The sequence below is a fragment of the Oleispirillum naphthae genome, assembly GCA_027864655.1.
GTDB lineage: Bacteria > Pseudomonadota > Alphaproteobacteria > Rhodospirillales > Rhodospirillaceae > Oleispirillum > Oleispirillum naphthae.
This window is the reverse complement of sequence record JAQAZG010000007.1, coordinates 109,713-164,801: the sequence shown is the minus strand read 5'-3', so window position 1 is coordinate 164,801 and position 55,089 is coordinate 109,713. Positions and strand designations below refer to the sequence as shown.

General features: G+C 68.4%; 54 protein-coding genes (2 of these 54 running past the window's edge). 30 read left to right on the top strand and 24 right to left on the bottom strand.

Translation table 11 applies throughout. The annotated features are described in order from the left end of the window. Positions 1–681, bottom strand: the 5' portion of a protein-coding gene (locus O7R11_RS09655) for a response regulator (protein WP_337997301.1). Its footprint begins 60 nt before the window's first position; only the first 681 of its 741 coding nucleotides appear in the window; it begins with the start codon at positions 679–681; the stop codon falls past the left edge of the window. Between the two features lie 221 nt (positions 682–902). Here O7R11_RS09655 and O7R11_RS09650 point away from each other — a divergent pair, with 221 nt between their 5' ends. After that, positions 903–1,355: a hypothetical protein gene (locus O7R11_RS09650; protein ID WP_337997300.1), complete on the top strand. Its 453-nt coding sequence runs from the start codon at positions 903–905 to the stop codon at positions 1,353–1,355. Positions 1,356–1,415: 60 nt separating this feature from the next. Continuing rightward, positions 1,416–1,718, top strand: a complete 303-nt coding sequence (locus O7R11_RS14965) for a DUF4405 domain-containing protein (RefSeq protein ID WP_420792983.1) — start codon at positions 1,416–1,418, stop codon at positions 1,716–1,718. On the opposite strand, the gene yddG is transcribed toward O7R11_RS14965, so the two are convergent. The 7 genes from yddG to O7R11_RS09615 form a co-directional block, all read right to left on the bottom strand. Continuing rightward, on the bottom strand, positions 1,639–2,538 hold the full coding sequence (yddG, locus tag O7R11_RS09645; RefSeq protein ID WP_337997299.1) for an aromatic amino acid exporter YddG: 900 nt from the start codon (positions 2,536–2,538) through the stop codon (positions 1,639–1,641). The two genes, O7R11_RS14965 and yddG, sit on opposite strands and share 80 nt — an antisense overlap. Further along, the gene (locus tag O7R11_RS09640; RefSeq protein WP_337997298.1) at positions 2,535–3,248 is read right to left on the bottom strand and encodes an alpha/beta hydrolase; all 714 of its coding nucleotides are present in this window, start codon (positions 3,246–3,248) and stop codon (positions 2,535–2,537) included. The genes yddG and O7R11_RS09640 overlap by 4 nt, the downstream gene beginning before the upstream one ends. 9 nt (positions 3,249–3,257) lie before the next feature. After that, entirely contained in the window at positions 3,258–3,992 is a 735-nt protein-coding gene (locus O7R11_RS09635) for an LrgB family protein (RefSeq protein ID WP_337997297.1), read from the bottom strand. Beyond that, on the bottom strand, positions 3,989–4,354 hold the full coding sequence (locus O7R11_RS09630) for a CidA/LrgA family protein (RefSeq protein ID WP_337997296.1): 366 nt from the start codon (positions 4,352–4,354) through the stop codon (positions 3,989–3,991). The genes O7R11_RS09635 and O7R11_RS09630 overlap by 4 nt, the downstream gene beginning before the upstream one ends. Before the next feature lie 71 nt (positions 4,355–4,425). Beyond that, on the bottom strand, positions 4,426–4,929 hold the full coding sequence (locus tag O7R11_RS09625; RefSeq protein WP_337997295.1) for a ferritin-like domain-containing protein: 504 nt from the start codon (positions 4,927–4,929) through the stop codon (positions 4,426–4,428). Next, the gene (locus O7R11_RS09620) at positions 4,926–5,762 is read right to left on the bottom strand and encodes a 2-oxoacid:ferredoxin oxidoreductase subunit beta (protein WP_337997294.1); all 837 of its coding nucleotides are present in this window, start codon (positions 5,760–5,762) and stop codon (positions 4,926–4,928) included. Before O7R11_RS09620 ends, O7R11_RS09625 begins: the two co-directional genes overlap by 4 nt. Then, a complete protein-coding gene (locus O7R11_RS09615; protein WP_337997293.1) occupies positions 5,759–7,489 on the bottom strand; it encodes a 2-oxoacid:acceptor oxidoreductase subunit alpha in 1,731 nt (576 codons plus the stop codon). The genes O7R11_RS09620 and O7R11_RS09615 overlap by 4 nt, the downstream gene beginning before the upstream one ends. A gap of 356 nt (positions 7,490–7,845) precedes the next feature. Between O7R11_RS09615 and O7R11_RS09610 the strand changes: the two genes are divergently transcribed. Beyond that, positions 7,846–8,091: a YfhL family 4Fe-4S dicluster ferredoxin gene (locus O7R11_RS09610; protein ID WP_337997292.1), complete on the top strand. Its 246-nt coding sequence runs from the start codon at positions 7,846–7,848 to the stop codon at positions 8,089–8,091. A gap of 149 nt (positions 8,092–8,240) precedes the next feature. Here O7R11_RS09610 and O7R11_RS09605 read toward each other — a convergent pair whose 3' ends face one another. Further along, positions 8,241–9,734 (bottom strand): DEAD/DEAH box helicase, encoded by a 1,494-nt coding sequence (locus O7R11_RS09605; RefSeq protein WP_337997291.1) that lies wholly within the window; start codon positions 9,732–9,734, stop codon positions 8,241–8,243. Between the two features lie 256 nt (positions 9,735–9,990). Between O7R11_RS09605 and O7R11_RS09600 the strand changes: the two genes are divergently transcribed. Together O7R11_RS09600 and O7R11_RS09595 are read left to right on the top strand one after the other, a co-directional pair. After that, entirely contained in the window at positions 9,991–10,539 is a 549-nt protein-coding gene (locus O7R11_RS09600; protein WP_337997290.1) for an isochorismatase family protein, read from the top strand. Between the two features lie 16 nt (positions 10,540–10,555). Beyond that, positions 10,556–11,248, top strand: coding sequence for an alpha/beta fold hydrolase (locus tag O7R11_RS09595; protein WP_337997289.1), 693 nt, complete (start codon positions 10,556–10,558; stop codon positions 11,246–11,248). 195 nt (positions 11,249–11,443) lie between these two features. Here O7R11_RS09595 and O7R11_RS09590 read toward each other — a convergent pair whose 3' ends face one another. Genes O7R11_RS09590 through O7R11_RS09575 form a run of 4 tightly spaced genes read right to left on the bottom strand, consistent with a single transcriptional unit; the run spans position 11,444 to position 13,275 of the window. Next, on the bottom strand, positions 11,444–11,872 hold the full coding sequence (locus O7R11_RS09590; protein WP_337997288.1) for a DUF2155 domain-containing protein: 429 nt from the start codon (positions 11,870–11,872) through the stop codon (positions 11,444–11,446). Further along, a complete protein-coding gene (gene mlaD / locus O7R11_RS09585; RefSeq protein WP_337997287.1) occupies positions 11,869–12,336 on the bottom strand; it encodes an outer membrane lipid asymmetry maintenance protein MlaD in 468 nt (155 codons plus the stop codon). Before mlaD ends, O7R11_RS09590 begins: the two co-directional genes overlap by 4 nt. Positions 12,337–12,341: 5 nt before the next feature. Continuing rightward, positions 12,342–12,896 carry an MlaD family protein gene (locus tag O7R11_RS09580; protein ID WP_337997286.1) on the bottom strand — a complete coding sequence of 185 codons (555 nt, stop codon included), beginning with the start codon at positions 12,894–12,896 and terminating at the stop codon, positions 12,342–12,344. Positions 12,897–12,927: 31 nt separating this feature from the next. Next, on the bottom strand, positions 12,928–13,275 hold the full coding sequence (locus O7R11_RS09575) for an NADH:ubiquinone oxidoreductase subunit NDUFA12 (protein WP_337997285.1): 348 nt from the start codon (positions 13,273–13,275) through the stop codon (positions 12,928–12,930). A 445-nt stretch (positions 13,276–13,720) separates the two neighbouring features. Between O7R11_RS09575 and O7R11_RS09570 the strand changes: the two genes are divergently transcribed. The 3 genes from O7R11_RS09570 to recQ all read left to right on the top strand — a co-directional run bounded on the left by O7R11_RS09570 (position 13,721) and on the right by recQ (position 20,537). Continuing rightward, complete coding sequence (locus O7R11_RS09570) at positions 13,721–14,611, top strand: LysR family transcriptional regulator (RefSeq protein WP_337997284.1); 891 nt, start codon at positions 13,721–13,723, stop codon at positions 14,609–14,611. Between the two features lie 327 nt (positions 14,612–14,938). Then, on the top strand, positions 14,939–18,610 hold the full coding sequence (locus tag O7R11_RS09565; RefSeq protein WP_337997283.1) for a vitamin B12-dependent ribonucleotide reductase: 3,672 nt from the start codon (positions 14,939–14,941) through the stop codon (positions 18,608–18,610). A gap of 85 nt (positions 18,611–18,695) precedes the next feature. Next, a complete protein-coding gene (gene recQ / locus O7R11_RS09560) occupies positions 18,696–20,537 on the top strand; it encodes a DNA helicase RecQ (protein WP_337997282.1) in 1,842 nt (613 codons plus the stop codon). 190 nt (positions 20,538–20,727) lie between these two features. On the opposite strand, the gene O7R11_RS09555 is transcribed toward recQ, so the two are convergent. After that, on the bottom strand, positions 20,728–20,946 hold the full coding sequence (locus tag O7R11_RS09555; protein ID WP_337997281.1) for a hypothetical protein: 219 nt from the start codon (positions 20,944–20,946) through the stop codon (positions 20,728–20,730). A gap of 133 nt (positions 20,947–21,079) precedes the next feature. Here O7R11_RS09555 and O7R11_RS09550 point away from each other — a divergent pair, with 133 nt between their 5' ends. Together O7R11_RS09550 and O7R11_RS09545 are read left to right on the top strand one after the other, a co-directional pair. Then, positions 21,080–21,550 carry a MarR family winged helix-turn-helix transcriptional regulator gene (locus tag O7R11_RS09550; RefSeq protein ID WP_337997280.1) on the top strand — a complete coding sequence of 157 codons (471 nt, stop codon included), beginning with the start codon at positions 21,080–21,082 and terminating at the stop codon, positions 21,548–21,550. Further along, a complete protein-coding gene (locus O7R11_RS09545) occupies positions 21,537–22,340 on the top strand; it encodes an FUSC family protein (protein ID WP_337997279.1) in 804 nt (267 codons plus the stop codon). The genes O7R11_RS09550 and O7R11_RS09545 overlap by 14 nt, the downstream gene beginning before the upstream one ends. Positions 22,341–22,398: 58 nt before the next feature. On the opposite strand, the gene serA is transcribed toward O7R11_RS09545, so the two are convergent. Then, complete coding sequence (serA, locus tag O7R11_RS09540; RefSeq protein ID WP_337997278.1) at positions 22,399–23,634, bottom strand: phosphoglycerate dehydrogenase; 1,236 nt, start codon at positions 23,632–23,634, stop codon at positions 22,399–22,401. 155 nt (positions 23,635–23,789) lie between these two features. Here serA and O7R11_RS09535 point away from each other — a divergent pair, with 155 nt between their 5' ends. From O7R11_RS09535 to O7R11_RS09475, 13 genes are all read left to right on the top strand, one after another. Beyond that, positions 23,790–24,257 (top strand): RidA family protein, encoded by a 468-nt coding sequence (locus O7R11_RS09535; RefSeq protein ID WP_337997277.1) that lies wholly within the window; start codon positions 23,790–23,792, stop codon positions 24,255–24,257. Positions 24,258–24,649: 392 nt separating this feature from the next. After that, positions 24,650–26,350 (top strand): peptidoglycan-binding domain-containing protein, encoded by a 1,701-nt coding sequence (locus O7R11_RS09530; protein ID WP_337997276.1) that lies wholly within the window; start codon positions 24,650–24,652, stop codon positions 26,348–26,350. Then, the gene (locus O7R11_RS09525; protein WP_337997275.1) at positions 26,347–26,952 is read left to right on the top strand and encodes a hypothetical protein; all 606 of its coding nucleotides are present in this window, start codon (positions 26,347–26,349) and stop codon (positions 26,950–26,952) included. Before O7R11_RS09530 ends, O7R11_RS09525 begins: the two co-directional genes overlap by 4 nt. Positions 26,953–27,085: 133 nt before the next feature. Continuing rightward, a complete protein-coding gene (gene parE, locus O7R11_RS09520) occupies positions 27,086–29,080 on the top strand; it encodes a DNA topoisomerase IV subunit B (protein ID WP_337997274.1) in 1,995 nt (664 codons plus the stop codon). A gap of 100 nt (positions 29,081–29,180) precedes the next feature. Continuing rightward, the gene (locus O7R11_RS09515) at positions 29,181–30,128 is read left to right on the top strand and encodes a PepSY-associated TM helix domain-containing protein (protein WP_337997273.1); all 948 of its coding nucleotides are present in this window, start codon (positions 29,181–29,183) and stop codon (positions 30,126–30,128) included. A gap of 406 nt (positions 30,129–30,534) precedes the next feature. Next, positions 30,535–31,305 carry an IclR family transcriptional regulator gene (locus O7R11_RS09510; protein WP_337997272.1) on the top strand — a complete coding sequence of 257 codons (771 nt, stop codon included), beginning with the start codon at positions 30,535–30,537 and terminating at the stop codon, positions 31,303–31,305. A gap of 27 nt (positions 31,306–31,332) precedes the next feature. Further along, entirely contained in the window at positions 31,333–31,758 is a 426-nt protein-coding gene (locus O7R11_RS09505) for a Zn-ribbon domain-containing OB-fold protein (RefSeq protein WP_337997271.1), read from the top strand. Beyond that, on the top strand, positions 31,751–32,887 hold the full coding sequence (locus O7R11_RS09500) for a thiolase family protein (protein WP_337997270.1): 1,137 nt from the start codon (positions 31,751–31,753) through the stop codon (positions 32,885–32,887). Before O7R11_RS09505 ends, O7R11_RS09500 begins: the two co-directional genes overlap by 8 nt. Further along, positions 32,884–34,143, top strand: a complete 1,260-nt coding sequence (locus tag O7R11_RS09495; protein WP_337997269.1) for a CaiB/BaiF CoA transferase family protein — start codon at positions 32,884–32,886, stop codon at positions 34,141–34,143. Before O7R11_RS09500 ends, O7R11_RS09495 begins: the two co-directional genes overlap by 4 nt. Next, positions 34,140–35,474 (top strand): MmgE/PrpD family protein, encoded by a 1,335-nt coding sequence (locus O7R11_RS09490; protein ID WP_337997268.1) that lies wholly within the window; start codon positions 34,140–34,142, stop codon positions 35,472–35,474. The genes O7R11_RS09495 and O7R11_RS09490 overlap by 4 nt, the downstream gene beginning before the upstream one ends. Next, positions 35,471–36,367, top strand: coding sequence for an NAD(P)-dependent oxidoreductase (locus O7R11_RS09485; RefSeq protein WP_337997267.1), 897 nt, complete (start codon positions 35,471–35,473; stop codon positions 36,365–36,367). Before O7R11_RS09490 ends, O7R11_RS09485 begins: the two co-directional genes overlap by 4 nt. A 111-nt stretch (positions 36,368–36,478) precedes the next feature. Beyond that, positions 36,479–37,477 carry a TRAP transporter substrate-binding protein gene (locus tag O7R11_RS09480; RefSeq protein ID WP_337997266.1) on the top strand — a complete coding sequence of 333 codons (999 nt, stop codon included), beginning with the start codon at positions 36,479–36,481 and terminating at the stop codon, positions 37,475–37,477. 129 nt (positions 37,478–37,606) lie between these two features. Beyond that, the gene (locus O7R11_RS09475) at positions 37,607–39,517 is read left to right on the top strand and encodes a TRAP transporter large permease subunit (protein WP_337997265.1); all 1,911 of its coding nucleotides are present in this window, start codon (positions 37,607–37,609) and stop codon (positions 39,515–39,517) included. Positions 39,518–39,658: 141 nt separating this feature from the next. On the opposite strand, the gene aat is transcribed toward O7R11_RS09475, so the two are convergent. Together aat and aroQ are read right to left on the bottom strand one after the other, a co-directional pair. Continuing rightward, positions 39,659–40,315 (bottom strand): leucyl/phenylalanyl-tRNA--protein transferase, encoded by a 657-nt coding sequence (gene aat, locus O7R11_RS09470; RefSeq protein ID WP_337997264.1) that lies wholly within the window; start codon positions 40,313–40,315, stop codon positions 39,659–39,661. Positions 40,316–40,442: 127 nt separating this feature from the next. Beyond that, entirely contained in the window at positions 40,443–40,874 is a 432-nt protein-coding gene (gene aroQ / locus O7R11_RS09465; protein WP_337997263.1) for a type II 3-dehydroquinate dehydratase, read from the bottom strand. Positions 40,875–40,972: 98 nt separating this feature from the next. Between aroQ and thiS the strand changes: the two genes are divergently transcribed. The 5 genes from thiS (at position 40,973) to O7R11_RS09440 (ending at position 45,861) form a co-directional block, all read left to right on the top strand. Further along, complete coding sequence (gene thiS, locus O7R11_RS09460; protein ID WP_337997262.1) at positions 40,973–41,197, top strand: sulfur carrier protein ThiS; 225 nt, start codon at positions 40,973–40,975, stop codon at positions 41,195–41,197. Further along, complete coding sequence (locus O7R11_RS09455; protein ID WP_337997261.1) at positions 41,190–41,963, top strand: thiazole synthase; 774 nt, start codon at positions 41,190–41,192, stop codon at positions 41,961–41,963. The genes thiS and O7R11_RS09455 overlap by 8 nt, the downstream gene beginning before the upstream one ends. Positions 41,964–42,434: 471 nt before the next feature. Then, positions 42,435–43,565, top strand: coding sequence for a type III PLP-dependent enzyme (locus tag O7R11_RS09450; RefSeq protein ID WP_337997260.1), 1,131 nt, complete (start codon positions 42,435–42,437; stop codon positions 43,563–43,565). Positions 43,566–43,733: 168 nt separating this feature from the next. Beyond that, positions 43,734–44,984 carry a flagellar hook protein FlgE gene (locus tag O7R11_RS09445; protein WP_337997259.1) on the top strand — a complete coding sequence of 417 codons (1,251 nt, stop codon included), beginning with the start codon at positions 43,734–43,736 and terminating at the stop codon, positions 44,982–44,984. A gap of 64 nt (positions 44,985–45,048) precedes the next feature. Beyond that, the gene (locus tag O7R11_RS09440) at positions 45,049–45,861 is read left to right on the top strand and encodes an EF-hand domain-containing protein (protein WP_337997258.1); all 813 of its coding nucleotides are present in this window, start codon (positions 45,049–45,051) and stop codon (positions 45,859–45,861) included. A gap of 74 nt (positions 45,862–45,935) precedes the next feature. On the opposite strand, the gene O7R11_RS09435 is transcribed toward O7R11_RS09440, so the two are convergent. Both O7R11_RS09435 and O7R11_RS09430 read right to left on the bottom strand, forming a co-directional pair. Then, positions 45,936–46,700, bottom strand: coding sequence for a DsbA family protein (locus O7R11_RS09435; RefSeq protein ID WP_337997257.1), 765 nt, complete (start codon positions 46,698–46,700; stop codon positions 45,936–45,938). 23 nt (positions 46,701–46,723) lie between these two features. Further along, positions 46,724–48,091, bottom strand: coding sequence for a M48 family metalloprotease (locus O7R11_RS09430; RefSeq protein ID WP_337997256.1), 1,368 nt, complete (start codon positions 48,089–48,091; stop codon positions 46,724–46,726). Here O7R11_RS09430 and O7R11_RS09425 point away from each other — a divergent pair. Then, the gene (locus tag O7R11_RS09425) at positions 48,090–49,514 is read left to right on the top strand and encodes a gamma-glutamyltransferase (RefSeq protein WP_337997255.1); all 1,425 of its coding nucleotides are present in this window, start codon (positions 48,090–48,092) and stop codon (positions 49,512–49,514) included. The two genes, O7R11_RS09430 and O7R11_RS09425, sit on opposite strands and share 2 nt — an antisense overlap. Further along, complete coding sequence (locus tag O7R11_RS09420; protein ID WP_337997254.1) at positions 49,511–50,668, top strand: pyridoxal phosphate-dependent aminotransferase; 1,158 nt, start codon at positions 49,511–49,513, stop codon at positions 50,666–50,668. Before O7R11_RS09425 ends, O7R11_RS09420 begins: the two co-directional genes overlap by 4 nt. Positions 50,669–50,683: 15 nt before the next feature. On the opposite strand, the gene O7R11_RS09415 is transcribed toward O7R11_RS09420, so the two are convergent. The 5 genes from O7R11_RS09415 to O7R11_RS09395 all read right to left on the bottom strand — a co-directional run. Continuing rightward, entirely contained in the window at positions 50,684–51,949 is a 1,266-nt protein-coding gene (locus O7R11_RS09415; RefSeq protein ID WP_337997253.1) for an NAD(P)/FAD-dependent oxidoreductase, read from the bottom strand. Between the two features lie 37 nt (positions 51,950–51,986). Further along, on the bottom strand, positions 51,987–52,733 hold the full coding sequence (locus O7R11_RS09410) for an amino acid ABC transporter ATP-binding protein (RefSeq protein ID WP_337997252.1): 747 nt from the start codon (positions 52,731–52,733) through the stop codon (positions 51,987–51,989). Positions 52,734–52,736: 3 nt separating this feature from the next. Further along, positions 52,737–53,387 carry an amino acid ABC transporter permease gene (locus O7R11_RS09405; RefSeq protein ID WP_337997251.1) on the bottom strand — a complete coding sequence of 217 codons (651 nt, stop codon included), beginning with the start codon at positions 53,385–53,387 and terminating at the stop codon, positions 52,737–52,739. A gap of 69 nt (positions 53,388–53,456) precedes the next feature. Next, a complete protein-coding gene (locus O7R11_RS09400; protein ID WP_337997250.1) occupies positions 53,457–54,203 on the bottom strand; it encodes an ABC transporter substrate-binding protein in 747 nt (248 codons plus the stop codon). Positions 54,204–54,485: 282 nt separating this feature from the next. Beyond that, positions 54,486–55,089 carry the 3' portion of a nucleoside recognition domain-containing protein gene (locus O7R11_RS09395; RefSeq protein ID WP_337997249.1) on the bottom strand. It continues 674 nt past the right edge of the window, so the window shows 604 of its 1,278 coding nt (coding positions 675–1,278); its start codon lies off the right edge, out of view; it ends in the stop codon at positions 54,486–54,488.

Sequence of the window (55,089 nt, the reverse complement as noted above, 5' to 3'; positions counted from 1 at the left end):
GGTTTTGATCAGGGTCGGATTCTTCGGGTCGGGTTCGATCTTCTTGCGCAGGCGGCTCACCTGGTTGTCGATGCTGCGGTCGAAGACGTTGGCGGCGCGGCCCTGGGTGAGGTCGAGAAGCTGGTCGCGGGAGAGCACCATGCGCGGGTGGTCGGTGAACGCCTTGATCAGCGCGAATTCGGCGGTGGAGAGCGAGATCACCTTGCCGCCGGAATCCTCCAGTTCGCGGCGGTCGGTGCGCAGCCGCCAGTCGCCGAAGCGCACGATCGCCTCTTCCGTCGCCTCGGTGGCGGTTCCGTGCGGCAGGCTGTTGGCGCGGCGCAGCACCGCCTTGATCCGCGCCAGAAGCTCGCGCGGGTTGAACGGTTTGGTCAGGTAGTCGTCGGCCCCCATCTCCAGGCCGATGATGCGGTCGGTATCCTCCGCCACCGCGGTGAGCAGGATCACCGGCGTTTCCATGGTCTCGCGCACGTAGCGGCAGACCGAAAGGCCATCCTCGCCCGGCATCATGATGTCGAGCACGATGAGGTCGATGGCGGCGGAGGAAAGCACCTTGCGCGCCTCGGCGCCGCTCGCCGCGGTGGCGGCGCGCAGGCCGTTGCGCACCAGGTATTTGCTCAACAGGTCGCGGATCTCCGCGTTGTCGTCTACGACCAGGATATGCGGGGTCTTCTCGCTCATGATGGCCCGTGTGCAGCGGTTTCCAGTTTCAAAATAGGCGGGCTTCACGGCAAAGGGCGAAAAAAATCGTATCCAAATGTATCAGCCCCGCGCTTTGCCATAAACCGCGACACTTTTCGCCTTGGCATGGCGAACTCCTGCGACGCCTTGGGTGTTCAATCGCAGTCATGGAACGGGAGGGACCCGTTCCGCGAGGATGAACCGAAGTCAAGGAGACGACGATGAACACGATGCTCAAAACGCTTGCAGTGGTGGGTGCGTTGACCATGGGCGGCGCCGCGGTTTCGACCGCCGCTTTCGCCGACGCGGACGATGCCGGTTCGGCCCCGGCCTACGGCGTCAACTGCCCCGGTCCCGGCATGGGCTATGGCCCGGGGTACGGCATGCGCGGCGGCCGTGGCCCCGGCATGATGGGCGAAGGCGCGGGCTGGCAGCGGCCGCATCACGGCTGGGGAATCATCGGCGGGCGCTTCGACGCCAAGCGCGAGCTTTCCGCCGATCAGGTGCGGGTTCTCGCCCAGGCGCATCTCATCCGGCTGGGCAACGACAACCTGAAGGTTGGCAAAGTCACCGAAACCAAGGACAAATCCTATGAGGTGCAGATCGTCACCAAGGATAACTCCCTGGTGAACGTGGTCGAGATCAGCCGCGTCACCGGCATGCCGGTGCGCTGAACATGAACAACGGCGGGGCGCGCCGGGGGCGGCGCGCCATTCCGCCGGGAAGGAGGGGGGATGTATCGCTGGAAACGGCCGGTGGCCCTGGTGCTTCTCGCCGCCACTCTGGTTTTGGCGGTGACCGGCGTGTGGTTGTGGCTGGGTTATCCCCCCGGCAGCGGCGGCGGCTATGGCCGCGGCGGCGCGTCGTCGATGCGCCATACCCTGCGGGATATCCACCTTTATGCGAGCTGGGCGGCGATGCCCGCCACGGTGCTGCACATCGCGTGCAACTGGCGCGCTATGCTGCGGCATCTGGGGTTCGGCGGCGGGGACGGTACCAGAAATCCCGCGTCGCCAGACACGCCCCGCCGACGATGAGGGCGCAGGCGGCCCCGATGCGCGGCGTCGCCTCGCCATAGCCCGCGACAATCATCCACACCGTGGAGAGCAGCGGCGTGGCGTAGGCCATCGCGCCGAGCACCTGGATGTCGCCGTGCTTCACCCCGTGATCCCAGGTGAAGAAGGCGAGCCCCACCGGCCCCAGCCCCATGCCGAGAATTCCCAGCCAGCCGAGCGCATCGGGGACCACCGTGGCCTCCAGCGCGAAGTGGCAGGCCGCGGCGAGCACCGCGGTCGCGCCGCAGAAGCCGCCCACCGCATCGGTGGGCACCTGGCCGACCTTGCGGCTCATCACCGAATAGCTGGACCACAGCAGCGCCGCGGCCACCGCCGCGCCGTAGCCGAGCGCCGAGCCGCCCGCCGCGCCGCGTTCCGCCCCGAGGATCAGCGTCGCGCTCCCGGCGAGGCCGAGCAGCGCGCCCGCGAGGTGGAACCAGCGCAGCCGCTCGCCCGGCAGCAGCGCGGAAAACACCACGATGAGCAGCGGCCACAGGTAGTTGATCAGGTTGGCGTCCACCGGCGGGGCGTTCTGCACCGCGGTGAAGTAGGCGAAGTGGTAGCCGAACAGGCCGTAGATGCCGAGCGCCCACACCCGCGGCGGCTGGCGCAGCGCGCGCAGGAGCGATCGTCCGCGCAGCGCGGGCAGGATCAGCCCGATGAGAAAGGCGATGGTGAACGCCATCGCCACCATCTGGAACGGCGGGACCGGGCCGCTCGCCACGGAAAGCAGGCCGAGGCCGGAGAACATCAGGATGGCGGTGGCGCCGATCAGGGTGGAACGGCGGACGTCGCGGGTCATGACGGCGCGCCCAGGCGGTGGAACAGGAAGTCGCGGGCGAAGAACAGGCCGTGGTCGTCGATGCCGTGGCCGATGCCGCGGCAGGCGTGCGCGCGCACCTCCACCCCCGCGGCGGTCAGCGCGTGCGCGGCGTGGCCCATCGCGGCGAAGGGGACCACCGGGTCGGCGTCGCCGTGGATCAACAGCACCGGCGGGCGGGCGGCGATCTCGGCCGGGAGGCGGCTCTCCCCGGCGAGCGCGCCGGAGAAGCCGACGATCCCGGCGAAGGCGGGGGCGCGGCGCAGGCCGACGTGCAGCGCCATCATCGTGCCCTGGGAGAAGCCGACCAGCGCGACGCGCGCGGGCGTCAGGCCGTGGCGGGTCATCACCGCGTCCAGGTATGCGTCCAGGATCGGCGCGGACGCGCGCACGCCGTCGTAGAAGGTTTCCAACACTCTTGGCAGGGCGTGCGGGTCGCGGCGCGCCGCCTCGGGGTCGTAGTCCTCCATGCTGAACCACTGGCAGCCGAACGCCGAGATCTCGCACGGTTCCGGCGCGTCGGGGGCGTAGAACACGGTGTCGGGCAGGCTGGCGGAGAGCGCATCGGCGCAGTCGATGAGGTCGTCGCCGGACGCGCCGTAGCCGTGCAGGAACACCACCGCCGAGGCCGCGAGGCCGAGGTTGCGGGTGGGGGCGAAGGCGCCCTCCAGGGGCAGGCCGGAGATGCTCATCGGGATACCTTATACGAACGGCGCGAGCAGGATGGGCAACAGGACCGGCAGCAGCACCGCGGTGGCCAGGCCGTTGAGGCCGATCGCCATGCCCGCGAAGGCGCCCGCCGTCTCGCCGAACTGGAAGGCGCGCGCGGTGCCGAGGCCGTGCGCGGCGAGGCCGAGGGCGAAGCCCATGGCGCGCTGGTCGGTGATGCGCAGAATGCGGAAGATCGTGGAGGCGGCGACCGCGCCGATCACCCCGGTGAGGATGACGAACACCGCGGTCAGCGACGGCACGCCGCCCAGCTTCTCGGAGATCCCCATGGCGATCGGCGTGGTCACCGACTTCGGCGACAGCGACACCAGGGTTTGCAGGTCGGCCCCGAGCAGCCCGGCGATCCACACCGCCGCCGCCGCCGCCGCGATGCTGCCGAGCGGCAGCGCGAGGCCGAGCGCGGTGAGCGAGCGGCGCACCTGGGCGAACTGGCGGTAGAGCGGCACGGCGAGCGCCACGGTGGCGGGGCCGAGCAGGAAGTGGATGAACTGCGCGCCGGCGAAATAGCTGTCGTAGCCGGTGCCGGTGGCGGCGAGCAGCCCGGCGAGCAGCGCGATGCTCCACAGCACCGGATTCAACAGCGGCATGCGGCCGCAGCGCACGAACAGCCGGTTGAGCGCCTGATAGGCGATCAGAGTGAGGGTCAGCCAGAACAGCGGCGCGGAGGCGAGGTAGACCCAAAGCCCGGAGATCGCAGGGTCGCTCATGGCGCGTCTCCGTGTTCGTGTTCGTGTTCGGGCGGCATCAGGCGCGCCGCGATCCACGCGGTGACCGCGATGGCGATCACCGTTCCGGCGATCAGCGACACCGAGATCGCCAGCCACTGCTCCTCGATCTGCCGCGCATAGCGGATGACGCCGACGCCCGCGGGGACGAACAGCAGGGAGAGGTGGTCGAGCAGGGTGCCGGTGACGCGGTCCAGCGGCTCGGCCACGTGGCCGCGGGCGAGCAGGATGAGGAAGAGGAAGACCATGCCGAGCACCGGGCCGGGCAGGGGCGCATCGACGAGGCGGACGAGAATTTCTCCGGCAAGCTGGCAGGACAGCAGCAGTGTGACGGCGCCGAGCATGACGGAAGCCTTCTCCAATAGAACCGGCGCGCCTCAAGCGGCGCGCCGGGAATGGTGCAACAAGGGAAACCCTAGCCGATGGCGATCGGCGGGTCCAGGTCTTCGAAGCGTCCGGTCTCCGGCGCGCGGGCCAGCCAGTCCTCGAGGATGGAGACGTGCTCGCTCTCTTCCTCGACGAATTCCTTGGCGAGATCGGCCACGCCTGTGTCGCCGGAGGTTTCCATCACCGAGGCGTAGAAGGCGAGCGCCCCCTTCTCGCCCTTGAGGGCGAGGATGAGGGCGTCGCGTTCGTTCATCGCGTAGTCGGATTCGTCCGCCGGGGCGTTTTCCGGGCTGTCGTCGCCGGGCCACTGGTATTCCCAGGTTTTCAGCCGCGGCAGGTCGAGCCCGGCGGCGCGGCCCTCCGCCTCCGCCAGGTGCAGGCGCGAGTAGTGCGCCATCTTGCGGAAGAGGCGGGCGACCGGGCTTTTGCCGTGGACTTCCAGCGCGTCCGCCATGGCGTCGTAGTTGATCGCGGAGTCCTCCTCCAGGCGGATCGCATGGGCGAGGAAGAGAGGAAGGGTGTCGATGCTCATAGCGCGAACTGCCTTTCCAGGTCGGAGACGCCGTCGCCGGAGCGGTGGCACGGCGTGTAGGACGGCTCCACCGACTTGAACAGCACGCCGAGGGAATAGCCGTCGTCGTCCAGCAGGCGGCGGCGCGCCTCCAGCCGGTTGGCCGAGGTCTCGGCGAAGCCGTCGTGCACCCGGTCCTTCAGCGCCCGCATCTCCGGGCGGTAGGTGACGCACGGCGAGATCACCTGGATGAACGAGAAGCCGGGGTGTTCGATCGCCTCGACGATGTACTTGGTGAGGAGCTGCACCTTGCCGGAGAAGGCACGCACCACGTGGCTCGCGCCCGCGGCGAGCGCGATGTCCAGCGGCTGGAACGGCGGCACGCCCGGCCCCTCGGGGGTGAGCTTGGATTCGGTCCAGTCCGCCTCGGTGGTCGGCGAGGCCTGACCCTTGGTCATGCCGTACACCGAGTTGTCCATGACGATGTAGGTGAGGTTGATGTTGCGGCGGCAGGCGTGCAGGAAGTGGTTGCCGCCGATGGAGAAGCCGTCGCCGTCGCCGCCGGCGCACAGCACCGTGAGGTCCGGACGGGCGAGCTTCAGCCCCTGGGCCACCGGCAGGGCGCGGCCGTGGATGCTGTGGAAGCCGTAGACCGAGGTGTAGGCCGGAATCCGCGAGGAGCAGCCGATGCCGGAGATCAGGGCGACGTTCTCGCGCGCCAGGTGCAACTCCGCCAGGGCCTTGGTGATCGCCGAGAGCACCGCGTAGTGGCCGCAGCCGGGGCACCACACCGGGGTGACGTCGGACTTGTAGTCCGCGGGCTCCAGGTCGGGAAGGGGAGGGATCTGGTTCATCGCGTGGCTCCCTCTTTCAGGGACTCGATCGCCGCGACGATCTCCACCGGACGAATCGGCAGCGGACCGGGACGATGCAGGGTTTCGACGACGGGCGGCAGGTCGTAGTGCCCGCGCAGGAAGTGGGCGAACTGCGCGCTGTGGTTCTGTTCGACGATCAGCGCCTTGGTCGCGCCTTTCAGCGCTGCGGCCATGTTCTCGGGCTGCAACGGCAACACCACGCGCACGCCGATCAGCCGCGCCGCGCCGTTGGCGCGGCGCACCGCCTCGCGCGCCGGTTCGGTCAGCGAGCCGAACGCGATCACCGCCACCGGGCCGTCGCCTTCGGTCTCCGCCCAGATGCCGTCGCAGTCCAGGGTTTCGAGCTTGCGCAGGCGCTTGTCGAGCTGCGCCTGGTGGTCGGCCGCCTGGGTCGAGGGGGTGCCGCGCTCGTTGTGGGCCAGGCCATCGGCGGTGTATTCGCCGCCTTTGACGCCGGGCACCGCCATCGGCGAGACGCCGTCGTTGGTGAGCGCATAGCGCTTGTAGGGTTCGCCGTCCGCCGGGGCGGCGATGCGGCGGTCCGCCGACGGGCCGCCGGGTTGCGGCGGGTCCACGATGGCGCGGGACTGGCCCATGTTCTGGTCGGAGAGCACGATCGCCGGGCACTGCGCCGCCTCGGCCGCGGCCACCGCCCATTGCACCGTGCCCATGCAGTCGGGAATCGAGGTCGGCGCGCAGACGATGTGCGGCGCGTCGCCGTGCGGGCCGTAGACCGCGATGTTGAAGTCGCTCTGTTCCGACTTGGTGGGAATGCCGGTGGACGGGCCGCCGCGCTGCACGTCGATCACCGTCACCGGAATCTCCGCGCCGATGCCCATGCCCAGGCCCTCGATCATCAGCGACAGGCCGGGGCCGGAGGTGGCGGTGAGCGCCGGAACGCCGCCGTAGGAGGCGCCGATCGCCATGTTGACCGAGCAGAGCTCGTCCTCGCACTGCACCAGTTCGCCGCCGATGCGGGCGAGGTTGGGGGCGAGCCATTCGAGAACCTCGGTGGAGGGCGTGATCGGGTAGGCCGCGACGAAGCGGATGCCGCCGCGCACCGCGCCGAGGCCCGCGGCCTCGTTGCCGGTGATCGACCAGCGGGGTTTGCCCTTGGCCACCGGTTTCGGCCGCGCCGGCCAGGTAGACTCGGGCAGGTCGGCGGCAAGCGCCGCGCCGAGTTCGAGGCCGCGCATCGAGGAGGCGACGACCTCTGCGCCCTTGTCGCCGAGCGCCGCTTCGAGTTGCGGACGCATGTCCTCGGGCGACAGCGACAGCAGATGCGCCGCAACGCCCAGGCCGACCATGTTGGGGCGGACGCCGGGCGCCGACTTCGCCGCGGCCGACAGCGGCACCGCCACCTGGCGCGCCCCGTAGCGGGCGATCGCCTCCGGCACGTCGCCGAGGTCGGGGTCGAACAGGACTACGCTGTCGGGCCGCAAAGGCAGCTCGGCGGCGAAACGGGCGATGTTGCCCCAGTCGAAGGCGAGCAGCACGTCGAAGGTATCGCCGTGGCTGACCACTTGGGTCGTGCCGAAACGCAGCAACGCGGCGGATTCGCCGCCGCGGATTTGCGGACCGAGGGAACGCCGCATCAGTCCGTACCAGCCGGACATCGCTGCGGCGTCTACGAGAATCTGGCCGACCGTCATCACGCCGGCTCCGCCGGAGCCGGTCATGGCCAGGGAAAGTGTTTGTTCCGTCATGATTCTCCTGCCGTGGAGAGGTGCCGATAGCGGACACGGCCCTCCTCGTTGGTTCCGCCGTGGTGGACAGCGGTGTTGCGTAGCCCGCGGTCTTGTTGCGCCGCGTTGCTCCCGTGGCTTGGTTCAAATATTGATTCTAAACGGATTTGAACAAATGTGTCTATGCGGGAATCGCCACCGTCCCGTGTGTTTTCGGAATGCCGCAAAACGGGTCATCCCGGCTCTTCCGTTCGGCGCGAAAATCGTCTACGGTCGGTGCGTTCGTGCGGTTTTTCCTACCCTTCGGGGTGGCAAAGCGCTAAAACGAGTAGGTCACCTTACAGTCTGCGGTTCCCGCATTATCCTGGATGTTCGTTATGGCTATGAAAATCACTGAGGACTGCGTCTTCTGCGGTTCCTGCGAAACCGAATGCCCCAACGGCGCGATCTCGCCCGGCAAGGATTCCTACGTGATCGACCCCAACCTGTGCACCGAATGCGTCGGCGCCCATGACGAGCCGCAGTGCGCGCTGGTCTGTCCGGGCGATGCCATTCAGCCCGATCCCGACCATGTCGAGACCCGGGAGGCACTGCTCGCGAAATACCAAAAGATCCACGGCTGACGCCCGGATTTTCCCCACGCCGTCCGCCGGGACGCCCTGAAGGCGCCGCCGGGCGGCGGAGTCGTGCGCCGCGGCTGCGCCCGCGGGGGAACAAACAAAGCCCCGTCCGGTTGCCCGGGCGGGGCTTTCGTTTCGCCGGGCGGCGCGCCCTATTTGGCGAAGGGGTCGCGCAGCAGGAAGCTCGGCGTGTGGCCGCCGAAGGCGAGCACGTCGTCGCCGTGCGGCATCTCCTCGACCTCGTCGGCGGGCTGCGGCGCGCGGCCGCGCCGGGCGGGACGCTTCGCCGCGGCGCGCTCCGCCGCTTCCGGGCGTTCGGCGCGGGGCTTCGGCGCAGCCTTTTCCCGCGGTTCCGCGGTCTTCTCCCGCGGCTCGACGGTCCTTTCCCGCCGTTCCGTCTTCTCCCGCGGCTCGACGGTCCTTTCCTGCCGTTCCGTCTTCTCCCGCGGCTCCGCCTTGGCGGGGCGGCCCTTGCCGCCGCGGCGTCCGCCGCGGCCGCCTTCCCGTTCCGCCAGGGGCAGGGGCGCGGCGCCGTCCAGGGTGACTTGCGGAATCTCCTTGCCGATCAGCTTCTGGATCGCCGCGACGTAGCGGGCATCCTCCGGCGTCGCGATGGTCAGCGCCCGGCCCTCGCGCCCGGCGCGGCCGGTGCGGCCGATGCGGTGTACGTAGTCTTCCGCATGGCTGGGCACGTCGAAGTTGAAGACGTGGGAGACGTCGGCGATGTCGAGGCCGCGCGCCGCCACGTCGGAACAGACGAGGAGCTTGATGTCGCCCCGGCGGAAGGCGTCCAGGGTTTCGGTGCGCGCCGACTGCGGCATGTCGCCGTGCAACTGCCCGGCGGGCAGGGCGTGGCGTTCGAGCGAGCGGTAGAGCACCGCGACGTCGCGCTTGCGGTTGCAGAAGATGAAGGCGTTGGCCACCGCTTCGTTCTGGATCAGGGCACGCAGCGCCTCGCGCTTGGCGTGCGCCTCCACCACCACCATCGCCTGGGTGACCAGCTCGGCCGGGGAGGCGGGCGGCGCGACGCTCACCGTCTTCGGATTGGACAGGAACTTGTCGGCGAGGCGCTTGATCTCCGGCGCCATGGTGGCGGAGAAGAGCAGCGTCTGCCGCAGCGGCGGCAGCCAGCCGAGAATCTTTTCGACATCGGGGATGAAGCCCATGTCGAGCATGCGGTCCGCCTCGTCGATCACCAGGATCTTGACGTCGGACAGCAGGATGCGGCCGCGTTCGAACAGGTCCATCATCCGTCCCGGCGTGGCGATCAGCACGTCCACGCCGCGGTCGAGCGCGCGTTCCTGGTCGCCGAAGGATTCGCCGCCGATGAGCAGCGCCATCGAAAGCTTGTGGTACTTGCCGTACTGCTCGAAATTTTCCGACACCTGGGCGGCAAGCTCGCGCGTCGGCGCGAGGATGAGGGAGCGCGGCATGCGCGCCCGCGCCCGGCCGTTGGACAGGATGTCGATCATCGGCAGGGTGTAGGAGGCGGTCTTTCCTGTGCCGGTCTGGGCGATGCCCATGACATCGCGCCCCATCTGGATCAGGCCGATCGCCTGTTCCTGAATCGGGGTGGGGTCAGTGTAGCCCATCTCGACGATGGCCTTCAGGGTGTTGGGCTCAAGCCCAAGCTCTTCGAACGTCATGTGGTTCGATGATCCGTTGAATTGTTGCGCGGAAAACGCCGTTCGGGCATGCGGGACAAAGCATCCGAGCACACCGCGAAAAGTTCGGGGATCATCGGGCGGAAATCTCCGAATGTCAACGCGTGACGCGCGAAAACGCGGGAAATCCACCGAGGTGCGGCAAAAACACCCTCCTTGGCGTGAAATCGTCTTGAAAGCCGGACGCTCTGTCCCGACACTTGGTTTTCGAGACTTTTCTCAGAAAAGGACTTTCCCGATGCGTATCTTCGCCGATCTCTCCTGCCTCGTCGTCGTGGACGTGCAGGAGCGCCTGGCCCCGGTGATGGCCGATCCCCGCAAGGTCATCGACGGCGCCGCCCGCCTCGCCGCCGCCGCCACCCGCCTGGAGGTGCCGGTGCTGATCTCCGAGCAGTATCCCAAGGGCCTCGGCCCCACCATGATCGATCTGCGCGAAGCGGTGCCGGAGGAGGACCTCTACATCGCCAAGACCGCGTTCTCCTGCATGGGCGAGCCCGCCTTCGTCGGGAAGTTCGAGGCGCTGGACCGCCGCCAGGTGGTGATCGCGGGCATCGAGATGCACGTCTGCGTGATGCAGACGGCGCTCGACCTGCGCGACAAGGGTTACGACGTGTTCGTCGCCGTGGACGCCTGCGGCTCGCGCTTCGCCCTCGACGAGGAGACCGCCAAGCAGCGCTTCACCGCGGCCGGAATCCACCTGGTGACCATCGAGATGGTGATCTTCGAGTGGCTCTCCCGCTCCGGCACGCCGGAGTTCAAGGACATCACCAAGACCCTGATCCGCTGACCGAAAGGATTTCCCGATGCGCCAGGAAGCGGTGCTTCTGCCCGGCCTCTTGTGCAACGCCGCGCTCTATGCGCCGCAAGTGGCGTCGCTCTCCGACGTGGCGCGCTGCTGGGTGCCGAGTCTGGTCGCCGATTCCGTCGGCGACATGGCCGCGGCGGTGCTCGGCGAAGCGCCGGACCGCTTCGCCCTCGCCGGGATCTCCATGGGCGGCTATGTGGCGCAGGAGATCATGCGCCGCGCCCCCGAACGGGTGACGCGGCTCGCTCTCCTCTCCACCACCGCGCGCGCCGACAGCGAGGAACAGGCGGCGCAGCGCCGCGATTACATCGCGCTCGCCTCCGCCGGGCGGTTCACCCCGGTCACCGAACGCCTGCTGCCGCGCCTCATCTCCGCCGGACGGCAGAACGACGCAGATCTCATCCGCGTCATCACCGATATGGCCTGGAGCACCGGCAAGGAGGTGTTCATCCGCCAGCAGACGGCGATCATCAACCGCCCCGACGGACTCGAAGACCTGCGCAAGGTGAAGGTCCCCACCGCGGTGATCGGCGGCGACGCCGACGAACTCACCCCGCCCCCCCGCCTCGCCGAAATGGCGGAACGCATCCCCGGCGCAAAGCTCACGATCATTCCCGACTGCGGCCACCTCTGCACCCTCGAAGCGCCGAACGACGTCTCCGCCGCCCTGCGCGCCTGGCTCGCCGCGTAGGGGGAAACCCAAAACTTCACGAGGGGTCCAAGACCCCTCGCGCTCCCCAACTGGTTTTTCGCCGCGCAGCGGCAGGCGACGCCTCCCGGGGCAACCGCCGCAGGCTTATGGCGCTACGCGCAAAAATAAGAAGTTATGGGGAGCGCGAGGGGACCGAGTCCCCTCGCAAAGTTTTTTCTTTTCCGGGAAAGAAGCTCAGCCGGTTTCGATGGGATTGGCGGGTTCGTCGCGCGGCTTCAGCGGCTCGCGGCATTCCAGCACCCAGACGTCGTAGACCGGGTGGTCCATGGCGGAGACCGCGGGGCTGGAGGCGAACATCCAGCCGCGGAACACGTCGGCCGGCGGCTGGCTGGGTTTGAGTTCGGTGATGTCGAGGAAGGCGGCGCTTTCCGGCGCTTCCTCCGGCGGGCGGGTGCGGCAGGCGCGCACGATGATGGCGAGCGAGCCGAAGCGCACGGTATCGCCGACCACCGCAGTGATGGTGGTGATGCGCCCGGTGATCTTGTCCAGGCCGCGCAGGATGGCGAGCCGCGTGTCGATGTTGGTGGCGGCCTCGATGGGGGCCGGGGCGAGGGCGAAGAGCGCCGTGCCGAGGGCGAGCGCAGCCGGTGCGAGGCGGATCACGGCTTGGCTTCCTCGCCGCTGCTGCCGGTGGCGAGGAAGATGAACTCGCCCACCGTGTCTTCCAGGGATTTGAAGTCGCGGGTGTTCTTCAAGACGTCGCCGTTCTTCAGCCGCTCCTGCATCGTGCCGGGTTCGAGGCGGATGTATTTGTCGCCCATCAGGCCCTGGGTGGCGATCGAGGCCACCGTATCCGCCGGGAGCCGGACGTCGGGACGGATGGAGAGGGTGAGCGCCGCCTCATAGGTGTCCTGGTCGAGGCGCTGGTCGATCACCGAGCCGACCTTGATGCCGCTGATGCGCACGTCGGAGCCGACGCGCAGGCCGCCGACCTTGAGGAAGTTGGCGCGGACGTGGTAGCCCTGCACCTCGCGCACCTGGGCGCTGGTGTAGGCGAACACCAGGAAGTAGCCGGCGACCAGCAGGACCACCGCGCCCATGATGCTTTCCATGACCTGCTTGCGCATGGCTCTCAGTTTCCTTTGTCAGTCGGCACCAGCAGCGCCGGGGCGGCCTTGCCGGAGGGCTCTTCGGGTTTCTGCCGCGGCGGGGCGGCGAGCGCCTCGGCGCATTTCGCCTGCTGCGACTTCGCCATGGCGACGAGGCGTTCCAGCAGGTCTTCGACGACGAGCGAGTCCTGGGTGAAGGAGAGGGCGTCGCCGCCGGAGAGGAACTCCGCGGCGCCGCCGGGTTCGATTTCCACGTATTTCGCGCCGAACAGGCCGTCGGTGTGGATCACCGCGGCGGAATCGGTGGGCACGCGGATGCCGTCGTCGAGGCGCAGGGTGGCGAGGGCGCGGAAGCCGTCGCGCAGTTCCATATTGCCGACCTTGCCCACGTCGATGCCGGAGAGACGCACCGGCGCCCCTTCCATCAGGCCGTCGCTGCGCTGAAAGGCGGCATAGAGCGGATAGCCCGCCTGGCTTTCCGGCGTCGCCTCGCGCCCGTGCAGATAGGCGAGAAGGCCCGCCCCGATCAGGCAGACCAGGGCGCCCAGGCCGATGTCTTCGCGTTCGCCGAAATTCATGGTGCGCTTTCCCCCCTCGCGCCGCCCCCCGTCAGGAGGGACGCCAGGATTCGTAGTCGCCGGTCGCCTTGTCGCGCTTGCCGCCGCGGCGGTCGTGTCCGGCCGGGAAGTAGGCGTACTTGGTGCCCGACAGGTTGGGCCGGTGCACCTTTTGCCAGGCGTGGCGCGCGCCTTCCAGCGGCGCATCGGTGGTGTGGTGCAGCCAGGCGTGCCACTCCGGCGGCACTTTGGTCGCCTCCGGCTCGCCGTTGAACATCACCCAGCGCCGCTCGCGGTTGCCGCGCGCCGTCTTGCGGTCGCGGTAGTAGCGGTTGCCGAAGGTGTCCTCGCCGACGAACTCGCCGCGCAGCCAGGTGTACAGGCGCGTGCCCAGATTCATGTCCTCAAGACTCCTCAAAGCCGTACCGCCGCGCGCAAGGGACGGCGAACCGGACTATGCCACCCGCGGGCCGGTTCGTAAAGGCGGCGCGGGGGTTCGACCCTCAAGATAGGGTGGGGGCGGCGTGGGGAAAAGGCGTTCGGCCGCGCCGACGTTTATGGGGAGCGAAACATGCGGGCGGAAGGACCGCCTGGTTTCACGTCGGCGCGACCGGAGGGGAGACGCGGCCGCAGGTCCACCATAGTCCGGCCGCCGCATCGTCCCGCTTGGGTGTTCCGGGGGGTCAAGACCGGAACTTCCACCCATCCGCCGTGGGGACGGACGCTTGGAATTCTTAGAAGATGCGGGCACGTGGAGAGAAAGAGAAATTGTATTTCCGTATCCGGTTATTTGTCTGGTAAATAACCGAGCAGGGATTCATCCGCCGCGCCCCGGGAGACCGCCCATGGACCTTTCGCAGTTGCGCAGCTTTCTCGCCGTCGCCGAATGCCTGCACTTCAGCCGTGCGGCGGAGCGGGTGCACATCTCCCAGCCCGCGCTCAGCCTGCAGATCCGCAACCTCGAGGACGAGCTTGGGGTGCGCCTGTTTGCGCGCAACCGCCGCAAGACCGAGATCACCGCCGCGGGCGCGGTGTTCCGCGACGAGGTTTCTATCGTGCTGGCCGGGCTCGAACGCGCCGCCGCCCGCGCCCGGCAGGCCGCGGCGGGGAAGATCGGCAGCCTGCGCATCGGCTTCATCTCCACCGCCGCGGCGGCGGTGGTGCCGCCGCTGGTCACCGCGTTCCGCCGGGGCTATCCCCAGGTGGAGCTGGAGATGCGCCACGCGCTTACCGCCGACCAGATCGCGATGCTGGAGGCCGGGGAGATCGACATCGGCTTTTTCCGCCTGCCCGCCGCGCCGCCGCGCGGCATCGTCATGGCGGTGATGCACCGCGAGCCGTTCCGCCTGTTCCTGCATGCCGGGCATCCGCTCGAGGCGCGGGCGGAGGCGGGACTCGCCGACCTCGACGGCCAGGAGGTGCTGGTCTACGCCCGCAAGAACGCGCCGGGGTTCCACGACCTGTTGATCCAGTCGATCCGCGGAGCGGGGGCGATTCCCTCGGCGATCCATCAGGCCAACGACATGAACACCCTGATGTCCCTGGTCTCCGCCGGGGTGGGCATCGCGGTGGCGCCCGCCTCGGTGGGGCGGCCCGACCTGCCCAATCTGGTGTCGTGCGCGTTGCGCGGCATGCCTCTTTCGGAGGTGGTGATGGCCTATCGCGCCGAGGAAGCCAACCCCGCGGTGCGCGCTTTCGTGGAGCTTGCCCTGGCGCAACGCGCGGATGCGGGCTGAGCCGCGGCTCGGCCTTTGGTATACATCCCATTGTATGCCGTGATCGCCATCACACCAAATGTTGTAATTTCCTCTTGCCGCTCCTGCGGCAACGCAGTACCTTGTGTTCTTGCCGCCGGTGACCACCAAATATGGGGCACGGCTGGCGAGTCCCCCATACGCTACAAGGCGTTGCGCGGCTGGACTCCGTTGCTCGATTCGAACAGGGGACGAGGGTTTGGCGCGGCTGCATTTTCGCGCGTCTTCGCTCCTCTCGGTTTTTCCATCATGTTGCGGCGCCCCCGTTGCGGGCCGGCGCCGGGATAGTCTCAAAAGGGGTGCGCGGCCATGCGGATCGAACGGCATTTCACCAAGGAAGGGGTTTCCCCGTACGCGTCCATCGCATTTCGCTACACCAGCAGCGAGATTCGTAAACCCGACGGCTCGATCGTCTTCAGCCTGCAGGACATCGAGGTGCCCGCCGACTGGTCGCAGGTGGCCTGCGACATTCTGGCGCAGAAGTATTTCCGCAAGGCCGGCGTGCCGGCGGCGCTGAAGCGCGTGCCCGAGGACGGCGTTCCGGCGTGGCTGTGGCGCTCCGAGCCCGACCTTGCCGTCTCCGCCGAAACCGTCCCCGAGGCCCGGGCGACGCAGGTGTTCGACCGCATGGCCGGAACCTGGGCCTACTGGGGCTGGAAGGGCGGCTACTTCGATTCCGAGGCCGACGCCATGGCCTATTTCGACGAGATGCGCTTCATGCTGTGCCGCCAGATGGCGGCGCCCAACTCGCCGCAGTGGTTCAACACCGGCATGCACTGGGCCTATGGCATCGACGGCCCGAGCCAGGGGCACTACTACGTCGATTTCAAGAGCGGCAAGCTGGTGCGCTCCAACTCCGCCTACGAGCATCCGCAGCCGCATGCCTGCTTCATCCAGTCGGTGACCGACGACCTGGTCAACGACGGCGGCATCATGGACCTGTGGATGCGCGAGGCGCGGCTGTTCAAGTACGGCTCCGGCACCGGCACCAATTTCTCGCGCCTGCGCGCCGAGGGCGAAAGCCTCTCCGGCGGCGGCAAGTCCTCCGGCATGATGAGCTTCCTCAAGATCGGCGACCGCGCCGCGGGGGCGATCAAGTCCGGCGGCACGACCCGCCGCGCCGCGAAGATGGTGATCGTGGACATCGACCACCCGGACATCGAGACCTTCATCAACTGGAAGGTCCACGAGGAGCAGAAGGTCGGCTGCCTGGTCACCGGCTCCACCCTGGTCAACACCCACTTGAACGCGGTGATGAAGGCGACCCGCGAGGGCGACGGCGCGGCGCTGGCCGAGGGCGAGGCGCGCTTCGACCCGCGCAAGAACGCCGCTCTGAAGAAGGCGATTCTCGCGGCGCGCCGGGTTGCGGTGCCGGAGAACTTCATCCAGCGGGCGATCCAGTTCGCCAAGCAGGGCTTCACCGAGATCGAGGTGCCGGTCTACGACACCGACTTCGACAACGAGGCCTATACCAGCGTTTCGGGCCAGAATTCCAACAACACGGTGCGCGTCACCGACGCCTTCCTGAAGTCGGTGGCCGCCGACGACGACTGGACCCTGATCCGCCGCACCGACGGCAAGCCCGCGCGCTCGGTGAAGGCGCGCGACCTGTGGGCGCAGATCGGCTATGCCGCGTGGTCGTGCGCCGACCCGGGCCTGCAGTTCGACACCACGATCAACGCCTGGCACACCTGCCCGCAGTCGGGGCGGATCAACGCCTCCAACCCGTGCTCCGAGTACATGTTCCTCGACGACACGGCGTGCAATCTCGCGTCGTTGAACCTTCTCGCCTTCCGCCGCGAGGACAAGAGCTTCGACGTTCCGGCGTTCGCCCATGCGGTGCGGCTGTGGACCGTCACCCTGGAAATCTCGGTGCTGATGGCGCAGTTCCCCTCCAAGGAGATCGCCAAGCGTTCCTACGAGTTCCGCACCCTCGGCCTCGGCTACGCCAACATCGGCGGCCTCCTCATGGCCTCCGGCCTGCCCTACGACGGCGACGCGGGCCGCGCGCTCACCGCCGCGATCACCGCGCTCCTCACCGGCGAGGCCTACCGCACCTCCGCCGAGATGGCCGAGGAGATGGGGGCCTTTCCGAGCTATGGAAAGAACGCCGCCGACATGCTGCGGGTGGTGCGCAACCACCGCCGCGCCGCGCACGGCGAGACCCACGGCTACGAGAAGCTGAACGTGCTGCCGGTGCCGATGGATGCGCGCCACTGCCCGCAGCCCGACATCGCCGAGGCGGCCCGCGCCGCCTGGGACGCCGCGCTGGCGCTCGGCGAGGCCGCCGGGTTCCGCAACGCCCAGGTCTCGGTGCTGGCGCCGACCGGCACCATCGGCCTGGTGATGGATTGCGACACCACCGGCATCGAGCCGGACTTCGCCCTGGTCAAGTACAAGAAGCTGGTGGGCGGCGGCTACTTCAAGATCATCAACCGCCTGGTGCCCGAGGCCCTGGCCTCCCTCGGCTATGACGGGGCGGAGACCGAGGCGATGCTGCGCTTCGCCCTGGGCTACGGCACCCTGAACGGCGCTCCGGCGATCAACCACGAGACCCTGAAGGCCAAGGGCTTCACCGACGTCGCCTTGATGAAGATCGAGGAGAACCTCGCCAACTGCTTCGACGTCAAGTACGCCTTCAATCCCTACACCCTGGGCGTGGAGTTCTGCCGCGACGCGCTCGGCCTGCCGGAGGCGCGCCTCGCCGACGTCTCCTACAACATGCTCGCCGGATTGGGCTTCTCCGCCGCGGAGATCGACGCGGCCAACACCTACGTGTGCGGCGCGGGCACCCTGGAAGGCGCGCCGGGCCTGAAGCCCGAGCACCTCGCGGTGTTCGACTGCGCGAGCCCGTGCGGCCGCACCGGCACCCGCTACCTCTCGGCGGACGCCCACATCCAGATGATGGCGGCGGCGCAGCCGTTCATCTCCGGCGCGATTTCCAAGACCATCAACATGCCCAACGGCGCGACGGTGGAGGACTGCACCACCGCCTACCTCAACAGCTGGATGCTGGGGCTGAAGGCCAATGCGCTCTACCGCGACGGCTCCAAGCTCTGTCAGCCGCTGTCCTCCTCCTTCGGCGACGACCTGATCGACGACCTCGCCGACGAACCGGCGGCGAAGCAGGCCGTCGTGCTCACCGAGCGCATCGTCGAGAAGGTGGTGGAGAAGATCGTCGCCGCCGACCCGACCCGTTCCGCGCTGCCGACCCGCCGCAAGGGCTATACGCAAAAGGCGACGGTGGGCGGTCACAAGGTCTATCTGCGAACCGGCGAATACGACGACGGCCGCCTCGGCGAGATCTTCATCGACATGCACAAGGAGGGTGCGGCCTTCCGCAGCCTGATGAACAACTTCGCCATCGCGGTGTCGATCGGCTTGCAGTACGGCGTGCCGCTGGAGGAATTCGTCGAGGCCTACACCTTCACCCGCTTCGAGCCCTCGGGTTCGGTGCAGGGCAACGACGCGATCAAGATGGCGACCTCGATCCTCGACTACCTGTTCCGCGAGCTCGCCATCTCCTACCTCGGGCGCGACGACCTCGCCCACGTGCACGCCGACGACCTGCGCCACGACAGCCTCGGCCAGGGCGAGGCCCAGGCCGATCTGCAGAAGGCGGCGGAGCGGGTGGTGGAGGCGGTGGCCTCCTCCGGCTACCTGCGCGGCACCATCCCGGCCGACGTGCGCGCCAACCTGCGCGTGCTGGAAGGCGGATTGCAGGCCACCGGCACCGACGGCATCGCCGCCGCGCTGATGTCCTCCACCGCGGTCACCGCGGGGGCGGTCACCGCGGGCGCGGCGGCCACGGTGGCGGTTTCCGCCTCCGCCCCGCCGTCCTCGCGCGTCGCGCAGATCCAGCAGGCGCGGATGAAGGGCTACGAGGGCGACAGTTGCCCCGAGTGCGGCAACTTCACCCTGGTGCGCAACGGCACCTGCCTGAAGTGCGATACCTGCGGCTCCACCACCGGCTGCTCGTAACCGGCCCGCAAGCGCAGCGTGAACCCGCCGCCCTCTCCGGGGCGGCGGGTTTCGCCTGAAGGACGATCCCGAAGAAAGCGGTTCCGTGCAGCAGATTCAGAACGGCGCAGCCCCCCTGAAAGATCCATTGGCCCTCCTCAAGCGGGTCTACGGCTATTCCGCCTTCCTCGGCAGGCAGGCGGAGGTGGTGGGCCACGTGATCGCGGGCGGCGATGCGGTGGTGCTGTTCCCCACCGGCGGCGGCAAGTCGCTGTGCTTCCAGCTTCCGGCGCTGATCCGCGACGGCGTGGGGGTCGTCGTCTCGCCGCTGATCGCGCTGATGCGCGACCAGGTGGAGGCGCTGCGGCAGCGCGGCGTGCGCGCCGCCGCGCTCAACTCGTCGCTCTCCTACGAGGAATTCGCCGAGGTGCGCCGCGCCCTTTCCCAGGGCGACCTCGATCTGCTCTACGTCACCCCCGAGCGCATCGTCACCCGCGGCTTCCAGGAGATGCTGGGCAGGACCGGCGTCGCGCTGTTCGCCATCGACGAGGCGCATTGCGTGTCGCAATGGGGGCACGACTTCCGCCCGGAATACCGCGAACTCGGACAGCTTGCCGAACTTTATCCGGGGGTGCCGCGCATCGCCCTGACCGCGACCGCCGACCCGCACACCCGCGCCGACATCATCGACCAGCTCGGCCTGGGCGCGGCCAGGGTGTTCTCCACGTCGTTCGACCGGCCGAACATCTCCTACGAGATCGCCGCGCGCGACCAGCCGCGCCGCCAGCTTCTGCAATTCCTGTCGCGGCACCAGGGGTCGAGCGGCATCGTCTACTGCCTGTCGCGCGCCAAGGTGGACGACACCGCCGCCTGGCTGAACGCACAGGGGGTGCGCGCGCTGCCCTATCACGCGGGGATGGACCGGGCCAGTCGCGATGCCAACCAGGACGCCTTCCTCAAGGAGGAGGGGCTGTGCCTGGTCGCCACCGTCGCCTTCGGCATGGGCATCGACAAGCCGAACATCCGCTATGTGGCGCACCTCGACCTGCCGGGCTCGGTGGAGGCCTACTATCAGGAAACCGGGCGCGCCGGGCGCGACGGCCTGCCCTCCGAAGCGTGGATGGTCTACGGCATGGCCGACGTGGTGCAGCGCAGCCGGATGATCGACGAGGGGGCTTCGGACGAAGGCGTCAAACGCGTCGAGCGCGCCAAGCTCAACGCCCTGCTCGCGCTCTGCGAAACCCCCGGCTGCCGGCGGCAGGCGATCCTCTCGTATTTCGGCGAGACGCACCCCGGCGCCTGCGGCAACTGCGACACCTGCCTCAAGCCGGTGGAGACCTGGGACGGCACGGAAGCCGCGATCAAGGCCCTGGCCGCGGTCTACCGCACCGGCGAGCGCTTCGGCGCGGGCCACCTGATCGACGTGCTGGTCGGCAACGTCAACGAAAAGACCAGCCGTTTCGGCCATGCGGAGATGCCGGTGTTCGGCGCGGGAAAGGATATTCCCGCCAAGACCTGGCAATCGATCTACCGCCAGCTTCTCGCCGCGGGCCTGGTCGGCGTCGATCACGCGGCGTTCGGCGCGCTGCGGCTGGAGGCGGGGGCGCGCGCCGTGTTCCGCCACGAACGCACGGTGCTCTTCCGCAAGGACCGCCCGGCGGCGGGAAAATCCGCGAAAAGCGCGTCGGCGCGTGCGGAGACCGCCAGGTCCATGCTGGACGGTGCGGACGGGGAGCTGTTCGAGGCGCTGCGCGCCGCGCGCACCGCGATCGCCCGGGAGCTTGCGGTGCCGCCCTATGTGGTGTTCCCGGACACCACGCTGGTCGCCTTCGCCAGCGAGCGCCCGGACAGCCGCGAGGCGCTGCTCGGCATCTCCGGCGTCGGCCAGGCGAAGCTGGAGCGCTATGGCGACGCGTTCCTGAAGGTGATCGCCGCTCACTGCGCGTAGGGCGGGGCTGCCGCCCCGCACCCCGCCTGGAGGACCCAGGCCCTCCAGACCTTCCTTTGGTTTTTGCGCGCAGCGCCATAAGCCCGTGCGGTCGCCACGGGAGATGTTGCCTGCCGCTACGCGGCGAAAAAGTTATGGGGGGAGTGGGGGGACCGAGTCCCCTCGCAAGGTTTTGGTTTTCAACGCGTGCCTAGCCCGCGGCGATGAGGCGTTTCGCCTGTTCCACCTGGCCGGGGAAGAGGGTGGGCGGCACCCGTTCCGAGCCGAAGCTGCTGAACACCATGAAGCGGGCGCACTCCGCATTGTCGCCCTTGCAGAACTTGTCCTTGAGCTGGTTCGCCATGGTCGGCATTCCCACCATGCGGTCGTTGAAGAACGGGCACTTCGGCAGGCATGGACAATCGGACATGAACCCCTCCCTGTGATGATCTTCCCCAGAGTCTGGATGTCGGCAGGCGGCGCAGGAAATCAACCTGAGGTTTTTTCACCCGGCGTCCGCTTCCGTCTTGACGCGTGGGGAAAATAGTAAGATTAATCTTATTATGATGACCGCATCGCCCGATCCTTCCGATCTCTCCACGCGCCTGCTCGGCGCTCTGCTGCGCCTGTCGCGCGATCTGCGCGCGGCGCGGCGCGACGGCGCGCTCCCCGGCACGAAGCTGATGGTGCTCGCCTGCCTGCGCCGCGGGGCCGCGCCCACGGCGGCGGAGATCGCCGCCGCCCTGCGGGTGCAGCCGCAATCGCTCACCCGTCTGCTGGCGGAGATGGAGGCAAGCGGTCTGATCCGCCGTTCTCCGGACGCCGCCGACCGCCGCAAGAGCCGCATCCGCCTTGCCGAAGCGGGGGCGGCGGCGCTCGCCGCCGACCTCGGCGAACGGCGGGAGCGTCTGTCCGATGCCGTGGCGCGCACCCTTTCACCGGCGGAGGCGGCGATGCTCTCCGATGCGGCGGAGCTTCTGGAGCGCCTTGCCGCGGCGCTGTCCGCGCCGGGAGGGGCCGATGACGCCGCGTGAGGCGCTCTCCGCCGCCGCGCCGCCGCTGCGCGCCGCGATTGCCGCCGTCGCCGCCTATGCGGTTTCCGGCCTGCTCGGCCTGCCCGCCGGGCACTGGGCGGCGCTTTCCGCCCTGATCGTCTGCCGCCCGCTGCCCGGGGCCGCCTCCCGCGCCGGGGCCGACCGCATGGCCGGAACCCTGATCGGCGCTGCGCTTGCCTGCGGCGGCGCGCTGCTGCGTGCCTGGCAGGTGCCGGAGGTGCCGTTGCTCGCCCTGGTGCTTGCCGCCGCCGCCGGGGTGGCGGCGGTCAAGGAGGGCTGGCGCACCGCGCCGATCGCTGCGGTGATCGTGCTGTCCGCCGCGCCGGACGGCCACGGCGCGCTGGCCGCCGCGCTGTTGCGCCTGGCGGAAATCTCCATCGGCGCGGCCTTCGGCGTCGCCGCCGCGTGGGGCCTGTGGCCCGGCCGCTCGGAGGCTGCGGCGCGGCGGCTCTGCCGTGCCGCCCTGGAGCAGTGGAGCGCGGTGCTCGACGCGGCGGAGGCGGGCGAGTGGGAACGCGGCCGCGACCTTGCGGCGCGGGCGCGGGCGCAGAACTGGCGTCTCGCCCGGGTGATCGACGGCGCACGCTGGGAGCGCGCCGACAAGGCGGCGCTCGGCCGCCTGCGCGATGCGTTGGCGCGGCTTTCCGTCTCTACCGGGTTCGCCCTGCGGCTGATGCGGGAAACCGCCTCCGAGGCCGCCGCCGCCCACGCCCGCGCCGTGGCGCGGCGCGACGGCGCGGCCCTGGCGCGGCTGCTGGAGGCCGCCTGAGGCATGAAAAAAACCGCCCGGGTCGCGTCCCGGGCGGTTTTGCCGTGGCCGGAGGGCCTCAGAACAGGAAGCGCGAGCGGATGGTGCCGTCGATGGCGTCCAGCGCCTTGCGGAAGCCCATGCCGGGCCGGATGTCCGCCTCCACGTCCACCACCACGTAGCCGATCTCGCCGTCGGTGCGCAGGTACTGGCCCGCGATGTTGATCCCCTTGCCGGAGAAGATGTCGTTGATCCGCGAGATCACGCCCGGCACGTTGCGGTGGATGTGCATGAAGCGCGTCGCGCTGCCCTGCACCGGCAGCGCCACCTCCATGAAGTTTACCGCGCCCAGCGTCGAGCCGTTGTCGGAATAGGTGATCAGCTTGTCCGCCACCTCGGTGCCGATGTTGGCCTGCGCCTCCTGCGTCGAGCCGCCGATGTGCGGGGTGAGGATGACGTTGGCCATGCCGCGCAGGGGGGAGACGAATTCCGCATCGTTGCTCGGCGGTTCCGCCGGGAAGACGTCGATCGCCGCGCCGGAGAGCGCGCCGGAGGAAAGCGCCGCGGCCAGAGCCTCGATATCCACCACGTTGCCGCGCGAGGCGTTGATCAGGATCGCGCCTTTCTTCATCGCGCCGATCTGCGAGGGGCCGATCATCCCCTTGGTCTGCTCGGTCGCGGGCACGTGCAGGGTGACGATGTCGGAGGTCTCGAGCAGCTGTTCCAGGGAGGGGCAGGCGCGGGCGTTGCCCAGCGCCAGCTTGTTGACCACGTCGAAGTACTGCACCTCCAGGCCCAGCGCCTCGGCGAGGATGGACAACTGCGAGCCGATGTGGCCGTAGCCGACGATGCCGAGCTTCTTGCCGCGCACCTCGTGGCTGCCCTTCGCCGATTTCAGCCAGCGGCCCGCATGCGCCGCGGTGGTCTTCTCCGGCACGCCGCGGTAGAGCATGATCATCTCGCCCAGCACCAGTTCCGCCACCGAGCGGGTGTTGGAATAGGGCGCGTTGAATACCGGAATCCCCGCCATCTTGGCGGCGCGCAGGTCCACCTGGTTGGTGCCGATGCAGAAGCAGCCGATGCCCATCAGCTTCGGCGCGGCGGCGATCACCGGCGCGGTCAGCCGCGTGCGGGAGCGGATGCCGACGATGTGCGCATCGGCGATCGCCTCGCGCAGCGCGGTGTCGTCCAGCGCGCCCGGATAGGAATCCACGTTGGTGTAGCCCGCGACGTCCAGGGCGTGCACCGCGTTGTCGTGGATGCCTTCCAGCAGCACCACCTTGATTTTCTCTTTGGGCAGGGAGAGCTTGCTCACCGTGAGCCTCCGACACTAAGCTTGAAGACGAACCGACGCCCCGCTGCGGGGCGACAGCACAATAGGCCCAACGCCGCGCCGCCGCCAATTGCGTTTTGCGCAATCCCGGCGGAACCTGCGGACATGCGGCCATAGCCTTGTATGGAGATGTTGGCATGAGCGATGCCGTCAAGTCCCGCCTCGCGGCGATGGGTCTCAAACTTCCCGCCTCCGCCGCGCCGGTGGCCAACTACGTGCCGTTCCTCGTGGTGGACGGATGGATCTATCTTTCCGGCCAACTGCCGCTTACCGAAAACGGCCTGATCTCCACCGGACGCCTGGGGGCGGAACTCGACATCGAGGCCGGGGTGAAGGCGGCACAAACCGCCGCGCTACAGGTGATCGCCAAGCTCGACGCCGCCTGCGCCGGAAACCTCGACCGCATCGAGCGCATCGTCCGCGTCGATGTGTTCGTCGCCTCCGCGCCCACCTTCTTCGACCAGCCGAAGGTCGCCAACGGCGCGTCCGACCTCCTCGTCGAGGCCTTCGGCGAGCCCGGCCGCCACACCCGCAACGCCGTCGGCATGGCGGTGCTGCCGCTCAACGCCCCGGTGGAAATCGCCGCCATCGCCAAGATGCGCTGAAAAACCGGGCCGGGCGCCGCCCGGACCCGCAAGGGGCCGGGAGGCCCCTTGACCCCATGACGGTTCGCCGTGCAAGCGGCAATCAACCCTTGCGGCATCGGGCAGGGGGCTTATGGCGCTACGCGCAAAAACGAGAAGTTATGGGATGCATGAGGGGTCTGCGACCCCTCGTGAAGTTATGGTGTTGCCCCGCTCTCTAGACCGTTACCGGCCTGCGGCACGAGACAGATCGGGGATTACTCCTTACGTATTGAAAATACATGAAAAACTGAAAAACACGTAAAAGATGTCAAGGTGTATGTTATACTCTTAATAAGATAATTTTCTTGACCTCAAAACCCTCGCGTTCTATTGTTGTTCGCATTCCCGGAATGCGCGCGAGGAGGTTGCCGATGTTCGGTTCGGATTTTCGTTCCCTGTTCTCCGAGAAACCCAGGAAGACCTGGCAATCCGGCCTCGGGCCGTCCGGCGGCTCCTGGCGGGTGAGCGCGGGCAGCCTTGCCGACGATGCGGCGGACGACAGCCGCTTCGGCGCGTTCCAGCAGGCGTGGAGGCGCGGCGCCTCCAATGCCGAGCTCTTCGGCGACAAGCCGTTCGAACCGGGCGGTACGGTGGGCGCGGGCAACTCGGCCAACCGCCGCGCCGACGTGGCGAAGGTGGAGACCTTCCTCGGACGGACCGGTCACTACGAACCGCTGAAAGGCGGTCCCTCCGGCTACATCAATACCCGCCTCGACGAGGCGATCCGGGGTTTCCAGGCGGACAACGGATTGGAGGTGGACGGTATCCTCAATCCCGGCGGCCCCACGATCTCCACGTTGCAAACCTCGATTGCCGGATGGCCGATGCCAGGTCCGAGGGTGGAATTTTTCGGCGGTGATGGGAGCGTTCCCGGCGAAGAGAAAGATATCGATCCGGGATTTTCGATTCCAGGCAATGGCAAGAACGTCGATCCCGGGATCGAGTGGAACCTGCCGTCCACGGCGGTCCCGATGCCTAACCTGGGAGGCGCTGATTTTTGGGAGGATACGTCGCCAAGCATGAAATGGGGTGAAAACTCCCTCTTCCGGTCCGCCACGGAACCCGTGGGAAACGGCGGCGACACCATGCAGGCTTCTTCTGCAAAGGCTGTGGAAGCGCAGCAGGACAGCGTGCCGCAGCAGACGGAATCATGGCTTCCGGCCCGGGGCGAGGACCGGCTTGAGAATCGCCGGACCGAATCTCAAGGGTTGAAGGCTCTCAACGACGAGAGCGACATCGGCGATGCGGTCCGCAGTATTCCGGGTCATCTGATGCGGCAAACCGAGAGCGCCTACGGTGATGCCAGAAGGCAGCGGGGGGAGGAAAAGGCCCGCTTCGACCGCATCAATCAGGCCCTGCCGCCCGACCTCCGGGGCACCCACGAAATCTTGGAAGGCGTGCGCCAGTCGGGCAAGGCCGCAGGATACGACGTGTCCTCGGATATGATGGGGCACTACCTCTACGGCGACGGCAGCCCCAAGACCGTCGGCGCCGATTGGGCGCGGCAATACGGCGGCGTGCGGAAGGGGGAGGCGGGGGTGCAGGACTATTTCAAAAACTGGATTCTTTCCGGAGAGGGGAAAAGTGGAGAGGATAGCACCTATGGCAAGAATGCCGACTGGTTGAAGACCGGCCAGGAGGGGCGCACCGTCCGGAACATGGAATGGAAGAGTGTTCAGGGGGCGGACCCGGACGACTTCATGAGCGACCAGTACAACACCCTCGGCGACGTCACGGTGAAGGGAACCGGCGACTTGAACATGGTCCGCGAGGGAAATGTGGTGACCGTGACCGGCACCGTCTCCATGCAGGCGCACGACAATTACGACTTCGGCAAGGGAGAGGGCAAGAATGGCCAGACGCCTGAGGACGGATGGTTGCCGCAGGGCATCCTCGGCGGCGATCCCGCCCTGACGCGGGGGAAAGTCACCGACCTCGAGCAAGCCGGGGGCGCGACGCCGTTCGAAATCCAAAGCGAGCCTTGGGTCCGGGAGGTCACGGGCACGTTGACCCTCGACGATCAGGACAACATCGTCGATTCCTCCTTCGAGTGGAAGGATGCGCCGCAATGAGTCTCCCGCGCCGCTGGAAGAGAAACCTGCTTGCCGCCGCCGTTCTGGCGGTCGCGGGGCTCGGCGCACTCGGATATTTCAACTGGTGGATCCGCCACACCTGGACGCGCCTCCACCTGACGTGCATAGGGGCATGGGGATATTATCAGCTTGTCGGCCCCTTCACGCCGGAGGTGCAGGGGCTTTTCCTCAAGTATGCCGAGAGGAGGGTTGGCGTCCGGGAGGGCGAGAAACACCTGCACCCGCCGGGATACGTCGGCTACCTCCGCATCGACGACGGCGGCGTCTCCGTGGAAACCTCCTACTGGCTGTTTGCCGAGCCGGAGATGTGGCAATTTGGCGCGTACATGGGGAGAGACCTCGAAAGTCTCGTTCCTTTCGACGAGAGGGACAAAAACCTGCGTGGATGCAGAAAAATCGAAAAATACGGCATCGTGAAGGGGAATGAGACCTTCGCCAAGTCCTATCCGTTCTACTGGAACAGCAGCATCCTGTATGCCCTGTCGTTCGGCGCGTTGAATGAACGCTCTGGCAGGTACACCCCCATCGGCCGGTTCTTCCGCGAGCTTGGCGGCGACGACTACACCGCGCGCGAACGCTGAACCGGCCCGGTGTTCCGGCTTGGTGGACAAGACCGCACTCTGCGGGTAGAGTACGCGCAGGCCCCAGGGTTTTGTGGGTCGGGGTGGCGCATGCCACCATGGATAGTTTCATCAGTCGAGAGTGAGTGCGCAGATGACCGATCTGTTCCAGGATTTGTCGCCCGCGAAGACCGAATCCTACACCGCCAAGGACATCGAGGTTCTGGAGGGGTTGGAGCCGGTGCGGCGGCGGCCCGGCATGTATATCGGCGGCACCGACGAACGCGCGCTGCATCATCTGGCGGCGGAGGTTCTCGACAACGCGATGGACGAGGCGGTGGCGGGCCACGCCTCGGTGATCGACGTGGAGCTGGGCGCCGACGGCGCGGTGACGGTGCGCGACAACGGCCGCGGCATCCCGGTGGACCCGCACCCGAAGTTTCCCGGCAAGTCGGCGCTGGAGGTGATTCTCACCACGCTGCATTCCGGCGGTAAGTTCGGCGGCGGCGCCTACAAGGTGGCGGGCGGCCTGCACGGCGTCGGCATTTCGGTGGTCAACGCGCTGTCCTCCGCCATGGTGGTGGAAGTGGCGCGCAACCGCCGCCTCTATACCCAGAGCTTCTGCCGCGGCGCGGCGCTCGGGCCGTTGCAGGACTGCGGCGCGGTGCAGAACCGCCGCGGCACCACCGTGACCTTCACCCCGGATGCGCAGATCTTCGGGCCGCGGGCGCGCTTCCGCCCGTCCACGCTCTATCGCATGACGCGGGCCAAGGCGTACCTCTACCGCGGCGTCTCGGTGCGCTGGTCGTGCGCGCCGGAGTTGATCGCCGAGGGCGACCCGACGCCCGCCGCCGCCACCCTGCATTTCCCCAACGGCCTCGCCGATTTTCTCGAGGACGTGACCAGCGACCGCGCCCGCCTGACGCCGCAGCCCTTCGCCGGCACCGCGCCGCTCGCCGACGGCATGGGCACGGTGGAGTGGGCGGCGCTGTGGCCGGACGACCAGGACGACGGCTTCTGCTCCAGCTATTGCAACACCATCCCCACCACCGAGGGCGGCACCCACGAGAACGGTTTCCGCAACGTCGTGGTGCGCGGCCTGAAGAGCTACGCCGAGATGATCGGCAACCGCAAGGCGGACAAGCTCAACGCCGAAGACGTGTTCACCGGCGCGTGCATCCTGCTTTCGGCGTTCATCCGCGACCCGCAGTTCCAGGGCCAGACCAAGGAGCGCCTCGCCTCGGTGGAGGCGACGCGGCTGGTGGACCAGGCGGTGAAGGACCACTTCGACCACTGGCTCACCGCCGACCCGGAGGTGGCCAACCGCCTCCTCGCCGCGGTGCTCGACCGCGCCGAGGAACGCCAGCGCCGCAAGCAGGCGAAGGAGCTTTCCCGCAAGTCGCCGACCAAGCGCCTGCGCCTGCCCGGCAAGCTGGCCGACTGCACCCGCGCGGTGGCCGAGGGTTCGGAGATCTTCCTGGTGGAGGGCGATTCCGCGGGCGGCTCCGCCAAGCAGGCGCGCCGCCGCGAGAGCCAGGCGATCCTGCCCTTGCGCGGCAAGATCCTCAACGTCGCCTCCGCCAGCCTGGACAAGCTCAACGCCAACCAGGAACTCAAGGACATGATCGAGGCGCTCGGCTGCGGCGTGCGCGACCGCTACAGCGACGAAAGCCTGCGCTACGAGAAGGTCATCATCATGACCGACGCGGACGTGGACGGCGCGCACATCGCCTCGCTGCTGATGACCTTCTTCTACCGCGAGATGCCGAAGCTGGTGGAGAACGGCCACCTCTACCTCGCGATGCCGCCGCTCTACCGCATGACCGCGGGCACGATCACCGCCTATGCCCGCGACGACGCGCACCGCGAGGAGTTGATGAAGACCCTGTTCGCCGGCCGCGCGAAGGTGGAGATCAGCCGCTTCAAGGGCCTGGGCGAGATGCCGCCGGTGCAGCTCAAGGAAACCACGATGGACCCGGACAAGCGCACCCTGCTGCGCGTCGTGGTGCCTTCGGCGCGCACCGGAGAGGGCGCGGAAGAGGCGCGCGACACCGCCCGCCTGGTGGAGGACCTGATGGGCCGCAAGCCGGAGCTGCGCTTCCGCTTCATCCAGGAACGCGCCCGCTTCGCCGAAGACCTGGACATCTGATCGGCGCGACAATTCGTTACATTTTTGCGGGGTGGGCGGCAAACTCTGGCGACACCTCGGGGCGAGTCTGGGAGCCGTCCTGGAACTTTCCCGGAGGCCGATGATGTTGCCGCCATCCCTCAAGCGTATTTTGATTCCCGCGCACCGCTGGCTCGCCCTGGCGTTCACCCCGATCTTTCTCGCCGTCCTGCTCTCCGGCGCGGTGCTGGCGGTCAAGCCGATGCTGCCCGCGGAGCCGCCCGCCGCCGCCACCGCGCACGCCGTGGCGCAGGTGCTGGCGCAGATCGACCCGGAGGGCCGCGCCACCGCGGTTTCCGGCGCGCTCGGCGGCCACGGCCTCGCCGTGACCGTGCCGCAGTCGGAGGATGCGGGCGTCTATTCCATCCTCACCGGCGAACGCATCGGCGGGTTGCCGTTCGACGTGTTCGCCTTCGCCAAGTCGCTGCATGTCGGCCTGCTCAGCGATTCCAAGCTGCTGGTGGAGATCGCCGCCTGGGTGATGGCCGGTCTGCTGCTGGTTGCGCCGCTGTTGGCGCGGCCGCGGCTGCGCGGCACGGTGCGCGGCGCGCATGTCCTCTTCGGCTGGGCCGCCTTGCCGCTTCTGCTGCTGACGCCGGTGACCGCGGTGCTGATGACCCTGCACGTGGGGCGCGCCGAGCTGCCGCTGCCGCGCCCGCAACACGCGGCGCCCCTGGCGCAGGCGGTGGAGCGCGCCGGGCAGGATCACCTGCGCGACGCCTTCGTCTCCGCGCGGCGGTTCAAGGGCGGCTCGGTCCTGGTGACCTTGCAGAACGCCACGGGCCCCACCGCCTACATGGTGAGCGATGCGGGCGTCGCGCCGATGACCGGCGGCAAGGGCCTGGTCTCCGGGCTGCACGAGGGCACCTGGGCGGGCGCATGGTCCGGCGCGCTCAACCTGGCCGCGGCGCTGGCGCTTGCCGCGATGATCGTCACCGGCTGGTGGTCGTGGCTGAAGCGCCGCGTCATCGCGCCGAAACCGCAGCCGCGCCTGCTGCTCGCGCCGCCGCGCGGCCTTCCGGCGGAATAGCCGCCGCAGCATCGCAATCCCCGTCTCCGCCGTGCCGCGAACAGTGGCGCGGCGGTTTTTTGTCGGCGGTTCTGCCGCCGTTCCGGTGTGGGTGAGGAGAGGATTTCCGCGCGAATCGCGACCTGCCGATTCGGGTGGGTTCGGTTTCCCGGAAAAACCCAAGCAATTCATTCAAGTACACCCGAAGAGCGCGGACGGACCCGCGGCCTACGGATGGTTGCGGTTTGTGTACGGTTGTTCCGATGTGCGGATCGAAAGAGCCGTTTTCTGCCTCCTGCCCGGTCGGGTGGGGCGTTTCCGGCCCTCAATTTGACAGAAAAGGGGGCGTATGCTAGTATTCATCCAATGGAACAAGTGTTCCGTATAACGGAACGTAGAAGAAGCCGAGAACAATGGGAGGACGATCGTGGAAAACAGGAGGAATCCTGTCGGCCGCACCCTGCAACTGGTGTCGTTCATGGCGGAGAACGACCCGGCGCGCGCCTGGGGCGTGCGGGAGCTGGCCTCCCGCATGGGCATCCCTCTCGGAGCGATCCACCGCGCCCTCGTCGGGCTGGAGGAGCAGGGCTGGGTCGAGCGCGGCGACGGCGGCAGCTACACCCTCTCCCTCGAAGTCTTCCGCATGGCGATGTCGTTGTCGTCGTCCCTGCCGCTGCGCCGCGCCGCCCTGCCGGTGATGCACGAGATCACCGTGGCGTGCAGCGAGACCGCGCTGCTCGGGATGTTCGACCATTCCCGCTTGCAGATGAGCTTCATCGCCCAGGTGGAATCCCCCCATCCGCTGCGCTACGCGATCGACCTCAACCGCTGGAGCCCGATTCACGCCGGGGCGACGGGGCTCGCGATCTTCGCTTTCCTCGAGCCCGAGGTGCAGGAAGCGGTGTTCGCGCGCGGCGATTTCACCGTCAAGACCGAGAACACCATCACCGCCCCGGCCCGGCTGCGCGAGGAATTGGCGATGATCCGGGCGCGCGGCTACGCGCTGACCAAGGGGCAGCGCATCCTCGGGTCGGTCGGCGTGGCCGCCCCGATCTTCGGGCCGAGCGGCGCGGTGATCGGCGATCTGGCGATCACCCTGCCGACCGAACGGTTCGAGCGTGTCGAGAATCCGGAAATCCTGGCGGCAAGCGTGGTTCGGCACGCCGACAAGATTTCCCAAAAATTGCGTTGGAAGTGAACTCTGTAGAGACGAAAGGGTAAATTCATGGCGGAGTCCAAGCCAAATGACGCCGCGGGCGTCGGTCCCGTGCCGACCTGGCGGAGCGAAGGCGACAAGGTGATCCTGGTCGGCCGGCGGTGCCGGAGCTGCGGCAAGGTGTCGTTTTCCGGAACCCGGTACTGCGATGTCTGCTGGGGGGAGAGCTTCGAGGCGGTCGATATCGGCAGCAGCGGCACGCTCTATTCCTTCTCCGAAATCCACGTCGCCCCGAAGGCGTTCAAGACGCCGTACGTGATCGGCTACGTCGATATGTCCGAGGAAGTGCGGGTGTTCGCGCAGGTCGAGGGCTCCGCGGCGACCCTGACCCCCGGTGCGACGGTGGAAGCGACGGTGGGGCCGGTCCGCTACGACGAGAACGGCGACGCGGTGGAAAGCTACAAGTTCCGTCTGGGAGGCCCGAAAAATGGTTGATGTGTATGTTGCCGGTGTCGCGCAGGTTCGTTTCGGCCGGACTCCGGAACGCTCGCTCGAAGGCATGGGACAGCAGGCGACGCTTGCCGCCATGCGGGATGCGGGCGTGGACAAGGCCGCGATCGACGAGGTGTTCTGCGGCAACGTTCTGGGCGGCATGCTGGTCGGCCAGCGGGTGCTGCGCGACCTCGGCATGACCGGCGGCCCGATCAGCAACGTCGAGGCGGCGTGCTCCAGCGGCTCCCTGGCCCTGCGCGAGGCGTACTGGGCCCTGCAATCCGGCCGCGCCGAGACCATCCTGGTGGTCGGCGTCGAGAAGATGTCGGTGCTCGGCGGCGGCCCGCTGCCCCTGGAGACCACCGACATCGAGGTGTCGCAGGGCCAGGTGATGCCTGCCGTCTACGCGATGCGCGCCCGCCGCTACATGCTGGAGACCGGCGCCACCGAGACGGACCTGGGGATGATCGCGGTGAAGGCGCGCGCCAACGGCGCTCTCAACCCGGTCGCGCACTTCCAGAAGGCGGTGCCTCTCGAGGAGGTTCTGGGCAGCCGCATGGTCGCCGATCCGCTGCGGCTCAACATGTGCTGCCCGACCAGCGACGGCGGCGCCGCCGTGGTGCTGACCACCCGCAAGCCGCAGAACGGCAAGTGCCCCATCCGCATCGCCGGGACGGCGCTGCAATCCGGCCTGTACCGGACCGGCCCCTACGACACCTCCTCGGCCGACCTGACCCGGCGCACCAGCGCCCTGGCCTATGAGCAGGCGGGCGTGGACCCGGCGGACGTGGGACTGTGCGAGCTGCACGACGCCTTCGCCATCGCCGAACTGATGTACTACGAAGCCCTCGGCCTGTGCCCGGCGGGCGACGGCGCCAAGCTGCTGCGCAGCGGCGCGACGCAGATCAACGGACGCCTGCCGGTGAATCCGAGCGGCGGCCTTCTGTCGCGCGGCCATGCGCTGGGAGCGACCGGTCTCGCCCAGGTGGCGGAGGCGGTGATGCACATGCGCCGCGAAGGCGGCAACCGGCAGGTCGATGCCGACGTCAAGGTGGCGGTGACGCACTGCACCGGCGGCGGCATCAGCGGCGTCGATCACGGCGCTTGCGCGGTCACGGTGCTGGTGCGATGAGCGCGCCAGGCCAGGCGCCCTTGGCGGGACTCAAGGTCGTCGATCTGACGACCTTCCTCTCCGGGCCCTACGCAACGCAGATCTTCGCCGATCTCGGCGCCTCGGTGATCAAGGTCGAGCAGCCCGCGGGCGGCGACCCGACGCGCATCCTGCCGCCGCACTTCGTGCACGGCGACAGTGCCTATTTCCACTCGATCAACCGCAACAAGAGAAGCGTCGCGGTCGATCTCAAGCACCCCGAAGGGCGCGGAATCCTCCTCGATCTGGTGGCGCAATGCGACGTTCTGATCGAGAACTTCCGCCCCGGCGTGATGGATCGCCTGCATCTCGGCTGGGACGCCCTGCGCGCCGCCAACCCGCTGCTGATCCACTGCTCGCTCACCGGCTTCGGCATCGACGGGCCGTACCGCGACTATCCGGCCTACGACATGGTGGTGCAGGCGCTGTCCGGCGGCATGAGCATGACCGGCGAACGCAACGGCCCGGCGGTCCGCGCCGGGGTGCCGATCGGCGATCTGGCCGCGGGCATGTTCAGCGTCATCGGCATTCTCGCGGCGCTGCGCGAACGCGAGAGCAACGGCTGCGGCCGCCAGGTCGATGTGTCGATGCTCGACTGCCAGGTTTCGATGCTGTCCTATCAGGCGGAATACACCCTGGTCTCCGGCAAGGCGCCGGGGCGGCAGGGCAGCGCCCACGACAGCATTCCCACCTACCGCTCGTTCCAGTGCGGCGACGGCAAGGCCATCGTCGTCACCGCCAACAACGAGAAGATGTGGGCGGGCCTGTGCCGGACCATCGGCTGTCCCGAACTCGTCGAGGACCCGCGCTTCCTCACCAATGCCGACCGCTTCCGCAACCGGGAAGAGCTGGGCGTGCTGCTGGAGGCGCGCTTCCTGGAGCAGAGCTCGCAGGACATCGCGCCGAAGCTGATGGCGGCGGGCGTGCCCGCGGCGCCGATCAACTCGGTGCTGGAGGCCCTCGCCGATCCGCAGGTGGTACATCGCGGCATGGTCGTCGATGCCGTGGCCGAGGACGGCAAGAGCCTGAAAATGGTGGGCAATCCGGTGCGTTTCGATCACCGGGACGTCAGCACGTATCACTATCCCCCGGCGCTCGGCGAGCACACCTTCACGGTGCTGCACGACGATCTGGGGATCGATGCGGCCCGCATCGCGCAACTGGCGGAAGCAGGCGTCCTGCGCCTCGACCCGCAGAGCCGCCCCGCGCCGCAGGCGTGCACGGAGGCGGTGAAATGACGGCGACGCGCGAGCTTGCCGCCTTTGCCTCGGGCCTCGCTCCGGACGCGTTGTCCGGGGCGGCCGAGCGCATGCTCGCGCGGGCGGTCACGGATTTCGTGGCCTGCACCATCGCCGGGGCGGCCACCGCATCGGCGAAGCGGGCGCGCTGCGCCTTTCCCGACGTCTCCGGCGGCGCGGCGCAAGTGCTCGGCTCCGAGGGGGGCGCTCCGGCGCATGTCGCCGCCTTCCTCAACGCCCAGGCCTGCCATGCCCTGGAGTTCGACGACCTGCACGGGCCCTCGATCTACCACCCCGGCGCGCCGACGATCTCCGCGGCGCTGGCCGTGGCGGACCGCACGGGCGCCGACGCGGCGACCCTGCGCGCCGCCATCGTCGCCGGATACGAGGTGGGCATCCGCCTCGGCGCGGCGGCGGGCACCGCGCATTACGCGCGCCACCACACCACCGGCACGGTCGGCGCGCTCGGCGCGGCGGCGGCGGCCGGGCGGGTGCTCGGTCTCGATGCGGCGGCAATGGCCGATGCGCTGGGCATCGCGGTGACGCACGCCGCCGCCCTCTGGGCCTTCCTCGACGACAAGGCCGATTCCAAACCCTTCCACGCGGCGCATGCCGCGATGATCGGCGTTCTCGCCGCCGATCTCGCCGCCGCCGGCGTGCGCGGCGCGCGCACCGGCATCGAGGGGCCGCACGGCTTTCTCGCCACCCTCGGCGGCGATGCGGCCTCGCCCGGCCTGTGCGCGGGCCTCGGCGCCGCCCCGGAAAAGATCACCGAACTGACGATCAAGGCCTATCCGTGCTGCGGCCACACCCACACCGGCATCGCCGCGGCGGGCGAAATCCGCGCGCGCATGGCGGCGGCGCGGGCCGAACCCGGCGGCATCGCCGAGATTCTGGTGGACACCTACGCGGCGGCGATCGCGGTCGCCGGGGCCGCGTCGCCCGCCACCGCGGCGGAGGCGGCCTTCTCCTACCCCCACATCGTCGCCTGGGTTCTGTCGCACGGCAGCCTCTCCGGCGCTTTCACCGAGACCGCGCCGCACGATCCGGCGATCGCGCGCCTCGCCCGCCGGGTGAAGCTGCACCGCTGCGCGGCGTTCGACGCCGCCTATCCGGCGAGCCAGCCGGTGCGCCTGGCGGTGCGCATGCACGACGGAGAGATCTTCACCGCCGAGGCGCAATATGCGCCGGGCACGCCGGTGCATCCGCTCTCCGACGACGATTTCGCCGACAAGATCGCCACCCTGCTCGGCCCGCAGGCCGGGGCGTGGACGGCCTTCGCGCGCCGCCGGTTCGGCCTGCCGCCGGATGCGGCGGGGAAGGGGGCATGATGGCGCGCGCGGCGGTCATCGGGTTCGTCGGTCTCGGGCACATGGGCGCGGCCCTGGCGCGGCGCAGCCTTGCCGCGGGCGGCACGGTGCTGGTCTACGATCTTGCGCCGCAGGCGGTGGCGTCCCTGGCGGCGCTCGGCGCCGAGGCGGCGCCGGATCTCGCCGCGATGTTCCGCCGCGCCGAAGTGGTGGCCGCCTGCCTGCCGAGCGCCGCCGCCTGCCGCGCCGTCGCCGCGGAGGCGGTAAAAGCGGCCGGGGCGGGGGCGTGCGCGGTGCGCCTGTGGATCGAGGCATCGACCATCGGGCGGCGGGCCTGCGCCGGGATCGCGGCCGACCTCGCCGCGGCGGGGATCGCCTTCGCCGACGCGCCGGTCAGCGGCGGGCCGCGCGGCAAGGCCCTGTCCACCATGCTCGCCGTGCCGCAGGCCTTGCGCGCGCAGGCCGAAGCGGAGGTCGGCCGCTACAGCGACCGTATCATCGCGGTGGGCGAGGAGCCGGGCCAGGCCCAGATCTGCAAGCTGGTCAACAACGCGATTTCGCTCGCCACCCTGGCTATCGCCTGCGAGGCGACCGCCTCCGGCGTCCGCGCCGGTCTGGACCTCGCGGTGATGGTGGAGGCGATCAACGCCGGGTCCGGCCGTTGCGCCGCAACCACCGACAAGTTCCCGCAGGCGATCGTGACGCGGCGCTTCGACTACGGCGCGGCGGCCCGCATCGCCGCCAAGGACATGGCGTTGTTCCTGGAGGAGGCCGAGACGGCGGGCGGCCGCCTGGCGTGCCTGCCGCAGATCGCGGCATTGTGGCGCACGGTCGCCGACGAAGGGCCTCCGGACATGGATTTTACAAGCATATTCAAATACTTCGAGGAGTACGGGCGGCCGCTGCAAGCCTGATCGAAGGACGCGGCCGCGCGCAGGAGAAAAGGGCCTAAGACCCTGAGAAGGACGTCGGTTTAAGGAGTTTTCAAGGCGTATCCGAAAATTCGAACAAGGGAGGTTTACGACATGAAGTCAAAATTGGCAGCATTGGTCCTTGCCGCGGCGACTCTCTTCAGCTCCGCCGCCATGGCGGACGTGCAGAAAATCCGCATCATCGGCAGTTTGCCGCTGGGTCATCACATGTCGAAGGCGTTGACGGTCTTCAAGAAGGCCGTCGAGGGCAAGACCAAGATCAAGGTCGATACGTTCCCGGCAAGCCAGCTCTACAACGACAGCGATTCGGTGCGGGTGCTGCCGACCGGTTCCGTCGATATGGGCGTGGTGCAGCTCGACATGTGGATGGGCCTGGTGCCGTCCGCGGGCATTCTCTACATGCCGACCTATTACGACAGCCTCGACCAGTTCTACGCGATCCGCAAGTTCGTCACGCCGATGCTGTCGGAACGCCTGGAAGCCAAGGCGAACGTCAAGCTGCTCGGCTGGGCCGACTATGACTCCGAGGCCCTGATCAGCAAGAAGAAGCTCGAAAAGCTCGAAGACTTCAAGGGCACCAAGCTGCGCGGCTACGGCCAGTATGCGGCCGCCTTCCTGCAGAGCCTCGGCAGTTCGCCGGTGGTGATGAGCTCGAGCGAGGCCTACGACTCCCTGGCGAAGGGCGTGATCGACGGCACCATGTCCGGCCCGACCAGCCACTACAGCCGCAAGTTCTTCGAAGTGGCCGACTACCTGATCTCGCAGAAGACCTTCATCCAGCCGGTGTTCTGCTATGCCATCCTGATCAACCTCGACACCTGGAAGAAGCTGAGCGCGGCGGAAAAGACCGCGGTCCAGGCCGGCGCCGACGAGATCCAGACCTACACCTCCGATGCCTTCCAGAAGGCGACCGCCGAGGCGCTCGCCGCCCTCGAGAAGAAGGGCGTGACCATGGTCGATATCGTTCCGGCGGAGTTCGAGCGGATCAAGGCGGTGGTGCGCCCGGCGCTCGAAGCCAAGCTGGAGAAGGATGCGGGGGCCGACGTGGCCAAGCCGATCCTCGACTACGTGCGCTCGCTGCGCAGCAAGTAAGCATCGGTCGCGGAGGCGGCGGAAAACGCCGCCTCCCCATGCTTTGTCCTCGCCCGGCTTGGGCTCAATGCGGAGGCGAAGATGTCGTTTGCCGGTTCCAAGCGCATAAGCGCCCTAGGAGATTCTACGATGGACCATACCGTTGCCGTGCCGCAGAACAGCCCCAACGTCATCGACCGGATCAGTCTGATCTGCGGCATGCTGTCCGGATGGCTGCTGCTGATCATTTCGCTGTCGATCGGCTATGAGGTCCTGTCGCGCGCCCTGTTCGGCCAGGCCACGGTCTGGGTCTACGACATGACCACCTATTTCCTGGTGTGGTTCTCCTTCCTGTCGTGCGCCGTGGTGCTGCGCGCGGGTCGCCACCTCAATGTGGACATTTTCATCGGGGCGGTGCCGCCGCTCGTCGCCCGCGGCCTGGAGGCCGCCGGACTGCTGATCGTCGCGACCGTGCTCACCCTGATCTTCCTCTATACGGGCGAGGCGACCATCCACGCCTACAAGACCGGCGAGCTGGAACCCACGATCATCCGCACCCCGGTCTACCTGATCCATGTCGGCATGGTGGTGGGCCTGGGCGTCGCCGCCCTGCAAAGCGGCCGCGAGTTCGTGCGCGCCGCGCTGGCCTGCCGCGCCCACTGGCTTGCGGAGGCGCGCAGCGCCGGGAGCGAGGGGCAGCGCGCCCCGTGGATTCTGGCGGTCAGCCTGGCGGTGTTCGTAGGGCTGGTGGCGTGCGGATTGCTGCTGCTGCCGACCGACTATGCGGTGCTCGGCCTCGTCGTGCTGATCATCGCGCAGCTGTTCTTCGGCGTGCCGGTGTTCGCCAGCCTCTCCTTCGCCGGAATCGCCGGGCTGTATTTCATCTTCGGCCCGCAGACCGGCCTGCCGCAGGCGGCGCAGATCGCCTACAAGGCGGTGCTGAGCAACACCCTTCTGGCGATCCCGCTCTACGTGCTCGCCGGGAGCATCCTGGAGGCCGGGCGCATCGGTCCCGAACTGTTCAATTTCGCCTCCGCCTGGATCGGCCACCGGCGCGGCGGCTACGCCGTCGCCACGGTTCTCGCCTGCGGCATCTTCGCCGCGATCTCCGGCTCCAGCGTGGCGACCGCCGCGACCATCGGCAGCCTCGCCATCCCCGAAATGCTGAAACGCGGTTACGAGCCGCGGTTCGTCTATGGCCTGGTCGCCGCGGGCGGCACCCTCGGCATCCTCATTCCGCCGAGCACGCCGCTCATCCTCTACAGCGGCATGACCGACGAATCCACCGGCGCCCTGTTCATGGGCGGGGTGGTGCCGGGGATGCTGCTGCTGCTCGGGTTTTCCCTCTACGCGGTCGTCGCCTGCGGCGGGCGGCGCGAGGAACGCACCGACTGGCCCACCCGGATCGCGGTCAGCAAGACCGCATTCTGGGGGATCATGGCCCCGGTGATCGTGCTGACGGGCATCTACAGCGGCATCTTCACCCCCACCGAGGCGGCGGCGGTGGTGGTGCTCTACGCCCTGGCGGTCTCCCTGGTGCGCGGCACCGTCAAGTGGAGCGACCTGCCGCGCATCCTGGCCGAAGGCGTGCAGACCAGCGGCATGATCATGATGATCATCGTCGGCGCCATGCTGCTCGGCATCATCACCACGGTCCTGCAAATCCCGCAGGCGCTGCAGGAGGCGGTGGCCGACGCCGGGCTCGGCCCCTGGACGGTCTTCGCCGGTCTGGTGGTGATCTACGTCTTCCTCGGCATGTTCCTGGAGGTGGTGTCGATTCTCCTCATCACCCTGCCGATCGTCTACCCGCTGATCGTCTCCCTGGGGTTCAACGGCCTGTGGTTCGCCATCGCCCTGGTGATCCTGATGGAGCTGGCGCTGATCACCCCGCCGGTCGGTCTCAACCTGTTCACCGTGCAGGGCGTCTCCGGCGCCACCCTGACCGACGTCATCCGCGGCGTGACGCCGTTCATCCTGGTGCTGGTGCTGGGGTTCGCGTTCGTCGTGGCGGTGCCGCAGCTGGCCCTCTGGCTGCCGAGTTCCATGGGCTTCGGGCACTAGCCCGGCTTTTGCAACCGGGCGCCGGCGGTTTCCCCTCCGCCGGCGCCCGACGGCACCGGGCGTCTCCCCCCGCCGGTGCCGAGCCCGGGTGCCGGATTCTCCCCCATTCCTCCGGCATCCGGCCCTCTTTCCCTCCCGGTTCTACCCCGGCCGGTCCGCCGCGCCGCGCAAGAGCGCCAGTTCCGCGGCGATCCTGTGCGGCGGCGGGTGGAAATCCGCCTCGCCGCGAATGGCGAGCGCGAGGCGGCGCAGGTAGAGCGGGCGGGGGATTTCCACCGCGCCGAGGGTGGCGAGGTGCGGCGTGATGAACTGGGTGTCCAGAAGCGTGTATCCCCCGGCGCGCAGCCGCGCCACGAGATGCACCAGGGCGATCTTCGAGGCGTCGGTGCGGCGCGAGAACATGCTTTCGCCGAAGAAGGCCGCGCCGATGGAAATGCCGTAGAGACCGCCCGCCAGTTCCCCCCCGCTGCGGCACTCGATGGCGTGGGCGAAGCCCATTGCGTGCAGGCGGGTGTAGAGATCGGCGATGCGCGGGGTGATCCAGGTGTCCTCCCGCCCCGGCGCGGGCGCGGCACAGGCGGCGACGACGCCGGGAAAGTCGGTGTCGGCGGTGACGTCGAACGGCGCTTTGCGCAGGGTCTTTTTCAGCGAGCGGGAAACGTGCAGCCCGGAAAGCGGCAGGATGCCGCGCATCTCCGGCGACAGCCAGACGAGGTCCGGATCGTCGCGGTCGCGCCCCATGGGGAACGCTCCCTGGCAATAGGCGGAAAGCAGCATTTCCGGCGTCAGCGGGTACATCGCGGGTTCCCCGGAAAATGAAAACTTCGCGGGGGGACTCGGTCCCCCCACGCCCCCCATGACTTGGTTTTTGCGCGAAGCGCCATAAGCATGCGCCGGTTGCCGCAAAAGGTAACGTTTTTGCTCTCTAGTCCTCCAGCGCGGCGAGCGCCAGCAGGTAGCCCTTCGCGCCGAAGCCGGCGATGACGCCGGCGGCGGCGCGCGAGACGTAGGAGTGGTGGCGGAATTCCTCGCGCTTATGGATGTTGGAGAGGTGCACCTCGATCACCGGAATGTCGAGGAGCAGCAGCGCGTCGAGAATCGCCACCGAGGTGTGGGTGAAGGCGGCGGGATTGATCACCAGCGCGTCGGCCTCGGCGCGCGCCTCCTGAATCCAGCCGACCAGATCGCCCTCGTGGTTGGACTGGCGGAATTCCAGGCTCCAGCCGCGCGCCACCGCGGCCTTGCGGCAGGCGGTCTCGATGTCGGCCAGGGTGTCGCGGCCATAGACGGCGGGTTCGCGTACGCCCAGCATGTTGAGGTTGGGGCCGTTCAGGACGAGAATGCGTTTGCCGGGCACGGGGCCGTCCTCCCAGGTTGGCGCGGTTCGGTTGCATCCGAGGCCGCTCGGTCCCATACTCTGGCATCTTCAAATCGAAAAGCAACACCGGAGACGCGATGCAGATCACCTTGAACGGCGAGCTTCAGGCCGTGCCCGAAGGGCTGTCGGTTGCTGGGCTGTTGCGGGAACTCGACATCGCGGCGCGCAAGGTCGCGGTGGAACGGAATCTCGAAATCGTGCCGAAGTCGGCCTATGAGACGACGCCGGTCGAGGACGGCGACCGTTTCGAGATCGTGCATTTTATCGGCGGCGGCGGCCGCGGGAGGAGAGAAAGTGACTGAAGATCGGTTGGTGATTGCGGGACGCACCTTTTCGTCCCGGCTGCTGGTCGGCACCGGCAAGTACAAGGATTTTCCGGAGACCGCGGCGGCGCTTGCGGCCTCCGGGGCGGAGATCGTCACCGTCGCGGTGCGCCGGGTCAACATCAGCGATCCGAAGCAGCCGATGCTGATGGATTACGTCGATCCCAAGACCTACACCTACCTGCCCAACACCGCGGGCTGCTTCACCGCCGAGGATGCGGTGCGCACCCTGCGCCTGGCGCGCGAGGCGGGCGGCTGGGACCTGGTGAAGCTCGAGGTTCTGGGCGACCAGAAGACCCTCTACCCCAACATGGTGGAGACGGTGCAGGCTGCGGAAATCCTGCTCAAGGAGGGTTTCCAGGTGATGGTCTACTGCAGCGACGACCCGATCTATGCGAAGCGCCTGGAGGAGATGGGCTGCGCCGCGGTGATGCCGCTCGCCGCGCCGATCGGGTCCGGACTCGGCATCCAGAACCCGGTCAACATCCGCCTCATCGTCGAGGAGGCGAAGGTGCCGGTGCTGGTGGACGCGGGCGTCGGCACCGCCTCCGACGCGGCGGAGGCGATGGAACTCGGCTGCGACGGCGTACTGATGAACACCGCCATCGCCGCGGCCAAGGACCCGATCAAAATGGCGCACGCCATGCGCCTTGCGGTGGAAGCGGGGCGTCTTGCCTACCTCGCGGGGCGGATGCCGAAGAAACTCTATGCCGATCCGTCCTCGCCTCTCGCGGGCCTGATCTGAGCCCCTTGAGAAACAAGGCGAAAAGCCATGCGGCCCGGACATATCCGGGCCGCATTTTTTATTTGCTTTTTTACTTTACGAGGGGGGGCTGCGGCGTTATACAGGCGCTCCTTGCGCACGTGCCTCTGACCCTTGGTGGCTACGCAACGACGCACGACACGTGACCGGATGCAAGTCCGGGGTGGAACTGAATTTTGACCGCCGTATTGCGTATTGTACGTCAAGGCAAAGTGCGCTCCCATGTGGTGTTCGGCCACCGGGCGGTGCATTGAGATACCGAGGGTCGGTGATTTCTCGCGTGCCGCGGCATCGTCAAATTCATCTTTCACGCCCTGTCCTGCTTCGGTTGAAGTCACGGTGTTTCCGTGGGCCTTCGGGTCTTCGGGCGTGCCGTGGGGCCGCAACTGATGACCTGCGCCTTTTGTGATCGTGTGATCCGGCCTGGTCCTTCCCTTTGGGGGACTTGAAACGATGTCCGAACGTATCCGACGCTTCCTGGAGCAACAGCGCCCGCCCACCCCCTGCCTGGTGGTGGACCTGGAGATCATCCGCGAGAATTACCGTAGCCTGCGCGAACATTTGCCCCTTGCGCAGGTCTTTTATGCGGTGAAGGCCAACCCGGCGTCCGAAGTGGTGCGCATGCTGGCCGCCGAAGGCTCGTCCTTCGACACCGCGAGCCTGCCGGAAATCGATCTCTGCCTCGCCAACGGCGCCATGGCCGAGAACATTTCCTTCGGCAACACCATCAAGAAGGAACGCGATATCGCGGAAGCCTTCGGGAGGGGTGTTCGCCTGTTCGCCATCGACTCCCAGGAGGAGTTGCACAAGATCGGCCGCGCCGCGCCCGGTTCGCGCGTCTACTGCCGCATCCTGGTAGAGAACACCGGCGCGCAGTGGCCGCTGTCGCGCAAGTTCGGCTGCGCCGTGGAGATGGCCGCCGACCTGCTCACCGAGGCCCGCGGCATGGGGCTCGACCCCTACGGCGTGTCCTTCCACGTCGGCTCGCAGCAGACCGCCCTCGACCAGTGGGATGTGGCGCTCGCCAAGGTGGCGATGCTGTTCACCACCCTGCAGGAGCGCGGCATCGAACTCAAGGCGGTGAACCTGGGCGGCGGCTTTCCGGCGCACTACCAGGACGAGGTGGAGGCCCTGCCGGCCTACGCCAACGCGGTGATGCACGCGATCACCAAGCACTTCGGCAACCGCATTCCGGCCCTGATGGTGGAGCCCGGCCGCTCTCTGGTGGGCGATTCCGGCATCCTCCAGGCCGAGGTGGTGCTGGTGTCGCGCAAGTCCTACGACGACGAGCGCCGCTGGGTGTACCTCGACGTCGGGCGCTTCAACGGCCTCGCCGAGACCATGGACGAGGCGATCCGCTACCGCCTCACCACCTCGCGCGACGGCGAGGAGACGGCGCCGGTGGTGCTCGCCGGGCCGACCTGCGACTCCGTGGACATCATCTACGACAAGTCCAACTACTGCCTGCCGGTCAACCTGCAGGCGGGCGACAAGATCGAGGTCCATTCGACCGGCGCCTATACCACGTCCTATGCCTCGATCAACTTCAACGGCTTCGAACCCTTGAAGCAGTACTGTATCTGATCCACCGGATCGCGGGCGGCAGGTCCTGCCGCCCGCACCCCGGCAGAATCTGCCGGGAGAGCCGCTTTCGCGGATGAATTTTCATATATTTCAGCGTGTTGATTCTGGCTTGTGGCTTGCAAGCGAATCTCCGGACGTGTCCGTCACGGAAGGTACCGGAGCCGCACCATGAGTCTGATCGGCGCATTGAACACGAGTTCGCTCGCCATGCTGGCGCAGGGCCAGGGCCTGCAGACCGTCAGCAACAATATCGCCAACGTCAACACCATCTCCTACAAGCGCGAGGAGACGCTGTTCCAGACCCTGCTCTATGCGCAGCGCGCCGGCACCAATGCCTCGGAGCGGCTGGCGGTGCGCGCGGTGGACCGGCGTTCGGTGATGGCGCAGGGGCTGATCCAGAGCACCGGACGCGCCGACGATCTCGCCATCGACGGCGACGGCTTCTTCGTGGTTTCCCGCAACTTCGGCAGCACCGCCACGCCCGACGTGTTCTTCACCCGCGACGGCGCGCTGCAGCAGCGCTACGTGGATGTGGGCAACGGCGCCCAGGAGTCCTATTACATCACCGCCGACGGCAAGTACCTGCTGGGCTGGGCGGCGGACGAGAACGGCGAGTTCTCCACCTCCGACTCTCTTTCGAGCCTGGTGCCGCTGCGTTCCTTCGCCCTCGACGAGCTGGAGGGCACGGCCACCACCGAAGCCCTGATGGCGGCCAACATCCCCTCCACCACCGAAATCGGCGAGAGCGTCACGCTGCAGGGCGGTATTTACGATACCTCCTACAATTCTCAGACGATGTCGTCGGTCTGGACCAAGGTTGCGGCGAACATTTGGACCGTGCAGGCCCAGGTGACGAACGGTACGGTCACGGGCCCGCCGACGCTTCCCGTCGTGACCTTCACCGGAGACGGGAAGGTTCTGACGCCCCAGGATCCGGTTCAGGTGTCCATTACCTGGGACGACGGCACCACCAGCACCATAGCGGTGGACCTCACCGACATGGAGCAGTACGCCGACGAGACGGTGATCTACCGCACCGCGCAGAACGGCAACGAGACCGGCCGCCTCTACGACGAGAGCTTCGACAAGAACGGCGTGCTCTGGGGGAGCTACACCAACGGGCGCAACCGCGCGCTCTACAAGGTTGCGGTCGCGCAGTTCGTCGCCCCCGACAGCCTGGAGGCGGTGAGCGGCAACCTCTTCCGCGCCACCGAGGGGGCGGGCGAGATGTCGATCCGCGATCTGGAGCAGGAGGCGCAGGGCACCACCATTCTCGTCGGCAACCTGGAATCCTCCAACGTCGATATGGCCGACGAGTTCACCCGCATGATGATGGTGCAGAAGGCCTACACCATGGCCTCCACCAACTTCCGCACCGTGGACGAGATGATCGAGACGGCGGTGTCGATGAAGCGCTGAGGCGCGGGAACGGGTTTGCGGCGGCCGGGCCGTCGGCGGTTCCCGGGATTGAAGGAAGGAAACCATGACTCTGGGTATCGAGTCTTCCTCCGGTTATTCGGCCGCATCGCTGCTCGCGCAGTTGATGCAGGCGACGAACGGCCAGGGGTCGGTCACGCAGGCCGGCGCCGTGTCTTCGGATTCGGACAGGAAAAGCGGTTTGCAGAGCCTGTTCGCCGCCGTCGATGGCGACGGCGACGGCCAGGTCTCCGCGTCGGAGTTCACGAATTTCGCGCAGCGCTTCTCGGTGGAGGCCTCGTCGGCAGTGCTGTCGGCGCAGGAGGATGCCGGGGAGGACTCGGGGGCCTTCGCGAGCCTGGACGGCAACGGCGACGGCAGCCTCGACGAGGCCGAATTCGCAGCGGGCATGCCTCCGCCTCCGGAAGGCGGCGGCATGAAGGCAATGGCTTCCAGCCTGTTCTCCGCCCTGGATGCGGACGGCGACGGTTCGGTCAGCGCCGAGGAATTGTCCGCAGCGCTTTCCGGCACGGATGCGGCGGACGGCGAGGACGCGGCGGATGCCGCCGCGCTGCTGGCCGCCCTGGATGCGGACGGCGATGGCTCGGTGAGCGAAAGCGAACTGATCTCGGCGCTTTACGCGATGGCTCCGCCGTCGCCGCCGGAAGCCCAATCCGCCGCTGCGGGCGGGGGCGCATCCGCCGGCGGTTCCGCCGCGGGCGCTGCCGAAGAGACCGCCGCCTACGATCCGCTGGACACCAACGAGGACGGCTATGTGTCCTTCGCCGAACTGATGGCGGGACTGCGCTCTGGCACCGCCGGCGCGGGCCTGAGCGACGGCACCCTTTCGGCGCTGTTGCAGAGCGTGGCGATGGCCTGACCGCCGCGCTTCGCCGCACGTGGCGAGGGCCGGGGCGGATGCCCCGGCCCTGCGCGTTTGCGGCGGCCGCGTTTCTACTTCTTCGCTTTTGCCGCGTCGCGCCGTTCGGAAATGGCGGAGGCGAGCATCTCGCCGTCGATGCGGCCGGGGATCAGCGTCTCGCCGATGATGAAGGTGGGCGTGCCCGAAATGTCGAGCGCCCCGGCGAGCAGGTGGTTGCGGGCGATCGTCTCCTCCACCGCCTTGCCCTGGGCGTCGGCCTTGAGGCGCTTCACGTCGAGCTTCAGCCCCTTGGCGACCTCGAGCGCGGAGGCCTCGTCGAGACGGCCCTTGAAGGTCATCAACGCGGCGTGGAAGTCGGTGTAGCGCCCCTGCGCGCGGGCGGCGAGCGCCAGGCGGGAGACCGCGAGGCTCGCCTCGCCGAGCACCGGCAGGTCCTTGATCACCACGCGGGCGTCGGGGTTGGCCTTGATCGCCGCGGCGATGTCGGGGTAGGCGGCGCGGCAGTAGCCGCAGTTGTAGTCGAAGAACTCGACGATGACGATGGGGGCGTCCTTCCCGCCGATCACCGGGTCGTCGGCGCGGCCGGTGAGATCCGCCGCATGCGTGCGGATCGCCTGGAGCTGCGCCTGCTGCTGATAGGCGATGCGCTTCGCCTTCAGCGCTTCCATCGCCTCGGCGAGGATTTCCGGGTTCTCCACCAGGGCGCGGCGGACGAGATCGCGCACCGCCTGCTCTTGGGCGGCGGAGAGCGCCGGGTCCGCGGCGGCGGCGGGCAGGGCGGAGAGAACGGTCAGTGCGGCGCCGAGGCAGAGGGCGCACAGGCGGGATCGCGGCATGAAACGGTCCTTGACTGGGGTTGCTATTTTTTCTTCTTCGCAATGTCGATCAGGCGTTCGGCTTCCGCCTTGATGTCTTCGGCGCGCAGGCGGGCGGGCGACCCGGCGGGCAGGCCCTGAAGCGCCTTGTCGGCGTGGAAGCGCGCCTCGGCGTTGCGGCCGGTGCGCAGCGCGTACTCGGCCATCGCGTAGGAGGCGGTGGCTTCCTCGCCGCCGCGGCCGCGCGCGATCGCCAGTTGCTTCCAATAAGAGGGGGTTTCCGGCTCGTCGCGCAAGGCCTGCTCCAGGGCTTTTTCCGCCTCCTTGAGATCGGCGACGCCGCCGCGGGCGATCAGCGCGCGGGCGAGGCCGAGCTGCAGCGGCGCGTCGTGCGGCGAGGCGCGCACGCTCGCACGGTAGGGCGGAATGCTGTCCTCCACGTCGCCCGCCTCGAACAGCACCTGGCCCTTGAGTTCGAGGAAGTAGGGGTCGCCCGGAATGTCCTTGAGCAGGCCGTCGATCATCTTCACCGCCGCGTCGGTGTCGGCCTGGCGGTAGAGGGCGATGGCGCGGCCGTAGCGGCCGGGAATGCCGGTGTCGCTTTCCGGATAGCGCTGCAGGGTGCGCGCCGGGCTTTCCAGGAAGCCGAACAGCTTGGCGCGCAGCCGCGCGTAGGCGACCCTCCACGCTGCGGGCATGCCGCTCTCGGAGATGCCCGCGGTCTTCACGTGGTTCTCGATGAAGGCGACGCGGTCGCGGGTCAGCGGGTGGGTGCGCAGATAGGGGTCCTGCCGTGCGGTGATCAGGAGTTCCTGGTTCTCCAGGATGCGCATGAACTTCAGCAGCCCGGCGCAGGAGATGCCCACCTTGTCCATGAATTCGGTGGCGGACTGGTCGGCCTGGCTTTCCTCGCTGCGGGAGAACGCCATGAGGTTCTCCACCATGCCGCTCTGCACCCCCAGCGCGACCCCGGCGAAGGCGTCGCCGCGCCCGGTGGCGAGCGCCGCGGCGGCGCCGGCAAGATAGGAGAGCCAAAGGTTCCGTTGCGTCGCCTCGATCTGCTGTTCGCGCAGGATCACGTGGCCGCCGACGATGTGGCCGAATTCGTGGGCCATCACCCCGACCACCTCGGAAGGGTCCTCCGCCCGCATCAGAAGCCCGGTGTGCAGGAAGAGATTCATCCCGTGGGTGACGAAGGCGTTGAGCGAGGCATCCTTGACCAGATGGATCTTAAGTCCCGTGGGGTCGAGGTCGGCTGCGCGCAGCAGTGGCGCGGCGAACGCGTGAATGGTATTTTCGATTTCCGAATCGCGGATCAGCGAAATCCTGCCCGCGGCGCGCGCGTCCTCCGCGGTTCCCACCGCCGCAGACGCCCCCATCGCCAACGCCAGAAACACAGCCGGAAGTCTCATGCGCACCTTGTCCACCTACCAGAAGATCGCCGCTCAGCGCCGCGCCGCAAAGGCTACCCTTACCCGGGATCGCGGTCAAACGGCGCTTGCGCGCGGCGCCGCACTCGCCGCCTGTCTGGCGCTCGCCGCCTGCGGCGCGGAAAAACCGGCGGAGGGGGTGATCGGCTACGTCGCCGGCTTCGCCGGCTTCGTCTCCGCCGAGGAACCGCGCGCCGTGCTGGTGGGCGAGGACATCCTCTCCGCCGGCGGCACCGCGGCGGACGCCGCCACCGCCATGGCCGCGACGCTCACCGTCACCCTGCCCAGCCGCGCCGGGTGGATGGGCGGCGGCGTCTGCCTCTCCCGCATGCCCAAGGACAAGTCGGTGCAGTCCTTCGTCTTCCTGCCGCAACCGCTGCCCGGCGGCGGTTTCGCGCCCGGTTTGCCGCGCGGCCTCTATGCGCTGCACGCCGCCTCCGGCGCGCTGCGCTGGGAGACCATCCTCGCCCCGGCGGAAAACCTCGCCCGCTTCGGCACGCCGGTTTCCCGCGCGCTCGCCAAGGACATCGCGGCGCTGGGCTCCCCCGCCGCGCTCGGCGAGGGGGTGCGGACGATCTTCACCCGCAAGGACGGGGCGCTGCTGCGCGAGGGCGACAGCCTGTTGCAGTTGCGCGCCTCCACCCTGATGACCTCGTTGCGGATGAAGGGCGTGGGCGAGGCCTACGGCGGGGCGCTCGGCAGGCTGATCGCCGCGGCGATGCCGGAGCGCGCCGAGGAACGCCGCGCCATGCTGCGCGACTACCGCGTCACCAAGCCCGCCCCGGTGACCGCCGAGGTGGGCAACGAGATCGCCTATTTCCCGTCCGCGCCGTTCGCCGGACCGCGCGCCGCGCAGGCGTGGATCGCCGCGGGCGAGGCGGAAAACGCCAAACCCGCGCGCATCGCCGGGGCGGAGCCTGCGATCTCCGGTTATGGCTCCACCGGCTTCGTGGTGGTGGACCGCGGCGGCATGACCGTGGCTTGTGCGCTGTCCATGGGGCAGCTCTTTGGCGCGGGCCAGACCCTGGGCGACACCGGGTTGCTCGCCTATTCGCCGCTGGACGGCGGCGACCTCGATGCCGACGCGATGCTGCCGATGCTCGCGGGCAACAAGTATGTCCACGACCTGCGCATCGCCGCGGTGGGCGCAGGCGCGACGGCGGTGCCCGACGTGCTGGACTTCGCGGCGCGCGCCCGCTTCGGCAATGAGAACGCGCATGCCGCCTCCGCCGCCGTGGCGGCGGCGGGCGATGCGGCCAGCCGCGTCACCGGGGTGAGCTGCCCCGACGGCGCGCCTTCGCACGTCGCCAACTGCACCCTCGCGCTGGACCCGCGCGGCGCCGGGGTTTCCCGCGCCGTCGGGCGCGACCTCAACGCCTCCGGCGCGAAGGTTCAGTTCCAATGACCCTGAAGATCAGCGACCGGGGTCGGGTTCCGCCGTTTCTGGTGATGGAGGTGCTGCGCGCCGCCTCGGAGCGGGAAATCCGCGGCGGCAGCGTGCTGCACATGGAGATCGGTCAGCCCTCCCTCGGCCTGCCCGCGGGCGCGGCGGCGGCGGTGGCGCACGAGGTGGCCGGCGGCGACCCCATGGGCTACACCGTGGCCCAGGGCATCCCCGCCCTGCGCCGCCGCATCGCGCGCCATGCGCATGCCGTCTATGGCGTCGAGGTGCCGGTGGAGCGGGTGTTCTGCACCATGGGTTCCTCCGCGGCGTTTCTCATCGCCTTCCTCACCGCGTTCGCGCCGGGCGACCGCGTCGGCCTGGCCGCGCCGGGGTATCCCGCCTACCGCCACATTCTCAAGGCGGTGGGGGTGGAGCCGGTGCTGCTGCCGGTGGGGGCGGAGACCCGCTTCCAGCCGACCATAGAGATGATCGAAGGGCTCGGCCTCGACGGCCTGATCGTCGCCAGCCCCTCCAACCCGACCGGATCGATGCTGCCGCCCGAGGCGTTGCAGGCGCTTGCCGAATACTGCCACGGCGCGGGCATCCGCCTGATCTCCGACGAGATCTACCACGGCATCACCTACGGCATGACCGCGGCCACGGCGGCGGCGTTCAGCCCTTCGGCGGTGGTGATCAACAGCTTTTCCAAATACTACTGCATGACCGGCTGGCGACTCGGCTGGCTGGTGCTGCCGGAGGACATGATGCGCCCGGTGGAGTGCCTGGCGCAGAATCTCTTCATCTCGCCGCCGACGATCTCGCAGATCGCCGCGGTGCGGACCTTCGATCATCTGGAGGAGCTGGACGCCATCGTGCGCGGCTATGCGCGCAACCGCGATCTCCTGGTGCACGGGCTGGCCGGTCTCGGCATCGACAAGGTGGCGCCGCCGGACGGCGCGTTCTACGTCTACGCCGACGTCTCCCACCTCGGGCCGGACAGCCGCGAACTCTGCCGCCGCATGCTGGACGAGACGGGAGTCGCCGTCGCGCCGGGCTGGGACTTCGACCCGGCGGACGGCGGCCGCTTCGTGCGCTTCTCCTACTCCGGCTCCACCGCCACGGTGATCACCGCGATCGAGCGCCTGCGCGACTGGCTGCCGAAACGCAATGCCTGAGGCAGCCCGGCCCCCTTATTTCTCCAGAGAATCGCGGAGACGGTAGTACTCGATCGCCATGCTCGCATAGATCGGGTGCAGGTCGTGGACCGGCAGCGGCCGGATGGTGCGGAAGGTCAGCGGCAGCGGCGTCTGCGGGTCGAGAATGTGCGCGCCGATCGCCTGGCCCATCGCGGTGCCGAGGGCGACGCCGCGGCCGTTGTAGCCGAGCGCGATGGTCATATCCGGCGCCGGGCGGTGCAGGCGCGGCATGTGGTCCCAGGTCATCGCGACGCGGCCGCTCCAGTAATAGTCGAGCGGCGTCCCCGCGGTTTCGGGGAAGAACGCCTTGAGGTCGGCGACCATGCGGCGGTAGTCGGCGAGTTCCTTCGGTTCGGAGAAGGTGCCGCGGCCGCCCAGCATCAGGCGGTTGCCCGGACCGATGCGCATGTAGTTGGCGATGCGCCGGGTATCCGAAATCGCCACGCTTCCCGGCAGGATGCGCTGCAACTGCTCCTCGGAGAGCGGCGCGGTGGCGATCTGGAAGGACGAGGCGGGAATCACCGTGCCCTTGAGCTTCGGCCACAGGCGGCCGGTGTAGCCGTTGGTGCCGATGACCACGTGCCCGGCGTCGATGCGCGCGCCGTTGGCGGTGACGAGCAGCCAACGCCCGTTGCTGCGCTTCAGCGAGGCGACCTCGCTGCCGCCGTGCACCTGCGCGCCGAGGGAGAGCGCGGCGCGGGCGAGGCCGTAGCTGTAGTTGAGGGGGTGCAGGGTTCCGGCGCGGCGGTCGATCCAGCCGCCCACGTAGCGGCCGGTGCCGGTGAGGCGCCGTATGCCCGCGGCGTCGAGCATTTCCACGTCGGCTCCGTGCGCCTTCCACTGCGCGACGCGGCGTTCCAGCATCGGCAGGTGGGAGGTCTTGAGCGTGCCCTGAATCCAGCCGCCGCGCGTGGCGGCGCAGTCGATGCCGTATTTCTCGATCAGCGCGAACACCACGTCGGCGGTCTTGCCCGCGAACTCGGTGGCGGCCGCGCCGTAGAGCTTGTCCAGTTCGTCCGGGTCGTGCTTCAGCCCCGGGATGACCTGGCCGCCGTTGCGGCCGCTCGCGCCGAAGCCCGGGCCGCCGCTGTCCAGCACGATCACCGAGGCGCCGCCCTCCGCCAGCTTGATCGCCGCGCCGAGGCCGGTGACCCCCGCGCCGATCACGGCGACGTCTGCGGTGTGCGCACCGGCGATGGGGGGAGTCTCGGGCGCCGGATGCGCGGTGGCGGCCCAGATGGAGGCGACGGGATGCGACATGATGGAATGGTCCTTCCGTTCCGTGAAGGTCCGGTCGTCAGGCCGGATCGGTGACGCGCCGCAGGAAGTCCTGCGTGCGCTCGTTCTTGGGATTGCGCAGGATGTCGGCGGGGCCTTCCTCGGCGATGCGGCCGCCGTCGAGGAACAGCACCCAGTCGGCGACCTCGCGCGCGAACTGGATTTCGTGGGTGACGATCAGCATCGTCATGTTTTCCTCGGCGAGGGAGCGCATCACCCGCAGCACCTCGCCCACCATTTCCGGGTCGAGGGCGCTGGTCGGCTCGTCGAAGAGAATCGCCTCCGGCCGCATCGCCAGCGCCCGCGCGATGGCGACGCGCTGCTGCTGCCCGCCGGAGAGCGCGGCAGGGTAGGCGTCCATCTTGTCGGACAGGCCGACGCGGGTGAGCAGCGAAACGGCGCGGGCGCGCACCTCCGCCGGTTTCTCCTTGAGCACGAACACCGGCCCTTCCATGACGTTTTCCAGCGCGGTGCGGTGGGGGAACAGGTTGAACCGCTGGAACACCATGGCGACGCGGGTGCGCACCTCGTGGATGTCGGGGGAGGAGACGTCGATGCGCAGGCCGTCGATGGTGATCTCGCCGCCCTGGTAGTCCTCCAGCCCGTTGACGCAGCGCAGCAGCGTGGACTTGCCCGCCCCCGAGGGGCCGATCAGGCAGACCACCTGGCCGCGCCGCACCCTGGCGGTGATGCCGCCGAGCACCTCGTGCCCGCCGAAGGATTTGCGCACGTCCTTGAAGGCGATCATCGTGTCGTCGAAAACCATGGTTCAGGCCTTTCCCATGCGTTTTTCCACGCGGTGCAGGATGAAGTTGAGCGGGATCGTCAGGCAGAGGTAGAGCAGCGCCACCATGGTGAACACGGTCATGTTGTCGAAGGTGGAAGAGGCGAGCACCTTGCCCTGCATCGACAGCTCGGCCACCGAGATCACCGAGACCTGCGAGGAGTCCTTGAGCAGCATCACGATGTTGTTGCCGTAGGGCGGCAGCACGATCTTGAACGCCTGGGGCAGCACCACGCGGCGCATCGTCAGCGAGCGGTCCATGCCGATGGACTTGGCCGCCTCGATCTGGCCGCGGTCCACCGCCTCGATCCCGGCGCGGAAGGTCTCGCCGATGTAGCAGGAATAGGTGATCGCCAGGCCGACGATGCCCGCCTGCAGCGCGGTGAGGTCGATGCCGATGTCGGGCATGACGAAGTAGATGTAGAACAGCACCACGAGGATCGGGATGCCGCGCAGGAACTCGATGAGGATGCGGGTGGGCGTGGCGAGGGCGGGAATGCCCGAGGTGCGCAGCAGCGCCCAGAGCAGGCCCAGCGCGCTGGCGAGGATGAGGGCGAGGACGGTGACCAGGATGGTCAGCCACAGCCCGTTCAGCAGGATCGGCAGGTATTCTGCGCCGTGCGTGAAAAGCTTCATGTGCGCGCGTTCCTCGTCGCTTTCTGGGGCGGAACGGAAGGACCGGCGCAGGCGCGCCGGTCCCCGGTCTCAGAGGCCGTATTTGGCGAAGATCTTCTTGATCTCGCCCGAGGCCTTGAGCTTGGCGATGGCGGCGTTGACCTTGGCGAGCAGGGCCGGATTCTCCTTGGACACGGCAAGCGCCACGTCGCCCAGGTTGGCCGGCTTGTAGCCCGGCACCAGGCGCACCCCGAGGTCCGGATTCTTGGCGATCTGGTAGGCGACGATCGGCGCATCGCCGATGCCCGCCTTGATGCGGCCGAGCTTGACGTCGCGCATGATATCGACGATCGAGTCGTACTGCTTGATCTCCTTGAACCCGCCGACCTTCTTCAGCACGTCGGCGAAGATGGTGCCGACCTGGGCGCCGACCACCTCGCCCTTGAGATCGGTGAGCGCGTAGTCCTTCTTGTCCTTGGCGGAGACGAACAGACCGTCGCCGTAGCTGTAGACCACGTCGGTGAAGTCGATGATCTGCCTGCGCGCATCGGTGGCCAGCATGCCCGCCGAGATCAGGTCGATCTTGCCGGTGGACAGCGCGGGAACCAGGGCGGAGAAGGCGGTGATCTCGAACGACGGCGTGGCGCCGATCTCCTTGGCGATGGCGGCGGCGAGATCCACCATCGCGCCGGTGGGCTTCTGCGTGGCGGTATCGACGAAGGTGAACGGCACGCCGGTGGTGGTGACGCCCACCTTGACGCTGTCCTGGGCGGCGGCCGGGGAAGCCAGGCCGAGCATGGCGGCGGCGGCGAGGGCGGCGAGGGACTTCAGGAACATGGGACCTCCTTGCAACGCGTTGCGGAACATGGACCGGGCTGCGCCACAGCAGGCGAAACCGGTGCGGAGACGATCGGGAAAAACGCTCGAAGGTGGGGCGAAGGCGCCCGCGGGGTATCCACACGCCTGTATGCAATCACCGCGCCAAACGCCGGGGGCCGGAATCTGCCCCTTTTTTGTGTTTTTCGCCCGGGTGTTTAAAATTTGCCCACATAAACGGCATAACGCGCTCAGATTTTAAACTGAGCGCGTTCGCGTCGGCGGAAGATGTGCCCGGGAGCGCTAACCGTACATCAGGCTGCAGATGAACGCCGCGGCGGCGATGCCCGCGGCGTCGGCGGTCAGAGCCGCCCACAGGGCGTGGCGCATGCGCTTGACCTGCACCGCGCCGAAATAGACGGCGATGACGTAAAAGGTGGTCTCCGTCGAGCCCTGTAGGGTGGAGACGAGATAACCCACGTAGCTGTCCGGCCCGAGGCTCGGGTCGTTGAGGACCGCCGCCAGGATGCCGTAGGCGCCGGAGCCGGAAAGCGGCCGCAGCAACGCCATCGGGAGGGCCTCGGTGGGCAGACCGATGTGCGCGGTGAGGCGGCCCAAGGGCGCGAGCAGCATCTCCATCGCGCCGCTGGCGCGGAACATCGCCACCGCGGCAAGAATGGCGACGAGGAACGGAATGATCCGCACCGCCACCGAAAAACCCTCCTTCGCGCCCTCGACGAAGGTTTCGTACACCGGCACCTTCTTCGCGAACCCGTAGCCGAGGAAGGCGACGGCCAGCCCCGGCACGATCCACGGCGCGATCGCCTTGCCCCAGAACACCGTCACCGGCACCAGCGCGGCGACGCAGGCGAGCGCCAGCGCCGAAACCCACAGCGGATAGGCCCCG

What these genes read in the sequence shown, in the direction of transcription:
- O7R11_RS09435 (WP_337997257.1), bottom strand. Translation starts at nt 46,700, where the DNA reads ATGCCGCGATCCCGCCTGTGCGCCCTCTGCCTCGGCGCCGCACTGACC.
- O7R11_RS09635 (WP_337997297.1), bottom strand. Translation starts at nt 3,992, where the DNA reads ATGAGCGACCCTGCGATCTCCGGGCTTTGGGTCTACCTCGCCTCCGCG.
- aat (WP_337997264.1), bottom strand. Translation starts at nt 40,315, where the DNA reads ATGTACCCGCTGACGCCGGAAATGCTGCTTTCCGCCTATTGCCAGGGA.
- thiS (WP_337997262.1), top strand. Translation starts at nt 40,973, where the DNA reads ATGCAGATCACCTTGAACGGCGAGCTTCAGGCCGTGCCCGAAGGGCTG.
- O7R11_RS09415 (WP_337997253.1), bottom strand. Translation starts at nt 51,949, where the DNA reads ATGTCGCATCCCGTCGCCTCCATCTGGGCCGCCACCGCGCATCCGGCG.
- O7R11_RS09515 (WP_337997273.1), top strand. Translation starts at nt 29,181, where the DNA reads ATGATGTTGCCGCCATCCCTCAAGCGTATTTTGATTCCCGCGCACCGC.
- O7R11_RS09505 (WP_337997271.1), top strand. Translation starts at nt 31,333, where the DNA reads ATGGCGGAGTCCAAGCCAAATGACGCCGCGGGCGTCGGTCCCGTGCCG.
- mlaD (WP_337997287.1), bottom strand. Translation starts at nt 12,336, where the DNA reads ATGCGCAAGCAGGTCATGGAAAGCATCATGGGCGCGGTGGTCCTGCTG.
- O7R11_RS09400 (WP_337997250.1), bottom strand. Translation starts at nt 54,203, where the DNA reads ATGTTCCTGAAGTCCCTCGCCGCCCTCGCCGCCGCCGCCATGCTCGGC.
- O7R11_RS09625 (WP_337997295.1), bottom strand. Translation starts at nt 4,929, where the DNA reads ATGAGCATCGACACCCTTCCTCTCTTCCTCGCCCATGCGATCCGCCTG.
- O7R11_RS09480 (WP_337997266.1), top strand. Translation starts at nt 36,479, where the DNA reads ATGAAGTCAAAATTGGCAGCATTGGTCCTTGCCGCGGCGACTCTCTTC.
- O7R11_RS09615 (WP_337997293.1), bottom strand. Translation starts at nt 7,489, where the DNA reads ATGACGGAACAAACACTTTCCCTGGCCATGACCGGCTCCGGCGGAGCC.
- O7R11_RS09430 (WP_337997256.1), bottom strand. Translation starts at nt 48,091, where the DNA reads ATGAGACTTCCGGCTGTGTTTCTGGCGTTGGCGATGGGGGCGTCTGCG.
- O7R11_RS09575 (WP_337997285.1), bottom strand. Translation starts at nt 13,275, where the DNA reads ATGAATCTGGGCACGCGCCTGTACACCTGGCTGCGCGGCGAGTTCGTC.
- O7R11_RS14965 (WP_420792983.1), top strand. Translation starts at nt 1,416, where the DNA reads ATGTATCGCTGGAAACGGCCGGTGGCCCTGGTGCTTCTCGCCGCCACT.
- O7R11_RS09620 (WP_337997294.1), bottom strand. Translation starts at nt 5,762, where the DNA reads ATGAACCAGATCCCTCCCCTTCCCGACCTGGAGCCCGCGGACTACAAG.
- O7R11_RS09500 (WP_337997270.1), top strand. Translation starts at nt 31,751, where the DNA reads ATGGTTGATGTGTATGTTGCCGGTGTCGCGCAGGTTCGTTTCGGCCGG.
- O7R11_RS09475 (WP_337997265.1), top strand. Translation starts at nt 37,607, where the DNA reads ATGGACCATACCGTTGCCGTGCCGCAGAACAGCCCCAACGTCATCGAC.
- O7R11_RS09600 (WP_337997290.1), top strand. Translation starts at nt 9,991, where the DNA reads ATGCGTATCTTCGCCGATCTCTCCTGCCTCGTCGTCGTGGACGTGCAG.
- O7R11_RS09490 (WP_337997268.1), top strand. Translation starts at nt 34,140, where the DNA reads ATGACGGCGACGCGCGAGCTTGCCGCCTTTGCCTCGGGCCTCGCTCCG.
- O7R11_RS09545 (WP_337997279.1), top strand. Translation starts at nt 21,537, where the DNA reads ATGACGCCGCGTGAGGCGCTCTCCGCCGCCGCGCCGCCGCTGCGCGCC.
- O7R11_RS09595 (WP_337997289.1), top strand. Translation starts at nt 10,556, where the DNA reads ATGCGCCAGGAAGCGGTGCTTCTGCCCGGCCTCTTGTGCAACGCCGCG.
- O7R11_RS09570 (WP_337997284.1), top strand. Translation starts at nt 13,721, where the DNA reads ATGGACCTTTCGCAGTTGCGCAGCTTTCTCGCCGTCGCCGAATGCCTG.
- O7R11_RS09525 (WP_337997275.1), top strand. Translation starts at nt 26,347, where the DNA reads ATGAGTCTCCCGCGCCGCTGGAAGAGAAACCTGCTTGCCGCCGCCGTT.
- O7R11_RS09420 (WP_337997254.1), top strand. Translation starts at nt 49,511, where the DNA reads ATGACCCTGAAGATCAGCGACCGGGGTCGGGTTCCGCCGTTTCTGGTG.
- O7R11_RS09610 (WP_337997292.1), top strand. Translation starts at nt 7,846, where the DNA reads ATGGCTATGAAAATCACTGAGGACTGCGTCTTCTGCGGTTCCTGCGAA.
- O7R11_RS09565 (WP_337997283.1), top strand. Translation starts at nt 14,939, where the DNA reads ATGCGGATCGAACGGCATTTCACCAAGGAAGGGGTTTCCCCGTACGCG.
- O7R11_RS09450 (WP_337997260.1), top strand. Translation starts at nt 42,435, where the DNA reads ATGTCCGAACGTATCCGACGCTTCCTGGAGCAACAGCGCCCGCCCACC.
- O7R11_RS09405 (WP_337997251.1), bottom strand. Translation starts at nt 53,387, where the DNA reads ATGAAGCTTTTCACGCACGGCGCAGAATACCTGCCGATCCTGCTGAAC.
- O7R11_RS09550 (WP_337997280.1), top strand. Translation starts at nt 21,080, where the DNA reads ATGATGACCGCATCGCCCGATCCTTCCGATCTCTCCACGCGCCTGCTC.
- parE (WP_337997274.1), top strand. Translation starts at nt 27,086, where the DNA reads ATGACCGATCTGTTCCAGGATTTGTCGCCCGCGAAGACCGAATCCTAC.
- O7R11_RS09495 (WP_337997269.1), top strand. Translation starts at nt 32,884, where the DNA reads ATGAGCGCGCCAGGCCAGGCGCCCTTGGCGGGACTCAAGGTCGTCGAT.
- O7R11_RS09535 (WP_337997277.1), top strand. Translation starts at nt 23,790, where the DNA reads ATGAGCGATGCCGTCAAGTCCCGCCTCGCGGCGATGGGTCTCAAACTT.
- yddG (WP_337997299.1), bottom strand. Translation starts at nt 2,538, where the DNA reads ATGACCCGCGACGTCCGCCGTTCCACCCTGATCGGCGCCACCGCCATC.
- O7R11_RS09410 (WP_337997252.1), bottom strand. Translation starts at nt 52,733, where the DNA reads ATGGTTTTCGACGACACGATGATCGCCTTCAAGGACGTGCGCAAATCC.
- O7R11_RS09580 (WP_337997286.1), bottom strand. Translation starts at nt 12,896, where the DNA reads ATGAATTTCGGCGAACGCGAAGACATCGGCCTGGGCGCCCTGGTCTGC.
- O7R11_RS09640 (WP_337997298.1), bottom strand. Translation starts at nt 3,248, where the DNA reads ATGAGCATCTCCGGCCTGCCCCTGGAGGGCGCCTTCGCCCCCACCCGC.
- O7R11_RS09555 (WP_337997281.1), bottom strand. Translation starts at nt 20,946, where the DNA reads ATGTCCGATTGTCCATGCCTGCCGAAGTGCCCGTTCTTCAACGACCGC.
- O7R11_RS09650 (WP_337997300.1), top strand. Translation starts at nt 903, where the DNA reads ATGAACACGATGCTCAAAACGCTTGCAGTGGTGGGTGCGTTGACCATG.
- O7R11_RS09425 (WP_337997255.1), top strand. Translation starts at nt 48,090, where the DNA reads ATGCGCACCTTGTCCACCTACCAGAAGATCGCCGCTCAGCGCCGCGCC.
- O7R11_RS09440 (WP_337997258.1), top strand. Translation starts at nt 45,049, where the DNA reads ATGACTCTGGGTATCGAGTCTTCCTCCGGTTATTCGGCCGCATCGCTG.
- O7R11_RS09485 (WP_337997267.1), top strand. Translation starts at nt 35,471, where the DNA reads ATGATGGCGCGCGCGGCGGTCATCGGGTTCGTCGGTCTCGGGCACATG.
- O7R11_RS09605 (WP_337997291.1), bottom strand. Translation starts at nt 9,734, where the DNA reads ATGACGTTCGAAGAGCTTGGGCTTGAGCCCAACACCCTGAAGGCCATC.
- O7R11_RS09530 (WP_337997276.1), top strand. Translation starts at nt 24,650, where the DNA reads ATGTTCGGTTCGGATTTTCGTTCCCTGTTCTCCGAGAAACCCAGGAAG.
- O7R11_RS09630 (WP_337997296.1), bottom strand. Translation starts at nt 4,354, where the DNA reads ATGCTCGGCGCCGTCACACTGCTGCTGTCCTGCCAGCTTGCCGGAGAA.
- O7R11_RS09445 (WP_337997259.1), top strand. Translation starts at nt 43,734, where the DNA reads ATGAGTCTGATCGGCGCATTGAACACGAGTTCGCTCGCCATGCTGGCG.